Annotated in this window: 33 protein-coding genes and 1 riboswitch; of the genes, 9 read left to right on the top strand and 24 right to left on the bottom strand. The window is 72.8% G+C overall.

Annotated features, from left to right (window positions below; translation table 11 throughout):
• The first annotated feature begins 219 nt into the window (after positions 1–219).
• Positions 220–888: a TetR/AcrR family transcriptional regulator gene (locus ADL08_RS22920; protein ID WP_053645954.1), complete on the top strand. Its 669-nt coding sequence runs from the start codon at positions 220–222 to the stop codon at positions 886–888.
• Between the two features lie 70 nt (positions 889–958).
• Positions 959–2,629, top strand: a complete 1,671-nt coding sequence (locus tag ADL08_RS22915) for a hypothetical protein (RefSeq protein ID WP_053645952.1) — start codon at positions 959–961, stop codon at positions 2,627–2,629.
• An 88-nt stretch (positions 2,630–2,717) separates the two neighbouring features.
• On the opposite strand, the gene ADL08_RS22910 is transcribed toward ADL08_RS22915, so the two are convergent.
• On the bottom strand, positions 2,718–4,808 hold the full coding sequence (locus ADL08_RS22910; protein WP_078968191.1) for a hypothetical protein: 2,091 nt from the start codon (positions 4,806–4,808) through the stop codon (positions 2,718–2,720).
• A gap of 119 nt (positions 4,809–4,927) precedes the next feature.
• Here ADL08_RS22910 and ADL08_RS22905 point away from each other — a divergent pair, with 119 nt between their 5' ends.
• Complete coding sequence (locus ADL08_RS22905; protein WP_053645950.1) at positions 4,928–5,350, top strand: hypothetical protein; 423 nt, start codon at positions 4,928–4,930, stop codon at positions 5,348–5,350.
• Positions 5,351–6,143: 793 nt separating this feature from the next.
• On the opposite strand, the gene ADL08_RS22900 is transcribed toward ADL08_RS22905, so the two are convergent.
• The 5 genes from ADL08_RS22900 to ADL08_RS22880 form a co-directional block, all read right to left on the bottom strand.
• Entirely contained in the window at positions 6,144–9,992 is a 3,849-nt protein-coding gene (locus tag ADL08_RS22900; RefSeq protein ID WP_159043072.1) for an ATP-binding protein, read from the bottom strand.
• Between the two features lie 222 nt (positions 9,993–10,214).
• Complete coding sequence (locus tag ADL08_RS22895) at positions 10,215–10,865, bottom strand: thymidine kinase (protein WP_053645944.1); 651 nt, start codon at positions 10,863–10,865, stop codon at positions 10,215–10,217.
• 50 nt (positions 10,866–10,915) lie between these two features.
• Entirely contained in the window at positions 10,916–12,121 is a 1,206-nt protein-coding gene (locus ADL08_RS22890) for an alkaline phosphatase family protein (protein ID WP_053645942.1), read from the bottom strand.
• The gene (locus tag ADL08_RS22885; protein ID WP_053645940.1) at positions 12,121–12,717 is read right to left on the bottom strand and encodes a DUF5998 family protein; all 597 of its coding nucleotides are present in this window, start codon (positions 12,715–12,717) and stop codon (positions 12,121–12,123) included. The genes ADL08_RS22890 and ADL08_RS22885 overlap by 1 nt, the downstream gene beginning before the upstream one ends.
• A 97-nt stretch (positions 12,718–12,814) precedes the next feature.
• On the bottom strand, positions 12,815–15,952 hold the full coding sequence (locus ADL08_RS22880) for a GNAT family N-acetyltransferase (RefSeq protein ID WP_053645939.1): 3,138 nt from the start codon (positions 15,950–15,952) through the stop codon (positions 12,815–12,817).
• Between the two features lie 175 nt (positions 15,953–16,127).
• Between ADL08_RS22880 and ADL08_RS22875 the strand changes: the two genes are divergently transcribed.
• A complete protein-coding gene (locus tag ADL08_RS22875) occupies positions 16,128–16,409 on the top strand; it encodes an HPr family phosphocarrier protein (RefSeq protein WP_030222698.1) in 282 nt (93 codons plus the stop codon).
• A 185-nt stretch (positions 16,410–16,594) separates the two neighbouring features.
• Here the strand turns inward: ADL08_RS22875 and ADL08_RS22870 are convergent, their stop codons facing one another.
• The 4 genes from ADL08_RS22870 to ADL08_RS22855 form a co-directional block, all read right to left on the bottom strand.
• Positions 16,595–17,278, bottom strand: a complete 684-nt coding sequence (locus ADL08_RS22870) for a GntR family transcriptional regulator (RefSeq protein ID WP_053645937.1) — start codon at positions 17,276–17,278, stop codon at positions 16,595–16,597.
• Positions 17,279–17,488: 210 nt separating this feature from the next.
• Positions 17,489–18,259: a M23 family metallopeptidase gene (locus tag ADL08_RS22865; RefSeq protein WP_053645935.1), complete on the bottom strand. Its 771-nt coding sequence runs from the start codon at positions 18,257–18,259 to the stop codon at positions 17,489–17,491.
• A 12-nt stretch (positions 18,260–18,271) separates the two neighbouring features.
• Positions 18,272–18,435: riboswitch (cyclic di-AMP (ydaO/yuaA leader) on the bottom strand.
• A gap of 288 nt (positions 18,436–18,723) precedes the next feature.
• Entirely contained in the window at positions 18,724–20,091 is a 1,368-nt protein-coding gene (locus tag ADL08_RS22860) for a M16 family metallopeptidase (RefSeq protein ID WP_420709610.1), read from the bottom strand.
• Positions 20,092–20,117: 26 nt separating this feature from the next.
• Complete coding sequence (locus tag ADL08_RS22855) at positions 20,118–21,464, bottom strand: M16 family metallopeptidase (protein WP_078968190.1); 1,347 nt, start codon at positions 21,462–21,464, stop codon at positions 20,118–20,120.
• Positions 21,465–21,645: 181 nt separating this feature from the next.
• Between ADL08_RS22855 and ADL08_RS22850 the strand changes: the two genes are divergently transcribed.
• A complete protein-coding gene (locus ADL08_RS22850) occupies positions 21,646–24,105 on the top strand; it encodes a DNA gyrase/topoisomerase IV subunit A (RefSeq protein ID WP_053645929.1) in 2,460 nt (819 codons plus the stop codon).
• A gap of 65 nt (positions 24,106–24,170) precedes the next feature.
• On the opposite strand, the gene ADL08_RS22845 is transcribed toward ADL08_RS22850, so the two are convergent.
• Entirely contained in the window at positions 24,171–25,226 is a 1,056-nt protein-coding gene (locus ADL08_RS22845) for a CobW family GTP-binding protein (RefSeq protein WP_053645927.1), read from the bottom strand.
• Between the two features lie 257 nt (positions 25,227–25,483).
• Between ADL08_RS22845 and ADL08_RS22840 the strand changes: the two genes are divergently transcribed.
• Complete coding sequence (locus ADL08_RS22840; protein ID WP_053645924.1) at positions 25,484–27,145, top strand: sensor histidine kinase; 1,662 nt, start codon at positions 25,484–25,486, stop codon at positions 27,143–27,145.
• Positions 27,142–27,843 (top strand): DUF7342 family protein, encoded by a 702-nt coding sequence (locus tag ADL08_RS22835; protein ID WP_053645922.1) that lies wholly within the window; start codon positions 27,142–27,144, stop codon positions 27,841–27,843. The genes ADL08_RS22840 and ADL08_RS22835 overlap by 4 nt, the downstream gene beginning before the upstream one ends.
• 27 nt (positions 27,844–27,870) lie before the next feature.
• Here the strand turns inward: ADL08_RS22835 and ADL08_RS22830 are convergent, their stop codons facing one another.
• The 3 genes from ADL08_RS22830 to ADL08_RS22820 form a co-directional block, all read right to left on the bottom strand.
• Positions 27,871–29,463, bottom strand: coding sequence for a cation acetate symporter (locus tag ADL08_RS22830; protein ID WP_053645920.1), 1,593 nt, complete (start codon positions 29,461–29,463; stop codon positions 27,871–27,873).
• Complete coding sequence (locus ADL08_RS22825; RefSeq protein WP_420709609.1) at positions 29,460–29,945, bottom strand: DUF485 domain-containing protein; 486 nt, start codon at positions 29,943–29,945, stop codon at positions 29,460–29,462. The genes ADL08_RS22830 and ADL08_RS22825 overlap by 4 nt, the downstream gene beginning before the upstream one ends.
• A gap of 307 nt (positions 29,946–30,252) precedes the next feature.
• Positions 30,253–32,370, bottom strand: coding sequence for a DNA gyrase/topoisomerase IV subunit B (locus ADL08_RS22820; RefSeq protein ID WP_053645918.1), 2,118 nt, complete (start codon positions 32,368–32,370; stop codon positions 30,253–30,255).
• A 435-nt stretch (positions 32,371–32,805) separates the two neighbouring features.
• Here ADL08_RS22820 and ADL08_RS22815 point away from each other — a divergent pair, with 435 nt between their 5' ends.
• Positions 32,806–33,036 (top strand): DUF7455 domain-containing protein, encoded by a 231-nt coding sequence (locus tag ADL08_RS22815; RefSeq protein WP_030211728.1) that lies wholly within the window; start codon positions 32,806–32,808, stop codon positions 33,034–33,036.
• A gap of 183 nt (positions 33,037–33,219) precedes the next feature.
• Here ADL08_RS22815 and ADL08_RS22810 read toward each other — a convergent pair whose 3' ends face one another.
• The 7 genes from ADL08_RS22810 to ADL08_RS22780 all read right to left on the bottom strand — a co-directional run bounded on the left by ADL08_RS22810 (position 33,220) and on the right by ADL08_RS22780 (position 43,726).
• On the bottom strand, positions 33,220–34,038 hold the full coding sequence (locus tag ADL08_RS22810) for a S1 family serine peptidase (RefSeq protein ID WP_053645916.1): 819 nt from the start codon (positions 34,036–34,038) through the stop codon (positions 33,220–33,222).
• A 182-nt stretch (positions 34,039–34,220) separates the two neighbouring features.
• On the bottom strand, positions 34,221–35,762 hold the full coding sequence (locus tag ADL08_RS22805; protein ID WP_267889584.1) for an RNA polymerase sigma factor: 1,542 nt from the start codon (positions 35,760–35,762) through the stop codon (positions 34,221–34,223).
• A 379-nt stretch (positions 35,763–36,141) separates the two neighbouring features.
• Positions 36,142–37,029, bottom strand: coding sequence for a FadR/GntR family transcriptional regulator (locus ADL08_RS22800; RefSeq protein ID WP_078968189.1), 888 nt, complete (start codon positions 37,027–37,029; stop codon positions 36,142–36,144).
• A 160-nt stretch (positions 37,030–37,189) separates the two neighbouring features.
• Positions 37,190–39,040, bottom strand: a complete 1,851-nt coding sequence (locus tag ADL08_RS22795; RefSeq protein ID WP_053645910.1) for an ABC transporter ATP-binding protein — start codon at positions 39,038–39,040, stop codon at positions 37,190–37,192.
• Positions 39,041–39,161: 121 nt separating this feature from the next.
• Positions 39,162–39,926 (bottom strand): NUDIX hydrolase, encoded by a 765-nt coding sequence (locus ADL08_RS22790; protein WP_053645908.1) that lies wholly within the window; start codon positions 39,924–39,926, stop codon positions 39,162–39,164.
• A 145-nt stretch (positions 39,927–40,071) separates the two neighbouring features.
• On the bottom strand, positions 40,072–42,129 hold the full coding sequence (locus ADL08_RS22785) for a glycogen debranching N-terminal domain-containing protein (protein WP_078968188.1): 2,058 nt from the start codon (positions 42,127–42,129) through the stop codon (positions 40,072–40,074).
• A 115-nt stretch (positions 42,130–42,244) separates the two neighbouring features.
• Complete coding sequence (locus ADL08_RS22780) at positions 42,245–43,726, bottom strand: DUF4192 domain-containing protein (protein WP_053645906.1); 1,482 nt, start codon at positions 43,724–43,726, stop codon at positions 42,245–42,247.
• A 326-nt stretch (positions 43,727–44,052) separates the two neighbouring features.
• Here ADL08_RS22780 and ADL08_RS22775 point away from each other — a divergent pair, with 326 nt between their 5' ends.
• A complete protein-coding gene (locus ADL08_RS22775; RefSeq protein WP_053645904.1) occupies positions 44,053–45,168 on the top strand; it encodes a winged helix DNA-binding domain-containing protein in 1,116 nt (371 codons plus the stop codon).
• A gap of 101 nt (positions 45,169–45,269) precedes the next feature.
• Here ADL08_RS22775 and ADL08_RS22770 read toward each other — a convergent pair whose 3' ends face one another.
• From ADL08_RS22770 to ADL08_RS22760, 3 genes are all read right to left on the bottom strand, one after another.
• On the bottom strand, positions 45,270–48,389 hold the full coding sequence (locus ADL08_RS22770) for a condensation domain-containing protein (protein WP_053645902.1): 3,120 nt from the start codon (positions 48,387–48,389) through the stop codon (positions 45,270–45,272).
• A 42-nt stretch (positions 48,390–48,431) separates the two neighbouring features.
• Positions 48,432–51,848 (bottom strand): non-ribosomal peptide synthetase, encoded by a 3,417-nt coding sequence (locus ADL08_RS22765; RefSeq protein ID WP_053645900.1) that lies wholly within the window; start codon positions 51,846–51,848, stop codon positions 48,432–48,434.
• A 78-nt stretch (positions 51,849–51,926) separates the two neighbouring features.
• The coding region (locus ADL08_RS22760) for an SDR family oxidoreductase (protein WP_234352235.1) at positions 51,927–52,835 on the bottom strand (909 nt) is incomplete at its 5' end.

The following is a 52,835-nucleotide window of genomic DNA, read 5'->3' as shown; positions in this document are numbered from 1 at the left end:
GGGGGGGCCTATCCCCTCGGCGAGGGGGGGGGGCCGGGTTAGGGGGGTTTCTTTTGGGGGGGGGGGGGGGAACGGCTCGGTGGGTCGCCCCGCGGACGTTTGCAACGCTAACACAACTCGTAATCATCGATTACAGTCAGGTGGGCGCCGACCCGTCCCCGGAGGTCTCGCGGGAGGATTCGCGCAGGTCCGGCCTGTTAGCGCTGCTACCGTGGGAGCATGTCGACGGCCCGAGAACGCATCCTGGAAGCCACCGAGGAACTACTGGCCGACAAGGACGCGCAGGCGATCTCGACCCGGGCCATCTGCGACCGGGCGAAGGTCGGCATGCCCGAGATCTACCGCCAGTTCGGCGACAAGCAGGGGCTGCTCACGGCGGTGGCCGACATCGGCTTCGCGCGCTTCCTCGCCGAGAAGAGGCGCAACCCGCTCACCGACGACCCGGTGGCGGACCTGCGCACGGCCTGGGACAGCCACGTCGCGTTCGCGCTGCGCAACCCGCACCTCTACCGCCTGATGTTCGCGCCGGCGGGCGACACCAAGCCGCAAGCACTTGAAGAGGCCCGGGCGATCCTGCTGAAGGCCGTGGAGCGCTGCCGCGACGCCGGCCGCCTGCGCATGCCCCCGGAACTGGCCGGCCGGTCGATCCTCTCCGCCAACGTAGGCGTGTGCGTGATGGCGCTCTCCTTTCCCGACCCCTTCGGGGACCTCGACGCCTCACGCGCGGTACGGGACGCGGTGATCGACCGGATCACCGGCGGCGAGCGGGAGGACACCCGTATCGGCGCCGCGACGGTCCTGGCCCAGGCCCTGCTGGGGACGCTGACGGGGACGGCGCCTGTGAACGCCGCCGTACTCGACGAGTTGACGGCATTTCCGGTAGAATGAAACATTTGCGGGCAGCGGGCAGCGGGCAGCGGGCAGCGGGCAGCGGGCAGCGGGCAGCGGGCAGCGGGACGTGCTCGTCGCCGTCCGGTCCGCCGGGGCCCTCCACCGGCTCCTCGACGTCCTGCCCGTCTTCGACGGTGACGAGCGCGTCGCCGTCCGGTTCACCCTGGTGCCCGGTTCGAAGTTCGCCGTTGAGGCACTCGCCGCCCTGGACCGCTCCGGCGTCCGCACCCTCGCCTGGGAGGAGGCCCTCGACCGCGCGCACGACCTGATCCTGACGGCCAGTCCGAAGGGTGCTCCGCAGGTGCTGTCCGGCCCCCGGGTACTGCTGCCGCACGGCGCGGGCTTCAACAAGACGGTCGACGGCGACGGTTCGCCTCGGCTCCCGTCCGGCCTCGACCCGTACTACCTGCTGGCCGACGGGGAACCATGGGCCAGTCTTCACGCTTTGGCACACGACGAGCAGGTCGCCCGCCTCACCGCGTACTGTCCGCCGGCCGCCGCCCGTGCGGCGGTGGTGGGCGATCCGACCCTGGACCGGCTCCTCGACGCACGGACCCGCAGGGATGACTACCGGGCCGCGCTCGGCACCGGCTCGCGCCGGCTGGTCGTCCTCACGTCCACCTGGGGGCCGGAGTCGCTGCTCCGCCGGCGGCCGGGGCTGCCGGGTGAACTCCTCGGGCTGCTGCCGCACGACGCGTACCAGTTCGCCCTGGTCCTGCATCCCAACGAGTACAGCCGGATCGGCTCGTTCGACCTGTCCCGGCAGCTCGCCCCGGCCCTGAGGGCCGGACTGGTCCTCGCCGGGCCGTACGAGGAGTGGGCCGCCGTCCTGGTCGCGGCCGACGCCGTGATCACCGACCACGGTTCCACCGCCCTGTACGCGGCCGCGCTCGGCCGTGCCGTCGTCGGCGCGTACGACGGCGGGCACGAGCTGATCCCCGGCAGCCCCATGGCGCGGCTGCTCGCGCGGGCGCCCGGTCTCTCCGACGCCGTCGACGCCCCGGACGTCCTGCGGGCCGCCGAGGCCCAGGACGTCACCGACCTCGCGGACGAGGCCTTCGCCCGGCCGGGCCTGGCCCTCCCGCGCCTCCGCACCGAGCTGTACCGGCTGATGGGCCTGGAACCGCGCACCGCACCGGTGGCCCCGCGGCCCCTCCCGCCGCCCGCCGCCGTGCCGTGGCTGCCCGCCGCTTTCGCGGTGCGCGCCGACGTGTCCGGGCGCCGGATCGCGGTCGCCCGGTTCTCCCCGAACATCTCCGGGACGGTCCACCACTTGGCGGCCGAACACCCGACGGCCGACCGGCGTGCGCTGCAGAGCGCGTCGGTGCTGTGGCGCCGGGCCGGAACGGCGTCCGCAGCGCCCGGCCCCACCACCCGGCCGGCATCCGCCGCTCCCGCCGCCTGGACGGCGGCCGGCTGGACGGCCGCCGTCCAGGACGAGTTCCCCGGCTGCCGGACGGCCGCCGCGGTCCTCACCCCCGACCGCGTCCTGCTCAGGCACCACACGGCGGGAACGCTCAGCGTCCGCGTCGAGCCCTGCCGGGCCTCCGGGCGGATCCTGCGGGCCGATCCGGCGGCCGTGGTCTCGGCGGTCCACGCCTGGCTGGCCCCCGATGCCACCGGCTCGGCCCCCGGGGAAGGGGATCCCCCGGTGACCCTCGTGTGCGACACCGGCGGGCTCCGCGTCCGCGTCCGGCTCTCCGCGGCCGACGGGGCGGACCTCGACCACGAGCTCTGACCCGAGCGATCCGACACGCGGGATCCGACGGCCTACCGGGTCCGGTCTGCACGATCCGATCTACGTGTTCCGGCCCACACGTTCCGGTCTACGCGTCCTGACCGGCCTCCGGCAGCGCGCCGGACCGCGTCGCCAGCAGCCGTGCCTCCTCCCGGTACCGCTCCGCCTCCCCGGTCTCGCCCAGCTCGTCCGCGAGCGCGGCCAACTCCTCCAGGACGCGCACCTCGTCGGTGGTGGATCCGCGCTCCCGGGCGCTGTCCAGCGCCGCGCGGACCAGAACGGCCGCCTCCGCCGTCCGCCCGGTGCCCCTCAGTGCACGGCCGAGCTCGAACCCGGTCCGCGCCGTCATCCGCTCCCGCTCCAGTTCGCGAGCCATGCCGTGCGCCTCGCCGAGGAGTTCGGCCGCCCTCCCGTGGTCGCCCTGGCGCAGCACCGTACGGCCCAGCAGATAGGTCTGGAGCATGACTCCGTACGCGTTGTCGATCTCCGCGTGCGTCCTCCGGGACGCCTCGAAGTCCACGAGCGCTCCGGCCAGGTCTCCCCCGGCGGACTTCAGCAGCCCCCGGAACTCCACCGCAGAGGCCTTCAGCCTGCGCTCCTCCCGCCCGTCCCCCAGGGATTCGGCGGCGGTCAGCGCCTGCTCCATGTACACCCCGGCCTCCTCGTGGCGCCCCTGCTCCCAGAGGGGCCTGGCCAGCTGGCACCGCATCCGGACCATCGCCGACGGGTCCTCCGCACGGTCGGCCGCCTCCACGCCGGTGCGGAAGGCGTCCGTCACGTCCGCGTAGTGCGGGTGGTCGAGGAAGTGGGTCCACAGGGGTTCGCACAGCGCCCACGCGTCCTCGTACAGCTCCGCCTCGAAGGCGAGCCGGACACAGGCGTACAGGGCGTGCCGCTGCGACTCCAGCCACCACAGGGTCGCCGCCTTGTCCGTGAACCCGATGTCGGATCCGGCCGGGCCGACCGGTTCGGGCAGGGCGGCGAAGGTCATGCGCCGACCGGCCGCGAGGAGGTCCGCCCGGGCCGCCTGCCGCCGGTACCAGCGGATCAGCGCGCGGAGCGCCCCGGCTCGGTCGGCCCCCTCGGGATCGGCCTCCCGCGCGCGCCGGTCGGCGTGCCCTCGGAGCAGGTCGTGCATCCGATGGCCCTCGGGCCGGTTCTCCAGCAGGCCCGCGGACTCCAGCTCCTCCAGGGCGTCCTCGGCGGTCAGCGGCCCGCCGCCGAGGAGGACCGTGGCGGCGGAGACGGGGACGACGGGGCCCGGATAGCACGAGAGCAGGCGGTAGAGCCGTGCGGCCTCCGGCCCAAGGCCCTCGTACGCGGCGTCCCACACCGCCTCCACCATGGGGATCCCCTTCTCGTACAGCTGCTCGGTCAGCTCTGAGACGAGCCGGGACAGGCTGCGCCGGCGGTACTTGCGGACCCACTGGCCGGCCACCTGGAGCGCCGCCGGCAGTCCGCCGCAGCCCCGGGCCAGGTCCGCCACGGCGTCCGGCTCCGCGCCCAGCCGGGGATCGTCCACGATGTGCCCGAGCAGCCGTACGGCGTCCTCCACCGTCAGCGGTTCGACGGGCACCTCGGCCATCGCCACGCCGTCGAGATCGTGGATCGGCCCCTGGCTGGTGACGACGACCAGGCTGCCCGCGGACGCCGGGAGGAGCGGTCCGACCTCGGCGCCGTAGCGGGCGTTGTCGACGACGACGATGAGCCGCTTGTCCCGGGTGCGCGTCCAGTACTGCTTGGAGCGGCCCGCGAAGGACCGCTCCAACCACGCGGGGACGACCCCGAGCCCGCCCAGGAGTTCCGCGACCGCGTCCGCGACCTCGACCACGCCGTCCCTGCGCAGGTCGTCGAGGTCGACGTACAGGACTCCGTCGGGGTACCGCTCGCTGAGACGCCGGGCCTCGTGGAACCCCAGCGCGGTCTTGCCGACGCCGCCGATCCCCGTCAGGCCGACGACCAGCGGACCGGCTCGGCCGGTGTGCTCCTCGACGGCCCGGGTGATCCGCCCCTGCTCGGCCATGCGGTTCTCGAAGTGCGCCAGGGCGGGCGGAAGCTGGAAGGGCACCGGCTGCGGGGGTTCCACACCGTGCAGGTGCTGGTGGAGTTCGCCGATACGGCCGGCCTGGACGACCACCTCGGCACGCCCGTCCATCGTGTTGTACGTGTCCTCAGCCATCCCCCAACCCTACTGATCGCACCGCGTTCTGACGGGAAGACGGACAGCCCGGGAACGGCTGCACCGGGGCCCCGGACTTTCCTATGGTGTGCGGAGGAACCGACGCAGGGAGCGCACCCATGGACCCGATCACGGCGGCCGCCCTCGCGGCACTGGCCGGAGGACTCGGCGGCGAGGCCGGCCGTCATGTGTGGCAGGGACTCGCCACCCTCGTCCGCCGCCCCTTCCGGCGAGGGGAGGGCCAAGAGGCGGTCGAGGTGCCGGGCGTCAGCTCCGGCGAGCCGGAACTCGCCGCGCTGACCGAGGCCCCCGAGGACCCTGCGCGGGCCCAGGAGCTCGCGACGACGCTGGGCGTACGGGCGGCGCTCGACCCCGAGTTCCGGGGGCTCCTCGAAGAGTGGTGGGAGCGGGCGCGGGCGGTCGAGCCGGAGGGCCGGGTGTACAACACCATCAGCGGGGGGACGCAGCAGCAGGTTTTCCAGGGCCAGGACTTCTCGGGTCTGACGTTCAACATCCAGCGGAGTCCGTCGCCCACCGACTGAGACCCGTCCGGCACGTCCCCGTCCCGTGGATCCACTTCACTGCCCAGAACCTCGTGCGGACCCGGGTGGCCGCGACGATCGGCACGGCGGCCGAGTCGCTCGACAGCGTGAAGCTGCTGCGGGTCCCGACGCCGGTCTCGCCTTCCGGCACCGGCAGGTGTCGGTCCGGGGCGTCTGGACGAACGGGCGCGGCCCCTCGCCGCGTTGCCGCCGCCGCTGGGGCCCGACGTCGACGTGTGGAGCCTGACGGGCGACTCGGGGTGCGTCGAGGAGACGGTGGACCGGCCGCTCGGCACGCCCCGGGAGCTGGTCCGCGTCGAGTTCGAGCACATCCGCTTCCGCCCCGCACACCGCTTCCGGGCCCGCGGCCTGGTGGACGGTGACCGCGAGACCTGGCTACAGGTCGCCACGGCGCTACGGGCCTGCCACAGCCTGGCCGTCGCCCCGCGCTGGGACAGGGAGCGCGCATCTGGCCGAGGCCCGCGTCGCACAGGTAAACGCGATGGTCGAGGGCGGGGTCGAGCACCTGCTGAAGACCCTGTGCGGGCCGATGCTGCGCTGGCGGCAGCCGGCCCTCGAACTGGACCACCCGCACGAGGCGGACGTCCATCTGCAGGGACGCGGTCTCGCATCGTCCCCACGATGTTCTCCACGCGGCAGGCCGAACTGCTGCGTCCCGGCCCGGATCCGACCGAGGCCCCCGTCCTCGCCATCCCCACCACCATCGACGCCGTGGCGGACAGCGCGCTGTGGAACGGCGGTCGCTCGGTGAGTGTCGGATGCGGTGGACCGGTCACGGCTCTCGACGAGGCACACGGGCGAGGGCTTCTCGCAACGTACTGCCGAGGTCGGGCACCGTGATTCCCAGCTGGGTGAGCCAGTCCGCGACCTGTTTCACGGTCGCCCGGAGCTCCCCGGCACGCTCGATCAGTTCCTGCAGGGAGACTTCGCTGTCCTTCCTCCAGTGGTCGTCGCGCTCTGCGTCGTACCCGATGAGCCGGAGCGCACCGCCCATGGAAAGCCCTTCCGGAAGACTCGTACACGACAGCGGGATTCCATAAGAAATAATTTTCTCGGTTATTTCCCGAAGGTCACGGAAGGACGACGCGGCGGCTACGACGAGGTGCGCGAAGGGCAGGGAGTCCTCTGTAGTGACGTCCCACCATGAGCAGGGACCCGACGTGCTCAGGAGGATCGAGTCGAGGCTGCCGAATGCAGGGGGGACTCGCAGAGGTATCGCGAATCCGTAATCACGCATCCTGTCCACCACGTCAGCGAGAGAACGTTCGCCCCTTACCGCATCAAAAATGAAACTGTACGGGAAAGGACCCGGAGGAAGGTGATCCAAAGATTCCTCCCATCCATTGCCGTCGAAGATGACCAAATCTCCGACTACTGCATCGTCAGGGAGTGGACGATGATCCACGAAGCCCAAGTCGCGGTACATCCGGTCGATCAGGGATGGCTCCATCTTCAGATTCTTCGCCGCGAGCAGAATCTGCGACGGCGACAACACACGGGGGCGGGAAATCCAGGGGCCGCCCCCTCCACTGAACTGGCGAAGAAGGGTTTCCGTGTCGAAGACGGGGCGATCAGGAAGGCCTTGCTCATCCGTCCGGAGCCCATAGTCGTGAAAACGCGCACACACCTCGGCGACACGAAGGCCGAGCTCATTGCTGAGCTGTGCGATACGCCCCGGGGGTACGGTTTCCCCCGGAGAGAACCAACCCGCCCTCTCGTCTTCGCCGTCGCGCATCAACAGCCGGTCCTTTGTCGCAGCTTCGGCAAGGATGACCACGTCTTCCGGAACGCCGACCCCGCGGTCACGCCACGCTGCCGCCATGTCGGCCGGGGAAACCTCCGCCTTCTTCGAGTCACGAAGCAGACTGCCCACCGTCGGCGATGGGACTTCTTTCGAGCAAACGTCGAACAACCCGAGTTGCATGATGCGCCGGGCTGCCACCTCCGATGTGACGCCCCATGACCCCAGCACCGCGGACAGGTCCTCGTCCTTCCGGAACGGACGAGGACTCCAGTGCCAGTAATCGTGCGATCCACTCTTGGTCGCCATGATCAACTGGTCGGACGGAACCGCGGACAGAGTCGGCACGGGATCACGCAAGTCCGGACAGAATTCGGCCAGCTGGTCCAGTGTCCGGGTCAGCCCGTGGGAAAGAAGCCTCCACAAGTAGATGTGATCCGGGGGACTCCCGATGAAATTCCATAGGGGTTCCTCTCCATTGCGGCGGTAGGAGCCTTTCAGGAGCAGGTGGACGTCACCGGGAAGGATTCCCGTCCTTCCGGTGTCGACCTTCTTCGACCCGAACCTCATCGACCGCCTCGCCCGCACAGCCGCCGCGGTCAGGATGTCGGCCAACTGCGGGCTGCTGTAGGCGACACGGCACACCCATGGGAAATCCAGAAGCGTGCCCTCAGCGACAGCGAGGGAATCCGCCGCGCGGACCGTCACGTCTTCCAGGAAGGGCGCAAGATCGTCAAGGATCTGGGCACGGTCGGCGGACAGTTGAGCGGGGGCGTGCGGCCCGGACAAGTTGATCACGGCGCCGGTGAGCCCCGAATCGGCCGAGGAGAGCACACCGTTGCGGACGGCCGGGTGCACGACCAGCCCGTCCACGAGCAGGCCTCCGCCGCGTTCGGTCCAGGTCAGGGTGACGCCGGGAGGAACATCCGGGCACTCGATGCGCTTGCCGTGGGCATCGAACCCGAACCTCTCCCTGTCGGGCTGCTTCCTTGTCCGCAGGAGGCCGGGCGGCCATTCGGCGTGTCGGTCGGCGTGGGTGGCGGTGGTGTGGAACTCGGCGATGCCGAGCAGTCTTTCCAGGACGCCGACGCAGGACCAGCGTCCTCCGGGCTTTGGATCATCACGCAGGTAGAGTCGTACACGCGTGCCGGGCCGCTCACCGCGTTCGGCCCGTTTGACGATGCGGAAGAGGTGTCCCGGACCGTGGACGGAGACCTCCAGGAGCGGGCCCGGCGTACCCGAGGGCCCCATCCGGCAGGTCGTCACGGTCAGCTCGTCCGCCAACATGAAGTAGCTCAGCACCCCGATGCCGAAACGGCTGTTGGGGAAGAGCTCCACGGGCGGATCCAGTCGCGCCCACTCGGCGCGTTCCAGCTTGAAGTCCGCCTGCTCGGCGAACCGCGCACCGGCCTGGGAGAAGACCCCCCGCAGTTCGGCGGCTCCCATCCCGATGCCATTGTCCAGGCATTCCAGATAGGCGCGGCCCCCTTCGTCCACGCCCTGGAAGAAGGAGATCCGGCCTTCGTAGTCGTAGGACACGGCCCCCGTACGCGCCAGGTACTCGGTCCTGGCCCTGCGGTACCGGCAGGCGTCGAGGGCGTTCTGGTACAGCTCGCGCACCGCGAGGTCCCGGTCCTTGTAGAGCTGGACCCCCATCAGCAGTTCGCGGACCCTGCGCTCGTCCAGCCGGAAGCTCGCCCAGCCGTCGAAGACCCCGTCCGCGGGGCGGACGTCGTCCGCGGAGAACCGCGTGGGCAGGACGGGCATCGGCTGGGTGATGCGCTCCCGGACGGCACGGTGGACCCCGTGCAGGATTTCGTCCGCCCGGGCGGTGTGGCTCCGCAGCCCTTCGATGACGGCCTCGTGATGGCAGTCGGCTCGCAGCACGGGGAAGTCCGCCTGCCCTCCCCACGTAGCCTGCTCAAGGGTCTCGCGGAGGAGGTCGAGATCGACGGAGTGCGGGATTCCCATGTGCTCGACGACGATGTCCGGCAGGGCGACCATGTCCGCGCACGTCGCGTAGGCGAGTGCGATGACGAGGACCAGCCTCCGTTCCCGGACGCGCTGATGGCCGACCACCCGCACCCGGTCGTCGGACGGCAGCTGCTCCAGGAATTCGGCGTTGGACACGTCGGGGCCGCGCCGGACCCCGTGGAGCAACCTGGTGATGCGGGCGGCATTCAGGACCTCCCCGAGGGGCCGTGCCCGCTCGCCGACGAGGTCCAGCAGCTCCCGTACGCCGGCCGCGTCCGCGTGAAGGCCCCGACGCAGGATCCAGCGGTGGAACAGCCACCAACCGATCGGGGCGGCCGCCTCGGGCCTCAATAGCGCTCGCTTGACGAGCATGTCGTTCTCTTCCGCGTACGCCTCGAAGGACGCTCGGTCCTCGTCCGCGCCCGGCACGCACTCCAACCGTGCCGGATCGACCGTCGCGTACCGGGCAGCCGTGCGCAGCAAGTTGGTGCGGTAGAGGAAGGGGAGAAGAACGAGCAGGGCGGCTTCGGCTGGATGGAGGTCGAGCGGTGTGCCCGTGTCCGGTTCGCCCATGAGCCACTCCACACGTTCCGCGAAGCGCTCCGGCATGCCCGGGTCCCGCCAGGGGTCCGCCCCCAGAAGGGCGTCGGCTTCGTCGCGCAGTACCGCCAGTGCTTCGACCACCGCCAGCACGTGGTTCCGGACCGTTTCCGCGTCCCTCATGTGCGACACGTGGTCCCACACCGCCGATCCGGCCGCGGCGCGCGTCCAGGGGTCCTCGGCCTCCGCTCCGCCGTCAGCGGTCGGTGCGGCCCCGTACATGTCCACGTGGACGGACCCTGCCTGGATGACCGGCCCGTTGTACGTACCGCCCGTCATGACGTTGCGGACTCCGGAGTCCCCCATGTCGCACACACCCCCACAAGAAATCCGGGAGGGGTACCGTGCCCCTGTCCCCCAGCCCTCGTTCACTCTTAACACGGCGGCGGCCGACGCGACGGGACATCTCACCGATCCGTGACGACGTCGGCGCCGGTCAGGGGGCCCGCCGCCGACAGGGAAACCGGCGGACGAGCCGCCTGGCGAGGGGCGGACACGTCCGAGGGGAAAGCCTCCGCCGACAGGCCGTCAGGCGTGGTTGACCGGCAGGACGTCCGGGGACAGGGCGCCCGCGTGCGCCGAGGCCGCGGTCATCCGCTTGCGGTGGTGACGGCGGCAGAGGACCTCGTAACCGATCTCCTCCGCCGGGCGGTTCACGTCGCCGACCACGACCTGCTCGCCCTCGACGACCATCTCCCCGCCCACCGTACGGGCGTTGTGCGTGGCCCGGGCGCCGCACCAGCACAGGGCCTCGACCTGGAGCTGTTCTATGCGGTCCGCCAGCTCGATCAGCCGCTGCGAACCGGGGAAGAGCTTCGTGCGGAAGTCGGTGGTGATGCCGAAGGCGAAGACGTCCAGTCCCAGGTCGTCGACGATGCGGGCGAGCTGGTCGATCTGCTCGGGGGCGAGGAACTGCGCCTCGTCCACGATCACGTAGTCGGCCTTGCCGCCCTGGGAGAGCTGGGCGACGAGGTACGCGTACACGTCCATGTCCCGCGGCGCCTCGACCGCTTCCGTCACCAGGCCGAGCCGGGAGGACAGCTTTCCCTCGCCCGCCCGGTCGTCACGGGTGAAGATCACGCCCTGGAGGCCGCGCGCGTCGCGGTTGTGGGCGATCTGGAGCGCCAGGGTGCTCTTCCCGCAGTCCATGGTTCCGGAGAAGAAGACCAGCTCGGGCATGACGGGTCGGGGACCTTTCGGGGCGTGGGCGACGGAGGGGAGGAGGGAGGTCAGGAGCGCGCTTCGAGCAGCGGGACGAGCTGCTCGGCGGGGGTCATGGACCCGTGCATGCCGGCCATCGCGGACTCGTGGGGCTCGTTGACGGAGGCCGTGATGGCCACGTCGTCGTGGGCCGCCACGACGACGTCCCCGATCCGCCCGTACACGCGCTCGTCGACCTCGTCCCCGAACCAGCCGAGGGCGATGGCCTCGTCGCGGCCCGCGACCCAGAACTGCTCGCCGACGACCTCGCGCCAGCAGGTGAGGACGTCCGCCTCGGCGCCGGGCACGGCGTAGACGTGGCGGGCCCGTCCCTCGCCGCCGAGGAGGGCGACGCCGGCGCGCAGCTCCCAGTCCTCGTCGAAGTCGATGCGGTGCTGCTCGTCGAAGGGGATGTCGACCATGCCGTGGTCGGCCGTGACGTACAGGGCCGAGCGGGGCGGCAGCTGTTCGGCGAGCCGCTGCACGAGCCGGTCGACGAACATCAGCTGGCCGCGCCAGGCGTCGGAGTCGATGCCGAAGCGGTGCCCGGCGCCGTCGAGTTCGCTGTAGTACGTGTAGACCAGCGAGCGGTCGCCGGCGGCGAGCTGCTCGGCGGCGAAGTCCATGCGCTCCTCGCCGGAGAGCCGCCCGTGGAACGTTCCGCCGCTGAGCGCGACCTGGGTGAGCGGGGTCTGCGCGAAGGTCGGGGAGGACACCTGGGCGGTGTGCACCCCGGCCTCGTGGGCGAGCCGGAAGACGGTGGGGTACGGCTGCCAGGCGCGCGGCGGGGTCCACGGCTTCCAGCGCAGCTGGTTCATCAGCTCGCCGGTGCCGGGGTCGCGCACGGTGTAGCCGGGCAGTCCGTGGGTGCCCGGGTAGCGGCCGGTGCCGACGGAGGCGAGCGAGGTCGCGGTGGTGGCGGGGAAGCCCGCGGTGATCGGACGGCCCGTGCCGCCCCGCGAGGAACCGAGGAGCGAGGTCAGGTAGGGCGCCTCGTCCGGGTGGTCCTTGATCTGCTCCCAGCCGAGCCCGTCGATCAGGAAGACGCAGTTCCGGTCGGCCGGGGCGAGCTCGGCGATCCGGGGGGTGAAGCCGGGCACCTCCTGGCCCGCGACGAGCGTGGGAAGGAGGTCGCCGAGGGAGCCGGTGGCGTACTCGGGCACCGGCGCGGTCTCCGGCGCGAGCGGGACCGGGTCGTCGGGCCAGCCGTGGGACACGGCGGCGGGCTGCACCATCAGCGGGTGGCGGCGGCGGTGGCCGCGGTGGCTTCGGAGAGCGCCTGGGCGAAGGCGAGGGTCTGCCGGACGGTGTCCGGGCCGTCCCCGGCCTCGCTCACCCGCAGGCTGAGGTCGTCGGCGGTGGAGTTGCCCGTGTAGCCGTGGTCGGCGTCGCAGTTGGCGTCGCCGCAGGCGGCGGGCTCCAGGTCGATGCGGGAGACGGCGCCCCAGCCGATGGTGAGGACCACCTCGCGGGGCAGGGTGCCCGGCGTGTACGACTCGGGGTTGGCGACCACGCGGCTGACGACGACGGACGAGATCCGGTCGAGCTTCACGGACTCGGTGGAGGTCGTGGCGTACGGGGTCGGGGAGCTGGTGTCGGCGGCCTGCTCGTCGGTGTGGCTGACGATGAAGCGGTTCGGCGTCAGGACGAGGACGGTGACGTGGCGGCGGACCTCGTTCGCGTCGAAGGTGGTCTCCTGGTGCACCACGTACGACGCGACGGCCTCGCCGCCGACTGCGGCCTCCACCGCCTCGGCCACGAGGGCCGGGTAGTAGCCGCTGCGCTCGATCGCCGCGCGCAGCCCCTGGGTCGTCGTACCGGTCTTCGCCATGGACTCCATCCTAAGCCCCGGGTAAGGACGGCTCGGCCGGTTGCGGGGACGGCGGGGCCACGGGAAGGGCGGGAAGCTGTGACATCCGACTCCTCCGTCAGTAGTTCGGCAGGCTGCGCGGGCCGAGGTCCGTGCGGGGCGGGGGCGGGGCCAGCCGGACCGTCGCGCCGAGGACGGAGAGGCCGCGGGGCGCCACGACCACCGGCTCCAGGGAGACGGCGACCACCTCGGGATGGTCGTCGACGAGCCGGGAGACCCGGAGGAGGAGCTCCTCCAGGGCCGGGGTGTCGACGGGGGCGGAGCCGCGCCAGCCGAAGAGCAGCGGGGTGGTCCGGAGGGAGCGGACGAGCTCCGCGACGTCCCGGTCGGTGGCCGGGACCAGCCGGTGGGCCGTGTCGCCGAGGAGCTCGGAGGCCGCGCCCGAGAGGCCGAAGGAGAGGACGGCGCCGACGGCCGGGTCGATGGCGGAGCGGACGACGGTGTCGACGCCCCGGGGCACCATGGCCTGGACGACCGGCTGGAGCTCCTCGGGCTTGCCGAGGACCTCGGTCAGCTCGGCGTAGGCCGTGCGGAGCTGCTCCTCGGTGGCCAGGTCGAGCCGGACCCCGCCGAGGTCGGGGCGGTGGCGCAGGTGCGGTGCGGTCGTCTTGAGGGCGACGGGGTAGCCGAGCCGGCCGGCGGCCGCGACGGCGGCGTCGGGCGTGGGCGCGGGCAGGGTCGGCAGGGCGGTGATCCCGTACCGGGCGAGCAGCTCGCCGGCCTGGTCGGTGCCGAGGGTCACGCCCCGCGGGTCCGCCTCCGCGGCGCCGAGCACCCGCCGGATCAGGGCGGCGGCCCCCGCCTCGTCGATGTCCTCGTACTCGGGCACCCGCCCGGGCTCGGCGGCCTGCCGCCGCCACTGCCCGTACCGCACGGCCTCGGCGAGGGCCCGCACGGCCCGCTCGGCGGCGGGGTAGGCGGGGATGGTGACGGTGACCGGGGGGCGGTCTCCGTCCGGGGCACGCGATCCGTCCGGGGAACCCTCCACGGCGGAGACCGGGACCGGGCCGGGGGCCCGGACGGGGCCGGACGCCGGGGCCGGGTCGGGGCGCTGGGCCGGATCGGTGGCCGGGACCGGGCCGGGGCCCCTGGTCCGGCCGGGCGGCGTCGCCGGTTCCGCGCCGGGCGGCGTCGCCGGTACGGGTCCGGGCGGCGTCGCCGGTACGGGTCCGGGCGGCGTCGCCGGTACGGGTCCGGGCCCGGCGCCCGTACCCACTCCCGTACCCGTACTCGTACTCGTCACCGCCCCGGCCCCCCGTCCCGCCGGTGTCGGCCTCGTGCTCGTCGCCACCGCCAGGGCCTCCGCGAGGCCGCCCATCTCGACGTGGACGACGACGACCGGCTTCGTCGGGGCGGGGGCCGAGGCGACGGCCTCGCGGAGGGCGGCCGCGAGGACCTCGCCGTCGCCGAACTCGGTGGCGCCGTCCTCGCCGACCCACGGGATCGCGGTCACGACGACCGCGTCGGACGTCTCGTCCGCGAGGGCCGCCGCCAGCGCGTCCCGGAAGTCCGCCGGGACCGCCGCGGTGGTCAGGTCGAGGGGCCGCAGCGGACGCAGTCCCTCGGTGAGGCAGGCGTCGTACGTGAGGAGGCCGAGCGACTCGGAGTTGCCGAGGATCGCGACCCGGGGCCCGGCGGGCAGCGGCTGGGCGGCGAGGAGCAGACCGGCGTCCACGAGCTCGGTGACGGTGTCGACGCGGATCACCCCGGCCTGCCGGAGCAGCGCGGAGACCGTGGCGTGCGGGACCCGGGTGACGGGCACCCGGTGGCCGGGCGGGGCGCTGCCGCTGTGCCGGGCGCCCTTGACGACGACGACCGGCTTGACGGCGGCGGTGCGGCGGGCGAGCCGGGTGAACTTCCGGGGGTTGCCGATCGACTCCAGGTAGAGGAGGACGACGTCGGTGCCGGGGTCGTCGTACCAGTGCTGGAGGAAGTCGTTGCCGGAGACGTCGGCGCGGTTGCCGGCCGAGATGAAGGAGGAGAGTCCGGCGCCCCGCCGGTGCAGTCCGGCGAGGAGGGCGATCCCGATCGCGCCGGACTGGGTGAAGAGCCCGATCCGCCCGGCGGCCGGCATCTGCGGCGCGAGGGAGGCGTTGAGCCGGACGTCGTCGGCGGTGTTGATGATGCCGAAGGCGTTGGGCCCGATGATCCGCATGCCGTACGAGCGGGCCTGCCGCACGAGCCGGCGCTGCCGCTCGCGGCCGTCCGGGCCGCTCTCGGCGTATCCGGCGGAGAGGACGACGAGGCCCCGCACCCCGTGCTCGCCGCAGTCCGCGACGGCCTCCAGCACCCGTTCGGCGGGGACGGCGACGACCGCGAGGTCCACGGGCTCGCCGATGGCGCCGACGGAGCGGTACGCGGGGACCCCGTCGAGTTCGACCGTGCCGCCGGCGCCGTCGCCGGTTTCGGGGAGCGCGGCGTTCACCGCGTACACGCGTCCGGTGAAGCCCGCTCCGAGGAGGTTGCGCAGGACGGTCCGGCCGACGCCGCCGGGCGCGCGGCCGGCGCCGACCACGGCGACGGAGGCGGGGGTGAGCAGCCGCTGCACGGAGTGGGCCTCGGCGCGCTGCTCGCGGGCGCGCTGGACGGCGAGGGACCGGTCGGTGGGTTCCAGGTCGAGGTGGAGCCGTACGGAGCCGTCCTCGAAGCTGCGCTTCTGGGTGTAGCCCGCGTCGGTGAAGACCTTGATCATCTTGGTGTTGGCGGGGAGCACCTCGGCGGCGAAGCGCCGGATGCCCCGCTCGCGGGCCACCGCCGCGATGTGTTCGAGCAGGGCGGAGGCGACGCCCCTCCCCTGGTGGGCGTCCTGGACGAGGAAGGCGACCTCGGCCTCGTCGGCCGGGGCGGAGGCGGGCAGTCCGCGGTCGTTGATGCGGTCGTAGCGGACGGTGGCGATGAACTCGCCCCCGACGGTCGCCGCGAGTCCCACCCGGTCCACGAAGTCGTGGTGGGTGAAGCGGTGCACGTCCTTGGCGGAGAGGCGCGGGTAGGGGGCGAAGAAGCGGTAGTACTTCGACTCGTCCGAGACCTGCTCGTAGAAGCTGACGAGCCGGTCGGCGTCGTCGGCGGTGATGGGTCTGATGCGCGCGGTGCCGCCGTCGCGGAGCACCACGTCCGCCTCCCAGTGGTCGGGGTAGGCGTGCTCCGGCGTTGCCTGCGGTTCCGCCGCTTCCGACTGCTCCGACGCGCTCTGCATGGGGTCAGCCTACGGCCGCGGCACGCCGGGGGCACCGGTCGCGCGGTGGAGGCGCGCGTTGCAAGGTGGGGGGAGCCGAAGGGCGGTCCGGTCCGGGCCGAAGGTCGGTGTGAGCACCTCGCATCCCGTGAGAGACTGGTCTAGACAACCCGCTTGAGACTTGAAGGGCAACACCATGGCTGAGCGCCGCGTCAACGTCGGCTGGGCCGAGGGCCTGCACGCCCGCCCCGCGTCCATCTTCGTCCGTGCCGCCACGGCTTCCGGCGTTCCGGTGACGATCGCCAAGTCCGACGGGACCCCGGTGAACGCCGCCTCCATGCTCGCGGTGCTCGGTCTGGGCGCGCAGGGCGGCGAGGAGATCGTGCTCGCGTCGGACGCCGAGGGTGCCGAGGCCGCTCTGGACCGCCTCGCGAAGCTGGTCGCCGAGGGCCTGGACGAGCTCCCCGAGACCGTCTGACCCCTCACGTCTCTCGCGCCGAAAGGCCGTGGCCGCCGGAATTCCGGCGGCCACGGCCTTTCGCTTTTCCACTCCCCCGCCCCCGACGGCTCCGATTCCCGGACATCCGGATTTACGGACGCACCGTTTTCCGGCAGCACGAAAAGTCCCCCTGGAATTCCTATTCTTTGTATACGGTGTGCGTGTTAATTCCGGGCGCTCGTCGTGTTGACGACGTGTTGCGAAACCCTCACGCGTCCGCGCTCCGGCCTCTTGAGCCGGTGCAGCGACATCGAGCGCTCCGCGTGCAGCACGGTGAGGGCCCTCGCCCGCTCCGCGTCGCCGCGCGCCACGGCGTCCACGATCGCGCCGTGCTCGGCCCAGGCCTCCACCGGCCGCTCGGGCTGCTCGACCGCGTACATCCAGGCGATCTTGTGCCGCAGCTGGGTGAGCAGCGCCGTCAGCGGCGGGCTGCCGGAGGCCTGCGCGAGCGTCTCGTGGAACCAGCCGCCGAGCGAGCGCAGGTCCTCGCCCTGGCCCCGCCTGGCCCGCTCCTGCCCCAGCCTGACCAGGCCGCGCAGCACCTTGAGGTGGGCGTCGGTGCGCCGCTGCGCGGCCCGCGCGGCGCCCAGCGGTTCGAGCAGGGCCCGCATGTCGAGCAGGTCGGCCGCCTCCTGCTCGGTGGGCTCGGCGACGTGCGCGCCCGCGTGGCGGCGGGTGAGGACGAAGCCCTCGGACTCCAGGGTGCGCAGCGCCTCGCGGACCGGGACGCGGGAGACCCCGTACCGGCGGGCGAGCTGCTCCTCGGTCAGCCGGCTGCCCCGCTCGAAGACGCCGGAGACGATGTCGTCCCGGATCGCCGTGCATACCGAGTGCGCGGGAATGCGCATGTCCGACCTCCGCCTTGGTCCGCGCGAGACAATTCGAGCGGCGCCTGTTCTGCGCCTGATCCGCGACTCTATTGCAGCCCGCCGGAATTTCCGATGCCCCCATGGAATCCATGGACACCTTTTGGCCGACGAAAAGCCCCGGCTCAGTACGAGCCGGGGCTTTTGCGACGCGGAGGACCCCCGGTGGTCAGGGGTGCGCGGGACGCCGGGTCAGACGGCGACGCCGCGGGCGCGGAGGTAGGAGACCGGGTTGACGTCCGAGCCGTAGTCGGCGCTCGTGCGGGCCTCGAAGTGGAGGTGCGGGCCGGTCGAGTTGCCGGTCGAGCCCGAGACGCCGATCTGCTGGCCCGGCTCGACGGTCTGGCCGACGTACACCCCGATGGAGGAGAGGTGGCCGTACTGGGTGTACGTGCCGTCGTTCATCCGGATCACGATGTTGTTGCCGTACGCGCCGCCCCAGCCGGCCTCGACGACGGTGCCGGAGCCGACGGAGACGACCCGGCTGCCGTAGGCGGCGTGGAAGTCGACGCCGGAGTGGCTGCCGGAGGACCAGAGCGAGCCGCCGGTCTGGTAGCCGGTGGACACGTACGAGCCGGCGACGGGGAGCTGGAAGGAGTTCAGGCGGCGGCGCTCGGCCTCGCGGGCGGCGCGGGCCCTCTCCTCGCGGATCTCCTTGGCGCGGGCCTCGGCCTTGCGCTTCGCCTCGGCCTTGGCCCTCTCCTCGACGACGGCCTCGAAGGCCTCCCGGTCCTGGGCGTCGGCCTGGGCGTTGAGCCGGTCGACGAGGGAGTCCTCGGTGATCACCTTGGTGAGACCGGTGTCCTCGGGGGAGCGGTTGTCCGTGTCGGCGGCGAGCGCCGGGGAGGCCAGGGTTCCGATGACGCCGGTGGTGGCGAGCGTCGCCACGCCGGCGATGCCCGCGCCTCGGCGCGCCATCCGGCTCGACCCACGATGCTTCCCGGTGGCACGGGTGAACGCCATGAAGACGTTGTTCCTTTCCTTCCTTCTCGCCTACCGGGTTAGCTGACGGGTTCGGAGCAGGAAGGTCTCCTACGGGCCCCTCCGCACGAGACGAAGGCGTCCGATTCACCCCAGGGACTGTGTGGGTCCCCGGCTCCCCAGGCTCGCGCCCGACGGGGACTCGGCGATGACTGTCCGGTGCCGCGGGCGCGGCGGGTGCAACTGGCGAACAGCCGGACCGACGCTATGCGGAGCGTCAGTCGATCACCAACCGAACATGACCTTTTGTAAGGCATGCCACAGGGCAGATGATCACCCTTGCCATCAATACGGACAATTCCCCGGGCTATCGGCCGGACGATCGGCCGGACGCCTCGCCGGGGCGTTTCCCCTCCGGGTGCGCGGAGGACCCCGGCGTGACGGCTCGCCGGGGTCCTCCGTCCGCCCCGGCCGGCGGCGGTGCGCCTCCGGCCGGACGGGGTCAATCAGCCGCTGACGACGGTGACTTCACCGATCCCGAGCGCCCGCACCGGCTCCGCGATCTGCGCCGCGTCGCCCACCAGGACCGTGACGAGCCGGTCCACCGGGAAGGCGCTGACCACGGCCGCGGTCGCCTCGACGGTGCCGGTCTCGGCCAGGCGCGCGTACAGCTGGGCCTGGAAGTCGTCCGGGAGGTGCTGCTCCACCTGGTCGGCGAGCGTCCCGGCGACGGAGGCGGCCGTCTCGTACTTGAGCGGCGCCACCCCCACCAGGTTCTGCACGGCCGTCTCCCGCTCGGCGTCCGTGAGCCCCTCGGCGGCCAGGGTGCGCAGCACCTTCCACAGGTCGTCCAGGGCCGGACCCGTGTTGGGGGTGTCGACGGAGCCGCTGATGGCGAGCATCGCGGCGCCGTTCCCCTCGGCGTCCGAGCGGAGCACCTGCCCGAAGGCCCGCACGCCGTACGTGTAGCCCTTCTCCTCGCGCAGGACCCGGTCCAGGCGCGAGGTCAGGGTCCCGCCGAGGGAGTACGTGCCGAGGACCTGGGCCGGCCAGACGCGGGCGTGCCGGTCGGGGCCGATCCGGCCGATGAGCAGCTGGGTCTGGACGGCGCCGGGGCGGTCCACGACGACGACCCGGCCGGTGTCGTCGGCGGTGATCGGCGGCATCGGCAGCGGCTCGCCGGGCTCGCCGGTCCAGGCGCCGAGCGTCTCCGCGAGGACCTTCTCCAGGTCGACCCCGGTCAGGTCGCCGACGACCACGGCGGTGGCCGTGGCGGGCCGCACGTGCGCCTCGTAGAAGGCGCGGACCGCGGCGGCGTCGATCGCCCCGACGGTCTCCTCGGTGCCCTGGCGCGGCCGGGACATCCGGGAGTCGGCCGGGAACAGCTCCTTGGAGAGCTGCTTGGCGGCGCGCCGGGCCGGGTTGGCCGTCTCGTGCGGGATCTCGTCGAGGCGGTTGCGCACCAGGCGCTCGACCTCGGCGTCCAGGAACGCCGGGGCGATCAGGGCCTCGGAGAGCAGCCCGAGCGCCTTGGGCAGCCGGGAGACCGGGACCTCCAGGGAGACCCGTACGCCCGGGTGGTCGGCGTGCGCGTCGAGGGTGGCGCCGCAGCGCTCCAGCTCGGCCGCGAACTCCTCGGCGCCGTGCTGGTCGGTGCCCTCGGAGAGCGCGCGGGCCATGATGGTGGCCACGCCGTCGAGACCGGCGGGCTCGGCGTCCAGCGGGGCCGGCAGGAAGACCTCCACGGCCACGACCTGCTGGCCGGGGCGGTGGCTGGTGAGGACGGTCAGGCCGTTCTCCAGGGTGCCGCGGTCGGGGGCCGGGAAGGCCCAGGGGCGGGCGGTGCCCGGCGCCGGCTGCGGGTGGAAGTCCATGCTCGTCAAAGACGCGGCAGCGTCGGTCACTGGTCCGCCCCCTCTTCCTCGTCGCTGTCGCTCTGTTCGGTGGCCACCGGCTCGTAGACCAGGACCGCGCGGTTGTCCGGGCGCAGTCGGGCCGCGGCGGCCTCCCGGACCTCCTCGGCGGTGATGTCGAGGACGCGGTCGACGGCGGTGAGGGCGAGCTGCGGGTCGCCGAACAGCACGGCGAACCGGCACAGTTCGTCGGCGCGGCCCGCGACGGTGCCGAGCCGGTCCAGCCACTCGCGCTCCAACTGGGCCTGCGCGCGCTCCATCTCCTCGGACGTGGGGCCCTCGGCGGCGAACCGGGCGAGCTCCTCGTCGACGGCGGCCTCGATCTCCGGGACCTCGACGCCGCCGGACGTCTTGACGTCCAGCCAGCCGAGCGAGGGCGCCCCGGCGAGCCGCAGCAGGCCGAAGCCGGCGGCGACGGCCGTGCGGTCCCGGCGGACCAGGCGGTTGTGCAGGCGGGAGGACTCCCCGCCGCCCAGGACCGTCAGGGCCAGGTCGGCGGCGTCGCACTCGCGCGTGCCGTCGTGCGGCAGCCGGTAGGCGGCCATGAGGGCGCGCGCCGGGACCTCCTCCTCGACGACCTCACGCAGCTGCTCGCCGATGACGTCGGGCAGTTCGCCGGAGCGCGGCGCGGGCTTGCCGTCGTGGCCGGGGATGGAGCCGAAGTACTTCTCGACCCAGGCGAGGGTCCGCTCCGGGTCGATGTCGCCGACGACGGAGAGCACCGCGTTGTTCGGGGCGTAGTACGTGCGGAAGAAGTCCCGCGCGTCCTCCAGGGTGGCCGCGTCCAGGTCGGCCATGGAGCCGATGGGCGTGTGGTGGTACGGGTGGCCCTCCGGGTAGGCGAGGGCGGTCAGCCGCTCGAAGGCCGTGCCGTACGGCACGTTGTCGTAGCGCTGGCGGCGCTCGTTCTTGACGACGTCCCGCTGGTTCTCCATGGACTCGTCGTCCAGGGCGGCGAGCAGCGAGCCCATGCGGTCGGCCTCCAGCCAGAGCGCGAGCTCCAGCTGGTGCGTGGGCATGGTCTCGAAGTAGTTGGTGCGCTCGAAGCTCGTCGTGCCGTTGAGCGAGCCGCCCGCGCCCTGCACCAGCTCGAAGTGCCCGTTGCCGTGGACCTGCTTCGAGCCCTGGAACATCAGGTGCTCGAAGAGGTGGGCGAGCCCCGTGCGGCCCCGGACCTCGTGGCGCGAGCCGACGTCGTACCAGAGGCAGACCGCGGCGACCGGGGTCAGGTGGTCCTCCGAGAGCACCACGCGCAGGCCGTTCGCCAACCGGTGCTCGGTCGCTGTCAGGCCGCCGGAGCCGGCCTCGGCCGTGGCCGTGTGACCCATGGGCATGTACGTCCCTTCGATCGCGATGTGAAAAAGTCCTGCCACTGTATGCAAGCGCGCCGACACCTGGCGAAGTTCCCGCCCCTTCCGGATGTCCCTCTTCCGGGTCGCGGTCGGCGTTGTCGGTGGCACGGTCCACAATGGTCCGCGTCAGATCAACCTTGTTGGTGAAGGAGCCGCAGCCGCGATGGCCCGCCGCAGCACGAAGACACCGCCGCCGGACGACGCGTACGAGGAGAGGATCCTCGACATCGACGTCGTCGACGAGATGCAGGGCTCCTTCCTCGAGTACGCGTACTCGGTGATCTACTCGCGCGCGCTTCCGGACGCCCGCGACGGGATGAAGCCCGTCCAGCGCCGCATCGTCTACCAGATGAACGAGATGGGGCTGCGTCCCGACCGCGGCTTCGTGAAGTGCGCCCGGGTCGTCGGCGAGGTGATGGGCAAGCTGCACCCGCACGGCGACGCGTCGATCTACGACGCGATGGTCCGCATGGCACAGCCCTTCTCCATGCGCCTCCCCCTCGTCGACGGCCACGGCAACTTCGGTTCCCTCGGGAACGACGACCCGCCGGCCGCCATGCGGTACACCGAGTCGCGGATGGCCCCGGCCGCGCTGCTCATGACCGAGTCCATCGAAGAGGACACGGTCGACTTCGCGCCGAACTACGACGGCCAGGAGCGAGAGCCGGCGGCGCTGCCCGCCGCCTATCCGAACCTGCTGGTCAACGGCGCGTCCGGCATCGCGGTCGGCATGGCGACCAACATGCCCCCGCACAACCTCGGCGAGGTCGTCGCGGCCGCCCGCCACCTGATCCGGCACCCGAACGCCGACCTCGAGACGCTGATGCGCTTCGTGCCCGGCCCGGACCTGCCGACCGGCGGCCGCATCGTCGGCCTCTCCGGCATCAAGGACGCGTACGCGTCGGGGCGCGGCTCCTTCAAGATCCGCGCCACCGTGTCCGTGGAGACCGTCACGGCGCGCCGCAAGGGCATCGTCGTGACCGAGCTGCCGTTCACGGTCGGCCCCGAGAAGGTCATCTCCAAGATCAAGGACCTGGTCGGTTCCAAGAAGCTCCAGGGCATCGCGGACGTCAAGGACCTCACCGACCGCAGCCACGGCCTGCGCCTGGTCATCGAGATCAAGAACGGCTTCGTGCCGGAAGCGGTCCTGGAGCAGCTCTACAAGCTGACGCCGATGGAGGAGTCCTTCGGCATCAACAACGTGGCGCTGGTCGACGGACAGCCGCTCACCCTCGGCCTCAAGGAGCTCCTGGAGGTCTACCTCGACCACCGCTTCGAGGTGGTCCGCCGCCGCTCCGAGTTCCGCCGCACCAAGAAGCGCGACCGGCTCCACCTGGTCGAGGGCCTGCTCGTGGCGCTGCTCGACATCGACGAGGTCATCCGCCTCATCCGGGAGAGCGAGAACTCCGCGCAGGCCAAGGAGCGCCTGATGGAGCGCTTCTCCCTGAGCGAGATCCAGACGCAGTACATCCTGGACACCCCGCTGCGCCGCCTCACCAAGTTCGACCGGATCGAGCTGGAGGGCGAGCGGGACCGCCTCAACGGCGAGATCGACGAGCTGACCGGGATCCTCGAATCCGACGCGGAGCTGCGCAAGCTGGTCTCGGCGGAGCTGGCCGCGGTCGCCAAGAAGTTCGCCACGGACCGGCGGACGGTCCTGCTGGAGTCGGCCGGCACGCCCGTCGCGGCCACGTCCCTCCAGGTCGCGGACGACCCGTGCCGGGTGCTGCTCTCCTCGACCGGTCTGCTGGCCCGTACGGCGACGGAGGCGCTGCCTCCCACCGAGCCGGACGCGAAGCGGGTCAAACACGACGTGATCGTGTCCGTGGTGGCCGCCACCCAGCGCGGCGAGGTCGGTGCGGTGACCTCGGCCGGCCGGCTGCTGCGGATCTCGGTGATCGACCTGCCCCGGCTGCCGGACACCGCGTCCACGCCGAACCTGGCGGGCGGCGCGCCGCTGTCGGAGTTCCTCTCCCTGGAGGCGGACGAGACGGTGGTCTGCCTGACGACCCTCGAGGAGGCCTCGCAGGGCCTCGCCCTCGGCACGCTCCAGGGCGTGGTGAAGCGGGTGGTCCCGGACTATCCGGCGAACAAGGACGAGCTGGAGGTCATCACCCTCAAGGAGGGCGACCGGATCGTCGGCGCGACCGAGCTGCGGACGGGCGAGGAGGACCTGGTCTTCATCACCTCCGACGCCCAGCTGCTGCGCTACCCGGCCTCCCAGGTGCGGCCCCAGGGCCGGCCCGCGGGCGGCATGGCGGGCGTCAAGCTGACCGCGGGCGCCGAGGTGCTCTCGTTCACGGCGGTCGACCCGGCGTCGGACGCGGTGGTCTTCACGGTCGCGGGCTCCACGGGCGCCCTGGACTCCTCCGCCGGTACGTCGGCGAAGCTGACGCCCTTCGACCAGTACCCGCGCAAGGGCCGCGCGACCGGCGGCGTCCGCTGCCAGCGGTTCCTGAAGGGCGAGGACGTCCTGATCCTGGCCTGGGCGGGCGCCACTCCGGTCCGCGCCGCCCAGAAGAACGGCACTCCGGTCGACCTCCCGGAGGTCGACCCCCGGCGGGACGGCTCGGGCACGCCCCTGGCGAAGCCGGTGGAGGTGCTGGCGGGCCCGGCCAGTTAGGCCCGCGGGGAAAGGGAGCCGGAAGAGGCCTGGAACGCCTAGAACGCCTAGAACGCCTAGAACGCCTAGAACAGGGTCTCCTCCGGCTCCTCCTCCGTCTGCCGCACGTACCGCAGGAGGCCCCACATGCCGACCTCGTCGGGGACGTCCCGCGGGCCGTTCAGCTCGCAGGCGGCGAGTTCCTTGCGCAGCCCGGCCGCGTCGACGCCGGAGCCGATCAGGACGAGCTGGGTGAGGCGCTCCCGGCCGGCCGGCCAGGGCTCCGGGTAGAAGCGCAGGAAGCGTCCGACGGCGTGCACGGTGTAGCGGTTGGCCGGGTCGGCGGCGCCGAGGTCGACGAAGCCCTTGATCCGGTAGAGGCCCTCGGGGCGGGAGTCCAGGAACGCCATCAGGCGGCGGGGGTGGAGCGGCGTCGAGGCCGTCAGCGAGACGGTCTCGTAGGACGCGTGCGCGTGGTCGGCGTCTTCGTCGGAGCCGTACAGGACGTCCTCGATCGACATCTGGCCCTCGATCTCGCCGTCCGGGACGACCCGGTCGAAGAGCAGTTCCGGGTCGACGCGGCCGTGGGAGGCCTCGATCACGGCGGCGCGTCCGGCGAGGCCCGCCACCGTCTCCCGTACGCTCCGCAGCTCGTCGGCGGAGACCCGGTCGGCCTTGTTGACGACCACGAGGTCGGCTACGGCCAGGTGCCGGTCGGTTCCGGGGTGCCGCTGCCGGGTGGCCCCGAACTCGGCCGCGTCGACGACCTCGACGAGCCCTCCGTACACGATCCGCTCGTTCTCGCTGGCGAGCACCATGCGGACCAGTTCCTGCGGCTCCGCGAGTCCGCTCGCCTCGATCACGATCACGTCGAGCCGGGACTCGGGCCGGGTCAGGACCTCCAGGTACTCGTCGAGCTCACTGGCGTCGACGGCGCAGCACAGACAGCCGTTGCCGAGGGAGACCGTGGAGCCGACCTGGCCGGCGACGGTCATCGCGTCGATGCCGATGTCGCCGAAGTCGTTGACCATGACCCCGATGCGGGTGCCCCGGGCGCTGCGCAGCAGATGGTTGAGGAGCGTGGTCTTCCCGGCCCCGAGGAACCCTGCCAGGACGACGACGGGGATCTGCTGCGTGGTCAAGGGTCGTGCCTCCGGTCGTGCTCGGTCGTGGTCCCCGCGGGTGCGGGCGCGCCGCCCCGCGGAAAGGCCCAGGATAGGCGGGCCACGGGCCGCCGGCGGGCTTCCGGGGCGGCGCGGGGGCCGTGGGGCGAGCGCCGCGGGGCGGGGCTCGGTCCCTTGGGCCCTACCCCCGCTCCGGCACCGCACGCCCCCGCCTCCCGCTCCCCCGTCCACCGCCCATTTCCGGTGCCGGGGCGTGTCCCCGTACCTTTTCGGGCATGGACCCCGCACAGACCGCACCCTCGCGCCCCCTCGCGCGCCGTCGGCGGTTCGGGTGGCCCCGGCGGGGGTTCTCGCAGGTCCTGCTGATGCAGCTGGCCGTCGCCACCGGGGTGACCGTCCTCGCCACCGGCCTCTTCCTGGCCCCGCTGAGCGCCCAGCTCGACGACCAGGCCATGCGGCGGGCCCTGGCCATCGCCGGGACCACCGCGTCGCCCCGGCTCGCCGCCGGCCTCACCGGCGGTCCGCCGTCCGCGCGGGGCCCGGTGCAGACGGAGGCCGAGCGGGTCCGGACCTCCACGGGCGCCGAGTACGTCGTCGTCATGGACACGCGCGGGGTGCGCTGGTCGCACCCCGACCCCGTGCAGATCGGCAGGGTCGTCTCCACCGACCCGAGCGCGCCCCTGGCCGGGCGGGAGGTCATGGAGATCGACAGCGGCACGCTCGGCCGGTCGGCGCGCGGCAAGGTGCCGCTGCGCGACGCGGACGGGCGGACCGTCGGCGCGGTCTCCGTCGGCATCGAGTACGACAGCGTCCGCGACCGGCTCCTCGGCGCGATCCCCGGCCTCCTCGCCCACGCGGGCGGCGCGCTCGCGGCCGGGGCCCTGGCCGCGTACCTGATCTCCCGGCGGCTCCAGCGGCAGACCCACGACCTGGCCTTCTCCGACATCTCCGCGCTCCTCGCCGAACGCGAGGCCATGCTGCACGGCATCCGGGAGGGCGTGGTCGCCCTGGACCGCAACGGCTCCGTGCGGCTCGTGAACGACGAGGCGCAGCGGCTCCTCGGCCTCGGCCCCGAGGCGGCGGGGCGGCCGCTCGACGAGGTCCTCGGCCGGGGCCGCACCGCCGACGTCCTGGCGGGCCGGGTCACCGGCGAGGACCTGGTCACGGTCCGGGGGCACCGGGTGCTGATCGCGAACCGGATGCCCACGGCCGACGGCGGCGCGGTGGCGACCCTCCGCGACCGCACCGAGCTGGAGCACCTCGGCCGTGAGCTGGACGCCACCCGCGGCCTCATCGACGCCCTGCGCGCCCAGGACCACGAGCACGCCAACCGGATGCACACCCTCCTCGGCCTCCTGGAGCTGGAGATGCACGAGGAGGCGGTGGAGTTCGTCACCGAGGTGGTCGGGGTGCACCGGGCCACCGCAGAGCAGGTCACCGAGAAGGTCCACGACCCGCTCCTCGCCGCGCTGCTCGTCGGCAAGGCCGCCGTCGCCGCCGAGCGCGGCGTCTCGCTGCGGCTCGCACCGGACTCGCTCCTTCCGGACCGGCTGGTCGACCCGCGCGAACTGGTCACCGTCGTCGGCAACCTGGTCGACAACGCCCTGGACGCGGCCGCGGGCACCGCGGACGCCCGGGTCGGCGTCTCCTTCCGCTCCGAGGGCCGTACGGTCGTGCTGCGGGTCTCGGACAGCGGCCCGGGGGTGCCGGAGGACCGGCGCGAGCTGATCTTCACGGAGGGCTGGACGACGAAGGCCCTGCCGTCCCACGGGAAGCGGGGGCTCGGACTCGCCCTGGTGCGCCGGCTCGCCGGGCGCCGGGGCGGCACCGCGACCGTGGCCGGGGGACCGGACGGCGGGGCCGAGTTCACCGTCGTCCTGCCCGACGCCCTGAGCGACGCTCCGGGCCCTCCGGTGCCTGCCGAGGAGGCGCGGTGACCGACGTGCCCATCGACGTGCTCGTGGTGGACGACGACGTGCGGGTGGCGCGGATCAACGCCGCCTACGTCGCCAAGGTGCCCGGCTTCCGGGTCGTCGCCACCGCCCATTCGACCGCCGGGGCGCTCGCCGCCCTGGACGAGCGGCCCGTGGACCTGATCCTCCTGGACCACTACCTGCCGGACGAGAACGGCCTGGCGGCGGTGCGCAAGCTCCGCGCGCGCGGCCACCAGTGCGACGTGATCATGGTGACGGCGGCCCGGGACGTGGCCACCGTGCAGGCGGCGATGCGGCACGGCGCCCTCCAGTACCTGGTCAAACCGTTCAACTTCGCCGGCCTGCGCGGCAAGCTGGAGGCGTACGCGACGCTCCGCCGCACCCTGGAGGGCGGGGGCGAGGCCGAACAGGCCGAGGTGGACCGGATCTTCGGGGTCCTGGCGGCGGGCTCCGTCGCCCCCGACCTGCCGAAGGGGCACTCCCCCACCACGGCCGAGCTGGTCCGGCAGGTGCTGCTCGCCGCCGACGGGCCGCTGTCCGCGCAGGAGATCGCCGAGCGGTCCGGCGTCAGCCGCCAGACCGCGCAGCGCTACCTCAAACTCCTGGAACGGACCGGCCGGGTGCGCCTCTCGCTCCGGTACGGCGAGACGGGCCGCCCCGAGCACCGGTACGTCTGGGCGAGCTCGCCGCCCACCGCCTGAGGCGGGCCGGACCGCCGGCGGGCGGGATCAGACCGCTCCCGCCCCGGTCAGCGCCCGGACCTCGGTCTCCGCGTGCCGTGCCGCGTCGGGCGGCTCGGTCGAGGTGACCGTGCCGGCCCACCCGGCGAGGAAGCCGAGCGGGATGGAGACCAGGCCCGGGTTCTGCAGCGGGAAGAGGTGGAAGTCGACGCCGGGGAAGAGCGACTCCGGGCTGCCGGAGACGACCGGCGAGACCAGGACGAGCAGAACGGCCGGGACGAGCCCGCCGTACACCGCCCAGACCGCGCCCCTGGTCGTGAACTTCCGCCAGAACAGCGAGTAGAGCAGCACCGGCAGGTTGGCGGAGGCCGCGACGGCGAAGGCCAGGCCCACGAGGAAGGCCACGTTGAGGTCGCTGGCGAGCAGCCCGAGGCCGATGGCGGCGGCCCCGATCACCACCGCGGCGACCCGGGCCACGGCCACCTCGCTGTACTGCTTCGCGTGCTTGCGGCGCAGCGAGGCGTACAGGTCGTGGGCGACGGAGGCGGAGGAGGCGAGGGTGATCCCCGCGACGACGGCGAGGATGGTCGCGAAGGCGACGGCGGCGACGATCGCGAAGAGCACCGTGCCCCCGGTGGAACCGGCGCCGCCCCCGAGGTCGAGCGCGAGCAGCGGTACGGCGGTGTTCCCGGCCGCGTTGGACGCCCGGACCTCGTCGGGGCCGATGAGGGCGGCCGCGCCGAAGCCGAGCACGATCGTCATCAGGTAGAAGCTGCCGATGAGCCCGATGGACCAGACGACGGAGCGGCGGGCGGCCCGGGCGGTCGGCACCGTGTAGAAGCGCGACAGGATGTGCGGCAGGCCCGCGGTGCCCAGGACCAGGGCGAGGCCGAGGCTGATGAAGTCGAGGCGGGCCGTCCAGTCGCCGCCGTAGCGGAGTCCGGGGGCGAGGAAGTCCATGCCGTGGCCGCTGCGTTCGGCCGCGGTGGAGAGCAGGCTGTTCACGTCTCCGTGGAAACGGAACAGGACGAGGACGGTGAGCGCGACCGTGCCCGCCATGAGGAGGACCGCCTTGACGATCTGGATCCAGGTGGTGGCCCGCATGCCGCCGAGCGACACGTAGATCACCATGAGCGCGCCCACCCCGATCACCGTCCAGGAGCGGGCCGCCTCTCCGGTGCCGCCGAGGAGCAGGGCGACCAGGCTTCCGGCGCCCACCATCTGCGCCACCAGGTACAGCACGGAGACGGCCACCGAGGACGTTCCGGCGGCGATCCGCACGGGGCGCTCGGCCATCCGCGCGGCGACGACGTCGGCCAGTGTGAACCGCCCGCAGTTGCGGACCAGTTCGGCGACCAGCAGGAGGACGACGAGCCAGGCGACGAGGAACCCGACGGAGTACAGCATGCCGTCGTAGCCGTAGAGGGCGATCAGTCCGGAGATGCCGAGGAAGGACGCCGCCGACATGTAGTCGCCGGCGATGGCGAAGCCGTTCTCCATGGGCGAGAAGAGGCGCCCACCGGCGTAGAACTCCTCCGCCGAACCGCGTCGGCTGCGGCTCACCCAGGTGGTGATGCCCAGCGTCACGGCGACGAAGAGGCTGAAGAGCACGAGTGCCAGGGTCTGGTGGTCTCCGGTCACCGCCGCACCGCCCCTCGGGTCATCTCCTGCGTGTCCCAGCGCAGTTCCAGCGCGGCCCGGTCCCTGCGCAGCCGCGCGTGGCGCGCGTACGCCCAGGTCAGCACGAAGGTGGTGAGGAACTGGCCGAGGCCCGCGACCATCGCCACGTTCACCGCTCCGGCGACCGGCCGGGCCATGAGCCCCGGCGCGGCGGTCGCCGCCACGACGTAGGCGAGGTACCAGGCCAGGAAGGCGAAGGTCGCGGGGAAGACGAACCGGCGGTAGCGGCCGCGCACTTGCTGGAAGGCGGGGCTCCGCTGGACCTCCAGATAGATCTCCGCCGCGCTGGGCACCCGCTGTCGCGGCACCCCGCCCAGGTGGCCGTCGCCGGTCGCCCCGGTCTCCGCCCACTCGTCCCGGCCGACGACCGACACGTCGTCCCAGGGGTCGTCGACCGGCACTGCCGAAGCGCCGCGCCCCTCCTGCTTGTCCACCTGCTCCACCGGTCCAACTCTCCTTGTCAGCGAACCGTTCCGGCCGCGTGCACAAGGATGGACAGAGCGGGAAGTTCCTGGACTCTTCTCCTCCCTCACTTCACCTCATCAGGTGACTCTTTTCCCAGGTGGCCTGACAAAACCGTGCTGATATGCGTACCGCACGGCCTGTGCCCGGTCGCGTACTCCGGTCCCGCGCGCTCGGACCCGCGGCGCCGGGAAGAGGGGGTCGTCGCCCTCCCTCCGCCATGTCTGCGCCACGGAGAGTGGTCGGCCTCCGGGTGGAGCGCACGGCTCCACCCGGGGGTGGGGATCCTCAGGCGTCGATGCGCGAGCGGTCGAGGGTCGCCGCCGAGCTGGTGATGAACTCCTTGCGGGGCGCGACGTCGTTGCCCATGAGGAGGTCGAAGACCTGCTCCGACGCCTCCAGGTCGCCGATGTTGATCCGGCGCAGGGTGCGGTGGCGCGGATCCATCGTGGTCTCCGCGAGCTGGTCGGCGTCCATCTCGCCCAGGCCCTTGTAGCGCTGGATCGAGTCCTTGTAGCGGACCCCCTTGCGCTGGAACTCCAGCAGGGTCTGCCGCAGCTCGTTGTCCGAGTACGTGTAGACGTACTTGTCCTGGCCCCGCTTCGGCTGGACGAGCTCGATGCGGTGCAGCGGGGGAACGGCCGCGAAGACCCGCCCCGCCTCGACCATGGGCCGCATGTACCGCTGGAAGAGCGTGAGCAGCAGCGTACGGATGTGGGATCCGTCGACGTCGGCGTCGGTCATCATGATGACCTTGCCGTAGCGGGCCGCGTCGATGTCGAAGGTGCGGCCCGAGCCCGCCCCTATGACCTGGATGATCGCGCCGCACTCGGCGTTCTTGAGCATGTCCGCGACGGACGACTTCTGGACGTTGAGGATCTTGCCGCGGATCGGCAGCAGGGCCTGGAACTCGCTGTTGCGGGCGAGCTTGGCCGTGCCGAGGGCCGAGTCCCCCTCGACGATGAAGAGCTCGCTGCGCTCCACGTCGTCGCTGCGGCAGTCGGCCAGCTTGGCCGGCAGGGAGGAGGACTCCAGCGCGGTCTTCCTGCGCTGCGCCTCCTTGTGCTGACGGGCCGCGATCCGGGTCCGGGCCGCGGCGACGGCCTTCTCCAGGACGGCGCGGGCCTGCGCCTTGTCGTCCCGCTTGGTGGAGGTGAGGAAGGCCTTGAGCTCCTTGGCCACCACGTTCGCCACGATGCGGCGGGCGGCGGAGGTGCCGAGGACCTCCTTGGTCTGGCCCTCGAACTGCGGCTCCGCGAGGCGCACGGTCACGACGGCCGTGAGCCCCTCCAGGGCGTCGTCCTTGACGATGTCGTCCTCGGCGACGCGCAGCATCTTGGCCGAGCGCAGCACCTCGTTCACCGTCTTCGTGACGGCCTGCTCGAAGCCGGAGACGTGGGTGCCGCCCTTGGGGGTGGCGATGATGTTGACGAAGGACTTGACCGTGGCGTCGTAGCCGGTGCCCCAGCGCAGGGCGACGTCGACCGCGAGCTCGCGGGTGACCTCGGTCGGGGTCATGTGGCCGCGCTCGTCGAGGACCGGGACGGTCTCCTTGAAGGTGCCCTGTCCGGTGAGGCGCTGGATGTCGCAGACGGCCTTGTCCTGCGCGAGGTACTCGCAGAACTCGCTGATGCCCCCGTCGAAGCGGAAGGTCTCCTCGCTCTTGCCGACCCCGGCCAGGTCCCGCTCGTCGCGGACGACGATGGTGAGGCCGGGCACGAGGAAGGCGGTCTGCCGGGCGCGCTGGTGGAGCGTCTCCAGGGAGAGCTTGGCGTCCTTGAGGAAGATCTGCCGGTCCGCCCAGTAGCGGACGCGGGTGCCGGTGCGGGCCTTGGGGATCCGCTTGCTCTTGCGGAGGCCGTTGGCCGGGTCGAAGGGGCTGTCGGGGCCCTGCTCCGTGAAGACGCCGGGGACGCCGCGGCGGAAGCTGATCGCGTGGGTCGAGCTGTTCCGGTCGACCTCGACGTCGAGGCGGGCCGACAGGGCGTTGACCACGGAGGCGCCGACGCCGTGCAGACCGCCGGACGCCGCGTACGAGCCGCCGCCGAACTTTCCGCCGGCGTGCAGCTTGGTCATGACGACCTCGACGCCCGAGAGGCCGGTCTTGGGCTCGACGTCGACCGGGATGCCCCGGCCGTTGTCCCGGACCTCGACGGAGCCGTCCTCGTGGAGGACGACCTCGATGTGGTCGCAGTAGCCGCCGAGCGCCTCGTCGACGGAGTTGTCGATGATCTCCCAGATGCAGTGCATCAGGCCGCGGCTGTCGGTGGACCCGATGTACATGCCGGGGCGCTTGCGGACCGCTTCGAGCCCTTCCAGTACGAGCAGGTGCCGCGCGGTGTAGTTGGAACCGTCACGGTCTGCGGTCAGCAGCGCACTGGACGGCACGGACGTCTCGGCGGTCACGCGGTTCGCTCCTCGCTGAATTTGAAATCTGGCCCGATGGGTAAGGCCCGGCGTCGGTCACCGGCTTCAGAGGGTACCGATGCCTGGTAGAGCCGTTGTCACGCCACCCTCCCCGATTCCTCATGCTAGTCCAGAGTCGCATGCGTGTTCGATCCCTCGATAGGGTGACGTGAACATCACGTTCCCTTCCAGGCATGAACCATTTAGGCTCCGGGCACGTCCTCATGAACAACCGGCAACCACGCCGGGAGGGCCTGACCGAGACAAGCAACGCGAAATCCGTAGAGCGACGCAATACGGCTCATTCGCCGCCAACCGGCAGCAGACAGCCACCTTGGGAAGAAGTTTCAAGGAAAAGGCAGGAGCGGGAACGTTTTCGGCCTGGTTGGATGTTGACCCTGGTACGACAGCTCGTCGAGCTAGAGAAGAGGCGACGTGACTACTGTTCTGACCCCCGCGAGCCCCCTGACGGCCGCTGACCGCTGCGACCGCTGCGGCGCCCAGGCTTACCTGCGTGTCGTCCTGACCAGCGGAGGTGACTTGCTCTTCTGCGCCCACCACGGACGTAAGTTCGAGCCGGAACTCAAGAAGATCGCCGTTGAGATACAGGATGAGACGGACCGGCTGACGGACGTGCCGGCCCGCACCGTGGGCGACGAGCACTGACGCCCCGCATCCACGACGAGCCCAGGGCCGGTCGCTGACCGGACGACGGGCGGTCACCCCCGTACCGCGGGGAGTGACCGCCCGTTCTCGTATCCGGAGGACTTCCAGAGTGGCACCCGGAACTCGCTTCGGAGAAGCCTTCCGGAGCCCGTCCCGGCGCTCCTCCCCGAGCCCGGGCGCGTCTCAGAAGCGTTCCGGCAGCACCGTCGAGACGCGCGTGTAGACGCCCGGGTTCTCCGCCTCGCCGCAGCCGCTGCCCCAGGACACCAGGCCGATGAGGCGCCCCTCGGCCACCAGCGGGCCTCCGCTGTCCCCCTGGCACGCGTCCTTGCCGCCCCCGGGGTCGCCCGCGCACACCATCGTGTCGCCCCGGTACCGGACGCCGGAACCGCCCGGGTACGCCCGCTCGCACGCCGTGTCCGGCAGCACCTGGACGCGCGCCGTCCGCAGCGTGGAGGCGTAGGTCCCCCTGCCGCTCGTGTCGCCCCAGCCGTAGACGTCCGCCGCCGTACCGGGCGCGTACGCGGTGTCCCCCGCGCGGGCGACACCGATCACGTACGACTCCGGCAGCGGGCTCACCAGGGTCAGGACCGCCAGATCGCCCGAGTTGGTCGTCGGGTCGTAGTCGGGGTTGATCCACGTGTCGGAGACGCGGACCTCCTGGCCGCCCTGGCCGCGCAGCGAGGCGCGGCCGGCGACGACCGCGAAGTCGCGCACTTCCCACGGCTCGCCGCCGAGCACCTCCCGGCCCAGGCAGTGGGCCGCGGTGAGCACCTTGGTGGGCGCGACGACCACGCCTCCGCAGAACTGTCCCGCGCGCGTACCCCCGAACCGGTCACGGCTGGACAGCGCCACGACCCACGGCGCGTCCGTGATCCCGACCTGGCGGCCGCCCACCACGACGCCGTCGGCGGCCGCGGGGGCGGCGAGGGCGAGGTGTCCCGCCGCCGCGGTGATCAGTCCCAGAGCACCCGTCAACGCTCGGGTGAGGGAACCACGCATGAAGCCTCCTGACTCTCCGGTGATGTCGATTCACCCAGCGTCCAGCACCCGGAGCCCCGGCGCACACCCGAAGGGCCCGGCTCCCCCTTTCGGGGAACCGGGCCCTTCGGTGTACCTCTGCGCGTCTCGTACGGATATCCGGATCCGCCCGGGGCGGGTCCGTCCCGGCCGGGACGGTCGCGTCAGTCGAGGTAGTCGCGCAGCACCTGCGAACGCGACGGGTGACGCAGCTTCGACATCGTCTTCGACTCGATCTGACGGATCCGCTCGCGCGTCACGCCGTAGACCTTGCCGATCTCGTCCAGCGTCTTCGGCTGGCCGTCGGTGAGGCCGAAGCGCATCGAGACGACGCCCGCCTCGCGCTCGGAGAGCGTGTCGAGGACGGAGTGCAGCTGCTCCTGGAGGAGCGTGAAGCTCACCGCGTCGGCCGGGACGACCGCCTCGGAGTCCTCGATGAGGTCGCCGAACTCGCTGTCGCCGTCCTCGCCCAGCGGGGTGTGGAGGGAGATCGGCTCACGGCCGTACTTCTGGACCTCGATGACCTTCTCGGGGGTCATGTCGAGTTCCTTGGCCAGCTCCTCCGGGGTGGGCTCACGGCCCAGGTCCTGGAGCATCTGGCGCTGCACGCGCGCGAGCTTGTTGATGACCTCGACCATGTGCACCGGGATGCGGATGGTGCGGGCCTGGTCGGCCATGGCGCGGGTGATCGCCTGACGGATCCACCAGGTGGCGTACGTGGAGAACTTGTAGCCCTTGGTGTAGTCGAACTTCTCGACGGCGCGGATCAGACCCAGGTTGCCCTCCTGGATCAGGTCCAGGAAGAGCATGCCGCGGCCGGTGTAGCGCTTGGCCAGGGAGACCACCAGACGGAGGTTGGCCTCCAGGAGGTGGTTCTTGGCCCGGCGGCCGTCCTCGGCGATGATCTCCAGCTCGCGCTTGAGCTTCGGCGCGAGCTTGTCCGAGTTGGCGAGCTTGTCCTCGGCGAACAGGCCGGCCTCGATGCGCTTGGCGAGCTCGACCTCCTGCTCGGCGTTGAGCAGCGGGACCTTGCCGATCTGCTTGAGGTAGTCCTTGACCGGGTCGGCGGTGGCACCGGCGACCGCGACCTGCTGCGCCGGAGCGTCGTCCTCGTCCTCGTCGGACAGGACGAAGCCCTTGGTCTCGCCCTCGGTCTCCTCGTCCTCGCCCTTGCCGGGAGCGGCGTCCTCGAGGAGCTCCTCGCCCTCGACGAGCTCGTCGGCGTCCTTCTTGGACGCGGTCTTCTTGGCCGCCGTCTTCTTGGCGACGGTCTTCTTGGCCGCCGTCTTCTTGGTGGCGGTCTTCTTCGCGGCCGCCTTCTTGGCGGCCGAGCCGGCCTCGTCGGCCGGGTCGGCGCCCTCGGCGGAGCCCGCGGCCGGAACGGTGGACTTCGTCACGGTCGCCCTGGCGGTGACGGTCTTGGTGGCGGTGCGCTTGGCCGGGCTCTTCGCTGCGACGCTCTTGCGGGCGCGCTTCGGCGACTCCGCTGCACTGACCATCAGCGTCACACCCTCTTCCTCGAGGATCTGATTGAGGCTGCGCAGAACATTCTTCCACTGGGTTGGCGGAATCTGGTCAGCCTCGAAGGCCCGACGCACGTCATCGCCGGCGATCTGCCCATCAGCCTTTCCCCGCTCGATGAGCGCCATGACAGACTCGGACTCGGCGATCTCCGGCGGGAGCGTACGGGATGTGCTGGCCGACACGAACAACCTCTCGGAACGATGGAAACGGCTTCCGGCCCCGCCCTGGATCGGGCTGGAGCCGACGACCGTCGACGGGGGATGTGCCGACGGCGCGGGCTGGACCGGGGAACTGCACAGCGCCTCCGTCGGCTGCTGTATTCCTTCCTCGGCTGTCACCTCTTAGGTCATCGCACGGCCCGGAGGAGTGTTACGCCCAATCTTCGTGGCCCGAGTCACACCTCATCGGTGAGGAAACGGCTAGACCCGTCGATCAGCGTACATTTCGACCTTCGGAAGTCGGGCGCCGCCCCGGGGCCGCCCTGCCGGGCTCCCAGGACGGCGCCCGGATCCGGTGACACGCGGCGCGTACGCCCTCTCGCTCCCGGCCACGGCCCGCGGGTCAGTGTTCGCGGGGAGCCGGAACGACACGCTCCACCTCGGGGTGGACCGTGAGCAGCTGCCGCATGGCCGCCTCGGCGCCCTGCGCGTCGCCGGCGGCGAGCGCGTCCACGATCCGGGCGTGGTGGGCGAGGCAGGCCTCGCTCGGCCGGTCGCAGCCGGTGGCGGGGCCGCCGGAGACCTGGAGCGCGGCGGAGACGATGCCGGAGAGGTGCTCCAGCATGCGGTTCCCGGCGAGCTGGATGAGGAGCGAGTGGAACTCGGTGTCGGCCCGGGAGAAGGTGATGCCGTCCCCCTGGGCGAACGCGTGGCCCATGATCTCGACCATGTCGGCGAGGCGCTGCTGCACGTCCTCGCGGCCGTGTCCGGCGGCGAGACGGGCGGCCAGGGGCTCGATCGTCCAGCGCAGCTCGTTCAGCTCGCGGCGCTGGTCGTCCCGCTGCGGGCCGAAGGCGCGCCACTCGATGATGTCGGGGTCGAGGAGGTTCCAGTCGCTGACGGGCCTGACCCGGGTGCCGACGTTGGGGCGGGCGCTGACGAGCCCCTTCGCCTCGAGGACGCGGAGCGACTCCCGCACGACGGTGCGCGAGACCTCGAACCGCTGGCCGATCTCCTCGGGAACGAGCGGGCGGTCGGCTCCGAGGTCGCCGGAGACGATCATCTGTCCGAGCTGCTGGACGAGCTGCCCGTGCAGGCCGCGCCCGCGGTTGCCCGCGCTCCTGCGGCCGACGCGGCCCAGGTCGGTGTCCACCCCCTCCCAGGAGGGCGGGCCCACGCGGCCGGCGGCGGGGGCCTCCGCGTAGGGGTAGCGGTCGAGATCGCCCGGGGCGCCGAGGCCGGAGTCGACGGAGCGGGCGGCGGTCATCATGGTGTGCGCAAGGGTACTCACGCATCCTTTGTCGGCGCTGTCTCCGCGGCCCTTGAGGTCTTTGGTGAAAAGCACACGAAAGGGTGATCGGCACCCCTTACACAATTGACGATTAATCGGACATAAGGCGCATATCTCATGTCAGTTGACGGCGACCCGGAACCTTTCGGTCCGTGCGCGATCACCAACGGGCTCTGCGACGAAGGCCGGTGAACACATAAGCGCAGAACAACCCCGTCAACGTCAGGGAGAGCGCCACCCCCGCGGGCTGCCCGAGCACCCGCAGCGCCCCGGTCAGCCAGCGGTCCACGGCCGGGGACCAGTGCGGGCCCACGAACTCGCGCAGCCGCGACGGGAGTCCGGCCGCCGACCGCACCGAGGGGCCCGTCAGCACCTTCTGCAGCAGCGGAACGAAGGCGACCGGTACGGCGAGGACCGCCGCCACTCCGGCCGCGGCGGCCCGGAACACCCCGGCGCCGAGCACTCCGGCCCAGGCGCAACCGACGAGCAGGCCCAACCAATTCGCACAGAGCGTCGGCCATTTCCTCGGTACGGGGATCAACTCGGTTCCGTAGAAGAGCCGCAGGGCCCCCAGGTCGACCGCGACGACGAGCGCCCCGAGCAGGAGGGCGACGGCCGCCGCCACGGCGAGCTTCGCGAACAGCAGGCCCGGCCTGCGGGGCACGGCTCCGCGGCCCGTGGTGAGCGCGGGGTGGCGGTACTCCTCCGCGAAGGAGAAGGCGCCGAGCAGCCCGGCCCCCAGAGCGGCCGGCGGCAGCGGGGAGATCGCGGACCAACCGGCGAGGACGGCGGGCAGCGCGGTGCGGCCGCTCCGCCCAAGGAGCAGGGAGAACGTCACGGAGACGAGGAGGACACCCGCCACGACGAGCGGTGTGGACGGCACGCCCAGGAGCCGGTGGACCTCGTAACGGAGCGGGCGCAGGGGCGAGCGCATCGGCCGCCGGGCGGTGACCGGCGGCTCCGCCGGGACGTCGCGGGCGACGGCCGCGGAAGGCGTTTCGACGCCCTGTGCCACAGAGGTGGGGGTGTGCACGGGTGCGGTGGCATGCGGTCCGGCCGCGGGTTCCCCGTGGGCGCCGTCCCCCTGGGCACCCTGCCCGATCCCCGCGGCGGCGTCGGTGCCGGGCGCACCGGCCGTACCGGTGTCCCCCGTCTCGTCGGCGAGGTGGTGGACCGGTACGCCGTGGCGGAAGGCCGTGTCGCCGACGGACGCGCAGTCGCTGCCGTAGACGGACAGCCGGTTGCCGTCCTCCGCGACCACCTCGACCGGGCGACGGGCGGCCCTCGCCTCCTGGGCCACGACCGAGGCCAGGCGCGCGGCGTGCGGGGTGCGGACGGTGACCCGGGGGCGCAGCCGGGTCCGGGCGAACTCGGCGGTCTCCTGGGCGGCGACGAGCCGGCCGCCGTCGAGGGTGACGACCCGGTCGGCGTTGCGGACGGCGTCCTTGGGGTCCGCCGTGGTGTAGAGCACCGTGCCTCCCCCGGAGGCATGGGCGCGCAGGAACTCGTACAGCCACGCGCTCTCGGACGCGGCGAGACCGGCGCCCGGCTCGTCGAGCAGCAGCGTGTGGGGGTCTCCCAACAGGGCGGAGGCGAGGCCGAGTCGACGGTCCGCGCCGATCGGCAGGGTGCCGATCGGCCGGCGCTCCAGACCGGCGAGGCCCACGCTCCGCAGCAGTTCCTCGGCCCGGGAGGAGGGAACCCCGGTGGCGGCGCAGAGCATCCGGAGCTGGCCCCGGAGCGTGCGGGAGGGGTGGCCGGGGACGTCGCCGAGGAGCACGCCGACCTCACGGGAAGGGCGGGCGATGCGGTGCAGCGGCCGGCCGCGGAAGTAGGTGATCCCGCGCCCCGGCTCGAGTTCGAGCATGAGCCGGAGGGCGGTGGTCTTGCCGGAGCCCGAGGGGCCGAGGAGAGCGGTCACGGCGCCCGGCCGGGCCTCGAAGGTCAGATCGTCCACGGCGGGCGGGCGCTCGCTGCGGGGAGTGCTGGTCAGTCCGATTGCCTGGAGCATCGCTTCTCTCGCGGTAGGTGACACCGCTCCGCGGCAGGGCGGCGCTATCGCAGCAAGATAACGCGACATTTCGGACTTTCCGCGCAGGGTTGGTGCCCTGGGGCGCCGGATGCCCCCTCCCTCAGACCTCGGGACGCAGCATGGGCGGGTTGAGGAGGGTGGCCCCACCTGCCCTGAAGAGCTGGGCGGGACGCCCACCCTGACGGGTGGTGGTGCCTCCGGCCGGGACCAGGAAACCGGGCGTGCCGGTCACCTTGCGGTGGAAGTTACGCGGATCCAGGGTGACCCCCCAGACGGCCTCGTAGACGCGCCGCAGTTCTCCGACCGTGAACTCCGGCGGGCAGAAGGCCGTGGCCAGGGAGGAGTACTCGATCTTGGAGCGGGCGCGCTCCACCCCGTCCGCGAGGATCCGGGAGTGGTCGAAGGCGAGCGTCCCCGCTCCCCCGGCGCCGGCGGCCGCGTCCTCCCCGAGCAGTTCCTCGACGGGGGCCCAGCGGGCGCTGTTGGCGTCACCGCCCGCCCTGGGCGCGGGCAGGTCCGGGGCGAGGGCCAGGTGCGCGACGCTCACCACGCGCATCCGGGGGTCGCGGTCGGGCGCCCCGTACGTCGCCAGCTGCTCCAGGTGTGCGCCGTTGCTCGGTACGGGGGAAGGGGCGGCCGGGTCGTACGCGCGGAGGCCGGTCTCCTCGACCAGTTCGCGCGCCGCCGCGGCGCCGAGGTCCTCCTCCGCCCGCACGAAGCCGCCGGGCAGGGCCCAACGTCCCTGGAACGGCGTCTCTCCCCGCCGTACGACCAAGGTGCAGAGCGCGTGGCGCCGCACGGTGAGCACGACCAGATCGACGGTGACGGCGAAGGGCGGAAAGGCCGACGGGTCGTAGGGAGGCATGCCGCGATCATAGTCGTCTTCCTGACGATAAACATGCCCCGTGGAATCTTCGGCGACGACTTCCCCGGGGTGTTCTCCGGGGTGTTCTCCGGGGTGTTCTCCGGGGTGCCGCGAAGCTTCCCTCGTGTCCGTGCCCGCCATCCCGTCACACTCCCAGCTGAAGGCCCTCTGCGGCCTCCTCGACCATACCGAGACCGAGCCTGCTCACCCGCACGGCGAAGGGCTCGCCCGCGACCACGAGACCCGCCAGGCGGATCGCCCCGAAGGGCGCGGAGGACAGCGGGCGCACCGAGACGGACCGGCCCGGGACGTCGGGTCGGACACCGGCGAGGGCGAGAAGGGCGTGCACCGCCCCGGCGGCCGCGACGGCCGCCGGCCGGCACGCGGCCGGGTGGGGCACCGGGCGTCCGCCCGTCGTCCGCCGCTCGCCCGCGTACATCTCGGGAAGCCGGTGGTCGAAGGCCTCCGCCGCGTCGAGCAGTCCCTTGAGCAGGGAGGCGGCCTCCTTCTCGTGTCCCGCGGCGGCGAGGCCGGCCACGGCGACCGCCGTGTCGTGGGTCCGGACCGCGCCCGTGCGGTGGCCGAAGGGGTTGTGGCCCGGCTCCTCGGCGCCCAGGCCCCGCAGTCCCCAGCCGGAGTCGAGGGCCGGGGTGCCGAGGAGCCGGGCCACCCGCTCGGTCTCCGCCCGGTCCAGCAGGCCCTGCGCGTACCGGCCGCCGCCCAGCAGCCCGGTGTCGAGCAGGTGCGCCGCCCAGCCACCCGTCCGGGACCAGGTCCGGCCGTCCGCCGCGCGGGCGAGGACCGGTCGGCCGCCCGCCCGGTCGTCGATCCAGAACGCGCGCCGGAACCGTTCGCGCAGTGTCCTCGCCGTGTCGCGCAGCGCGTCGCCGCCCGGTCTCCCGCAGTCGTCGAGGAGGTCCGCGCCGAGCAGCGCCGCCCGGTGCGCGTGCGCCTGCGTCTCGGCCCGCCGGGGCCCGGTGGGCCCCGGGTCCGGCACGAGGCCGTCCGGGCCGGCGGCGCGGCGCAGCCAGCCGAGGCAGCGCTCCGCGACGGGGAGCAGTTCCTCCAGGTCCGCCGACGGCAGCCCCCAGCGGCGGGCCTCGGCGAGCACGGCCGGGAAGGCGAGCGTGGCCTCGACGCCCGTGCAGCGGGGCGGGAGCTGGGGCCCCGCGTCTCTGAGGGGCCCGGGAATGCGGCCGGACTCGGCTTCTTCTCCGGGGAGTTGGGTGCGGCCGAGGGCGCGCAGGGTGGTGGCGGCGAGCCGGGTGCCGAGGGGAAGGACCATGCGGGCCGCCCAGAGCGCCTCGGCGGTGACCGGTCCGCAGCGCCAGGGGACGCCTGCGGCGAGGTACACGTCCGCGGGGTGCTCCGGGGTGCGCTGGAGCAGGGCCCGCAGGTCCTCGACGGACGCGCGCAGCAGTTCACCGGGGCGCGGGTCGTCGGCCTCGGCCAGGGCCTCGGCGAGCAGATGGCCGCCCGGTCGCCCGGGGCCCGCACCCGGGGAGCCCGTGGAGCGGGCCGTCGTCTCTCCTCGCACCCGGAGCCGGATCGTGAACGCGGCTCCGGGAGCCAACTCGGCCTCCCAGCGCAGGACGCCCGCCGCCGCCAGGGCGTCCGCGGGCGCGGGATCCGCGGTGACGGCGGCGGCCCGTCCGTCGCCTCCGGTCCAGCGCAGTCCTGTTCCGTGGACGCTCGCCGTGAGTTCGGGTCCGGGTCTGCCGGTCGCCACCGCGCCCAGGTCCGCGAGATCCGTGCCCAGAGCGATTTCCACGGGGAGCCGGAGCGGGCGGGCGGCGGCGCTCCGCAGGGTGATCCGCTCGGTGCCGTCGGCGCTCCGCGTGCGTTCGACGGTGAGGCCGGGGTCGGGTCCCGCTTCTCCGGGGACGCGCAGGACGCCGAGGAACACCGCCCGGTCGGCGGACGCCATGCGGCCCTGGAGGGCGACGGGTTCCCGGCCCGCCACCCGCAGGACAGAGCGGGAGAGGAGCCGCCGCCCCGCCGCGTACACGCCCTCGGGCCCCTCGCCGGTGAGCTGGCCGTGCTCGGCGCAGACGGCGAGGGCGGGCAGGGCGACGCAGACGAGCGCGCCGTGCACCGAGGGGAGTTCCATCGGGCGTGCCGCGCGCGGGAGCGCGGCGCCGGGGGCGGGGCCGACCGGAGGGCCGGTGGGGCGGCCGGGGGCCGGGACGGGGCTGGGGGCCATGGCGGGTGCGGGGTGCTCTCTGTGCGGACCGGACGGCCGGCGGAGTGTCGGCGGCACGGTTCGTACGTCTCCGCCAGAGAGCTGAACGCGTCCGCGGGCGGCCGGGTCACGGTCGTCATCGGCCGCTCCTGGTGCCGCGCTGTCCGCCGTGCTGCGGGGAACCGCCCCCGGGCCTGTCGGTGGCGGGTCCGCCGGGCCGGACTCCGGCAGCCGCCCGCCGGTCCCTCGCCCCGGTCTGCCGCCCCGCCCTGCCGAGGGTCGGGAGGGTTCCCCGCCGGTGGGAGGCGCGCGTCCTGACCCGCCGGGAGGACGCCGGGGAGGGCTGCTCCGAGGTGGTGCGGGAGTCCCGCTCGCTCCTCAGGCAGGAGCGGAGCGATTCGGGGTCGAGGCCCTCGTTGCACGCCTGGTGGAGCAGTTGGGCGAAGACGTATTCGGGGTCGGCGTCGAGTGCGAGGCCGAGGGCGACCCGGGCCGTCGGCTCGTCGCCGGTGGACCAGGCGGTCCAGCCCACGAGGGCGAGGGGAGCGGCGGCGTACTCCTGGTAGGGAGTGACGCAGCGCCGGGCCAGGACGCGCCAGAGGCGCAGGGCGGCGGTGCCCTCCCAGCCCTCCATCCATTCGGCGGCGCGGTCCCGGGTGACCCGGTCCTGGAGGCCGAGGACGAGCGCGGCGGCCTCGTCGGACGTGATCAGGGCGTCGTCGGCCGCGTCGGTCGTCGCGCCCTCGGCCGTGTCGGTGACGGGCCTTCCTGGGATCGTCACACCCGTCATGCCTGTCACGCCCGTCGGGACCGCCGGGACCGCCGGGACCTTCGGGTCCTTCGGGTCCTTGCGGAGCTTCGGGATCTTCGGGGTGTCCGGGTTGGCGAATCGGCGGAGGATTCCGCGGGCGAGATCCAGTGTCCTCTCGCGCACCTCCGTCCGTTCCCTGCCCTCGGGGTCTTCGAGGAGCCGGGGGACGATCGAGGCGGCGGCCGCGTCGAGCGCGGTCCGCTGCTCTTCCTCGCCGGGGCCGCCGGCCGGCTTCAGCCGGGCTTCCATGTCCCGCAGGGAGCCCCGCACCCGCACTCCGGCGTACGCGGCGGTCGCCGCCATCACCGTCGTGCCGCTGAGCGCGAGCGGGGTGCCGTCGGGCGGGCAGCAGCGCGCGTCGGGGCAGCAGTAGGAGAAGTAGAGGCCGTCGGAGATGCAGAGGGCTTCGTAGACGGGGATGTCGAGGGCGCCGCAGGCGGTGCGCAGTCGCTGCGCGAAGGGACGCAGCCGCTCCATGACCCGGCGGCCCGTCTCGCCGGGGGCCGGGTCCTGGCAGAGGAAGACGACGATGCCGTCCGGTCGGGCACCGGCCCTGGCGCCTCCCTCGACGAGGCACTCGGCGAGGTGGTCGGCGGTGGAGGCCCATTCGCGGGGCGAGCTCGGGATGCCGAGCCTGACGCGGCCGCCGAAACGGCCGCGCTCGCCGTGGAGGGCGACCAGGACGACCGAGTCGGTGGGGTGGAAGCCCAGCATGAACGGGAGGGCGTCGGCCAGTTCGGCCGGGCCTCGCAGGGTGATCTGCTGGGTACGGGAGGGTCCGCTGGTTTCATGGCGATTCGCGTTCATGGCCAGAACGGTGTCGTGTTCTTCCGAAATCCGAAAGCCCTGTGGATAACTCACGGATCAGGGCATCCGCCGGACTTTCGAGTTATCCACAGATTCGGGGGCTGATGCCCACGATGTCCGTGGCACCGGGTTGCATGGAGGCATGACTCACACGACTCGCTCGATCCACTCGAAGATCCGGTCGCGCTACGAGGCGGTGCGGGCCGCGTTCGCCCGGTTCCGCCGGGGTGGCCGGACTCCAGCCGTTCTCCAGTGGAACGGACTCGTTCCGACGCGCCGTTCGGGCAGGATGGCAGCCGATCTGCGACCTACACCGAGGAGCGCTCATGCAGGTGACTCAGGATCAGGTACTCGCCTGGCGGCTGCGGCAGCAGAGCCTCGCCCCCCGGGGGACGGCTTCTGTCGCGGAGTTGGTGCGGGAGCTCGCGGGGGTGCAGGCACAGGTGGCCTCCTCCGCGGAGCTCGCCCTCGCCACCCGGCAGCGGAAACCGAAGGCCGACGCCGTGGAGAAGGCGCTGGAGGCCCGCGAGGTGGTCAAGACCTGGGTCATGCGGGGCACGCTGCACCTCGTGGCGGCCGAGCACATGGCGGCCTACCTGTCGCTGATGGCGGCGGCGCGGACCTGGGAGAAGCCCGCCTGGCAGCGGACGTTCGGGGTCACCCCGACGCAGATGACGTCGCTCGGCGAGGCCGTCGACGACCTTCTCGCCGGCAAGGTCCTCACCCGTCAGGAGCTCACCGAGGCCCTGGTCGCCCACGGCAGGTTCGCCGCCCTGAAGGAGCAGCTGACGTCCGGTTGGGGGACGGTGCTCAAGCCGCTGGCGTGGACGGGGAAGCTGTGCCACGGCCCGAACCAGGGCAACCGCATCACCTTCGCCTCGCCGCGCGACCGGGTGCCCGGCTGGTCCGGGACGATCGAACCGGAGGAAGCGGCGCGCACCGTGATCCCCGCGTACCTGGGGGCGCACGGGCCGGCGACCCCGGAGACCTTCGACGCGTGGCTGACGCGCAACGCGCATCGCAAGACGGCGGTGCGCGGCTGGTTCGCCTCGCTCGGCGAGGAGCTGACGAAGGTGGAGGTGGAGGGAACGGCGTGTTACGTGCGCGCCGAGGACGTGGACGCGCTGGCGGCGGTCAAACCGTCGAAGGAAGTGCGGCTGCTGGCCGGGTTCGACCAGTACGTGCTGGGGCCGGGGACGTCCGACACGCGCATCCTGCGGGCGGAGCGGCGCAAGGCGGTGAGCCGTACGTCCGGCTGGATCACGCCCGTGGTGGTGCACCGGGGGCGGGTCGCCGGGGTGTGGGAGGCCAACGACGGGACCGTGGACGTGCAGCTGTTCTCCGAGAGCCCCGAGGTGCCGAAGAAGGCGCTGGAGGCCGAGGTCGGGCACCTGGAGGTGTGCACCGGCCGGTCGTACGCGATGTCGGTCAAGACGATCTGAGGTCCGTTCGAGGTGAACGGCGGCGGAGAGGGCGCGGGATCGCCGCTTCCTCACCGCCGCCGGGTTCGGATCCCCGTGTTCGGATCCCCGTGGGCCGGCGATCAGCGGGGCAGGGCCCGGCCCGGCACGAAGGACGACAGCGGGGTGCCGCCGCCGTCCTCGGCCGTCGCCCGTCGCAACACCGCCAGGACGTCCTCGATGCGGGCGAGTCCCGTATCCCGGTGCCACAGTCCGGTGTTGAGTTCGAGGGCCACGCTCAGCCGGTCGGGCCGGGCCTGGCCGTGGAAGGACATCTCGTAGCGGGCGGTGCCGTGCGAGACGAGTTCGTACTCCGCCGTGACGCCCGGCAGGTCCAGCGGCATCCACATGGCCAGCTGGAGTTCGCAGGTGACCTGGAACAGGGGCTGGCGGCTGCCCGAGCGCTCCGGGCGCAGGGCGTCCAGCATGTCGGCGACGGGGAGCCGCTGGTGGTCGTACGCGTCGAGGAGCCGGTCGCTGACGCGGCGCTGGAAGTCGGCGAACGTCGGGTCTCCCGAGCAGTCGACGCGCAGGGGCAGCACGTTGAGGAAGCAGCCCATGAGCCGATCGGCGCCGGGCTGGGTACGGTTCTCGCAGGGGACGCCGACCACGATGTCGTTCTCGCCGGTGAGCCGGTGCAGCACGGTGAGGACGGCGGTGAGGAACACCGTGAAGACCGTGGTCTGACGGTTCCTGGCCGCTTCCGACATGGCGGAGAACAGCTCTCCGGGCGCCCAGCCCTGGAGGAACTCCCCCGCCTGTCCGACGTCGGCCGTCCGCGGCCGGTCGGTGTCGAGGAGCAGTTCGCGGGCTCCGGTCAGTTGCCGGACCCAGTGGCGGCGCAGGCGTTCGCCCTCCGGGCCGGCGAGCATGGCGCGCTCGTCGGCGACGAGGTCGGCGATCCCGGTGGTGAGCGGCGGCAGCCGGTGGGCGCGTCCTTCGACGCGGGCCCGGTAGAACTCGGACAGTTCCTGCATGAACAGCGTCATCGACACCTCGTCGGTGACGAGGTGGTGGAACAGCAGGTGCAGGACGTGCTCCTCCTCGTCCAGCCGGACCAGGCGGACCTTCAGGAGCGGGCCGTGCTCCAGGTCGAGGGGGGTGTGGGCGGTCTCCTCGCGCAACCGGACGGCCTCCTGCTCCCGCTCCTGCCGGGATTCCGTTCCGGACAGGTCGATCAAGGGGACGGGCACGTCCAGACGGGGCACGATGCGCTGGCGGGGTTCGGCGTCGACCTCGACGAAGGTGCTGCGCAGGGCCTCCTGCCGGGCCACGACGTCCGCGACCGCTCCTCGGAGCGCGGTGGTGTCGAGCGGGCCGTGGAGGGTGAGGAGCATCGGGACGGTGTGGGTGAGCGTTCCGGGGTTCTTCTGCTCGGACAACCAGATCTGGAGCTGGGAGGCGGCGAGCGGGACGAGCCGTTCGGTGTCGGCGGCGGCCGGCCCCGTGCCGGGCGTCGGGGCAGCGCCCGGCGCGGGCTCCGTGCCGGTCGTCCGGGTGTCGTCGGGCGTGGGCTCCGCGTCGGCCAGGCTGTCGGTCAGCGTGACGACGCTGCGGACGAGCGCGTCGATCTCCGGGTGCATGCGCCGGATCTCGGCGGTCAGCAGTGCGGGCGTGGGGTTCTCGAAGAAGGTGCGCAGGGGCAGGCGGATCGCGAAGGTCTCGCCGATCCGGCCGACGAGCTTCGCGGACAGCATGGAGTGTCCGCCCATGACGAAGAAGTCGTCGTCCGGGCCGACGTCCGGCACGTCGAGGGCCTGCGCCCAGACCTCGCGGACCAGGGAGAGCAGGACCGAGTCGGCCTCCGGCGGCCGGTCGGCGCCTTCCTCGTCGCGACGGGTGTCGTCCTCGTCGGGGAGGTCGACGGCGGTGACGGGGAGGGCGGAGAGCCGGAGGCCGGGGTCCTCGGTCCAGGCGCGCAGCACGGCCGCGTACTCGGTGAGGAGGAGGCCGATCTCGTCTGTGGTGAACAGCTCGGTGTCGTACTCGACCCAGGCGCGCAGCCGGTCGGGGGCGAGGTCGATCTCGGTGATGGTGTCGAGTCGGCCGCGGGTGCGGTCCACCTCGAAGGGTTCGGCGGTCGCGGGGCCGAACCGGGGCGTGGACACCGGGGAGATCCGGGGCAGGAAGAGGTGCTGGAGGAGGGCGTTGCGGCTGTCGGAGCGGCTGCCGCCGGGGAGGACGGTCTCGACGATCCGGCCGAGGCTGATCCGGCCGTGGTCGACGGCGGCGGAGACGGCGCGGCCGGCGCGGCCGACGAGCTCCTCGAAACCGGGGTCGCCGGAGGCGTCCAGGCGGACGGGGACGGTGTTGGCGAACTGACCGACGACCTGTTCGAGTTCGGGGACGCTCCGGCCCGGGACCATGGTGCCGAGGAGGAAGTCGTCGCGACCGGTGCGGCGGGCGACGAGTCCGGCGAAGGCGGCGAGCGCCACGACGTAGCCGGAGGTGCGGTGCCTCCGGGCGAGGGCGAGCAGCCGGTCGGCGAGGTCGTCGCCGAGGGGGAACTCGGCGCGGGTGCCCGAGGTGCCCTTGCGCGCGGGGCGCGGGCGGCCCGCGCGCAGGTCGAGGACGTCCGGCGCGTCCCGCAGGACGTCCTGCCAGTGGGCGAGTTCCGCGGTCTCCACCGCGTCGCGGGTGTCGCGCTCCCAGACGGCGAAGTCGCCGAACTGCAGGGCGGGTTCGGGAAGGTCGGAGATCAGGCCCCGGGTGAACGTCTCGTAGTCGTGGACGATCTCTTCGAGGACGAGGGCGGCGGAGGTGGCGTCGCACACCACGTGGTGGCAGGCGAGGACGAAGACCGAGGTCCCCTCACCGGCGTCGATCAGCATGGCCCGCAGCAGCGGTCCCTCGGCGAGGTCGACGGGCCGTTCCACGAAGTCGGTGGCCGCGGCCCGTGTGGCCTCCTCCCGGTGCTCGGGCGGGATGCCGAGCACGCTGGCGAAGGTCAGCGGGGCCTTGTCGGGCGGGGGCAGGACCCGCATCACCGGGATGCCGTCCGGCGCCGGGACGACCGTGCGCAGCGCCTCGTGACGCGCGACGACGGCGAGCAGTGCCCGGCCCAGGGCCTCGCGGTCGACGGGGCCGGTCAGCCGGAGCCCCCCGGCCTCGGTGTAGAGGGTCCTGCCCGCCTCCATGCTCTCGGCGAACCACAGCTGGGCCTGGACGGGGGTGAGCGGCAGCTGCTCGTGTACGGGGTGCATCGCGGGGGTCTCCTTGGTCCGTGGTCTCTGGTGGTCCGGGGCTCACTCGTCGTCGAGCGCGGCGAGCATCGCGTCGATCTCGGCCTCGCTCATCCCGGCGAGGGCGGTCTCGTTGTCCGCGGTCAGGGCGGCGCCCACCGCGTAGGAGCCGATGCCCGTGTCGATCTCGACGGCCATCTCGCGCAGGCCCGGGTGCTGGAAGAGACCGGAGATGGGCACTTCACGGCCGAGGTGTTCGCGGATGCGGGAGACCAGCTGGACGACCATCAGGGAGTGGCCGCCGATGTGGAAGAAGTCGTCGTCCAGGCCGACGCGGGGGACGCCGAGGAGTTCCTGCCAGATGGCGGCGAGCGCCTTCTCGGTTTCGGTCTCCGGCGGCACGTGGACCCGGGTGCGGGCGTCGGGGCCGGCGCCGGGTTCGGGCAGGGCCCGCCGGTCGACCTTGCCGTTGCGGGTGAGGGGGATCGCGTCCAGGGACTCGTAGACGGTGGGAACCATCCACTCGGGCAGTCGGCGGCCGAGGGCCCGGCGCAGCTCGCGGCCGGAGACCTCGGTCTCCCCGGCCGGGACGACGTAGGCGACCAGGCGGAGGCTGCCGGTGTTGTCGGCGCGGGTGACGACGACGGCGTCGACGACGTCGGGGAGCGCGAGGAGCGCCGAGCGGATCTCGCCGAGTTCGATCCGGTGGCCGCGGACCTTGACCTGGCCGTCGGCGCGTCCGAGGTAGCACAGTTCGCCGCCGGGCATCCGCCGGGCGAGGTCGCCGCTGCGGTACATGCGGGCGCCGGGCGCGGTGGCGAAGGGGTCGGGAAGCATCCGGTCGGCGCTGAGGTCGGGCCGGCCGAGGTAGCCGAGGGCGACGCCGGCCCCGCCGACGAAGAGCTCGCCGGGGACACCGGGCGGGACGGGGTTCAGGGCCTCGTCGAGGACGTACAGGGCGAGGTCGCGCAGGGGGTCGCCGATGACCGAGTCGGCCCCGGCCGCGTCGGCCGCGGTGACGCGCCGGTGGGTGACGTGGACGGTGGTCTCGGTGATGCCGTACATGTTGACGAGGCTCGGCGCCTCGTCGCCGTACACGGCGAACCAGTCGGTGAGGGCGGTCGGGTCGAGGGCCTCGCCGCCGAACACCACGTACCTCAGGGAGAGGTCGGGCCTGCGCTCCAGGACGATCCGGCTGACCTGGGCGAAGGAGGACGGGGTCTGGTTGAGGACGGTGACGCGTTCCTCGGCGAGGAGCGCGGCGAACTCGTCTGCGGCGCGGGTCACCCAGTGCGGTACGACGACGAGCCGGCCGCCGTGCAGCAGGGCGCCCCACAGCTCCCAGACGGAGAAGTCGAACGCGTGGGAGTGGAACATCGTCCAGACGTCGTCGGGGCCGAAGTCGAAGTGCTCCTCGGCGGAGGTGAAGAGGCGCAGCGCGTTGGCGTGGCTGACGACGACGCCCTTGGGGACGCCGGTGGAACCGGAGGTGTAGATGATGTACGCCGGGGCGCCGGAGTCCACTCCGGAGGCGGGCACGGGGGTGTCGGGGAAGGCCGCCGGGGCGTCGTCGTCGGGGGTCTCGTCGAGCAGCAGGACGGGCGGGGCGGAGTCGGGGTGGCGGGCGGCCAGGTCGGACGTGGTGACGACGACGGCGCAGCTCGCGTCGGCGAACTGGACGGCGGTGCGCTCGGGCGGGTTGTCGGCGTCGACGGGGACGTACGCGGCGCCGGTCTTGAGCACGCCGAGGAGGACGGCCGGCAGGTCGGCGCAGCGGTCGAGGTGGACGCCGACGTTGCGGCCGGGGCCCGCGCCGAGGGCGCGCAGCGCGTGGGCGAAGCGGTTGGAGCGGCGCTCCAGGGTCGCGTAGTCCTGCCGCTCGTCCTCGAAGGTGACGGCGGTGCGGTCGGCGTGGCGGGCCGCCGTGGCGGTGAACCGCTCGTGCAGGGTGGTGCCGGTGCCGGCCGGCGGGACGGGGGGCGTTCCGAGGAGCCGGGCGCGTTCCCCGTCACCGAGGAGGTCGAGGTCGGCGACGGGGGCGTCCGGGCGCCGGACGGCGTCTTCGAGGAGGCGGTGCATCCGGTCGAAGAACGAGCCGAGGGTGCTGTCGTCGAACAGCTCGTCGTTGTAGGGGAGGTAGCCGGTGACGGTGCCGTCCTCGACCCACAGCTCGGCCATCATGTCGTAGTGCGTCGCGCCGCCGCCGAGGTCGGCGTACTCCACGGTGGTGCCCGGGATCGCCGGGGGCACGGGCGGGGCGTCGCGCAGGCTGAAGGAGGTCTGGAAGACGGGCGTGGAGCCGGGGGTGCGGCGGGTGTCGAGGGCCTGGACCAGCATCTCGAACGGCAGGTCCTGGTGGGCGAAGGCCTCGTTCGAGGCCCGGGTGACCCGGCGCAGCAGCTCGCGGAACGAGGGCCGGTCGTCGAACCGGATCCGGATGGGCAGCCAGTTGAGGAAGTAGCCGATCATCGACTGCAGTTCGGGGCGGCTGCGGCCGGCGACGGGAACGCCGACCACGATGTCGTCCTGGCGCACGTGCCGGGAGAGGGCGGCGAAGTAGGCGGCGAGGAAGGCCTGGTGGAGGGTGGCTCCCTCGGTGCCCGCGAGGTCGCGCACGGAGCGGGTGAGGGCGGGGGCGAAGCGGACGTGGTGGAAGCGGCCGCGGGTGCGCCGCTCGGCGGTGCGGGGGCGGTCCAGGGGCAGTTCGAGGATTTCGGGGGCGTCGGCCAGGGTGTCCTTCCAGAAGTCCAGCTCGCGCCGCAGGTTCTCGCCGGTGAGCGTCTCCCGCTGCCAGTGGGCGAAGTCCGGGTAGTGGAGGGACGGGGCTTCGGGGGCGGGGGTGCCGTCGCGCTCCGCCGCGTACAGGGCGCCGATCTCGTTCAGCAGGATGCCGAGGGACCAGTAGTCGGAGACGATGTGGTGCTGCACGATCAGCAGCAGCCACTCCTGCTCGGCGACGCGGTGCAGGCGGACGCGCAGGAGCGGGCCGTGCTCCAGGTCGAAGGGTTCGAGGACGGCGGCGGCGGCGCGCCGTTCCGCCTCCCGGCGGGCCTCGGGGTGTCCGGTCAGGTCGTCGACGGTCACGGGGACGTCGACCCGGTCGAGCACGGTCTGCACGGGACCCCGCGGGGTCTCGGTGAAGACGGTCCGCAGCGACTCGTGCCGCTGGGTGGTGCGTTCCAGGGCGCGCCGCAGGGCCTCGGGGTCGAACGGGCCGTGCAGCCGGAGGGCCGTCGGCACGTGGAAGACCTCGCGGAAGGGGACGAGCCGGTCCATGAACCAGAGGCGTTCCTGCTCGTACGAGAGCGCCGACCCGGTGTCCCCGGCGGGCCGCCGTCCGATGCCCCGCTCCCGCGGCGGGCCGCCCCCGGCTCCCTCGGCCTCGGCGAGCAGCCGGAGGGCGAGGTCGCGTCGGCGCGGGTCGAGGGCGGCGAGCCGTCGCGCGACGTCGTCGTCCAGGTGCAGGGCCAGGTCTGTCATGACGGACTCCATCGGGTGAACCGGGTCTTCGAGGTGGGTGCGGGGGCTGCGGGCGGAGGTGCGGCCCGGGTCCGGCGGTCAGCGGGCGGTGAAGCCGCCGTCGACGACGAGGCAGGTTCCGGTGACTCCGCCGGCGGTGTCGGCGGCGAGCCAGAGGACGGCTTCGGACACCTCCCGGGCGGTGACCAGACGGCGCAGCGCGTGGTACGAGGCGGAGCTGCGCTCGTAGTCCTCCAGCGAGCTGCCGATGGACGCGGCGACGGCCGCGGTGCTCTCCGTGCGCAGGGCCGGGTCGGCCTCGACGGTGGTCGGGCAGACGGCGTTGACGCGGATGCCGAGGCGTCCGTACTCCAGGGCCAGTGCCTTGGTCAGGCCGACGACCGCGTGCTTGGAGGCGACGTAGCTGGAGAACATCTCGAAGGCGACGAGCCCCCCGGTGGAGGCGGTGTTCACGATGGCGCCGGCGCGCCGCTCGGCCATGTGCGGGAGTACCGCGCGGGCGCAGCGCCAGGTGCCGTTGAGGTTGACGTCGACGACGAGCTGCCAGTCCTCCTCGGAGAGTTCGTGGGACATGACGCCGCCGGGGGCGAGCAGGCCGGCGTTGTTGACCAGGACGTCGATGGAGCCGAACTCGTCGATCCCGGCGGCGACGGCCGCGTCCCCCGGGGCCTGGGGGCGGACGTGGGCACCCGCCGTGACGACCCGGCTGCCCAGGCGGCGGCAGTCGCGTGCCGTCTCCTCCAGGAGCTTGCGGCCCGGCATCGCGTACGGGCCGCCGCTCTCCCGGCCGAGGTCGGTGAGGACCAGGTCGGCCCCCTCCTCGGCGAACAACAGGGCGTGCGAGCGGCCCAGGGCGCGGGCCGCGCCGGTGATCATGACGGTCTTGTTGTCGGCTCGCCCCATGGCGACGGTCTCCTTCGGATCGGTCCGCGGGTCTGTTCGGCGGGACGGGTGCGGCGGGTGGGTCTCGGTGGGACGGGTGGGGCG

The organism is Streptomyces sp. NRRL F-6492, assembly GCF_001280125.1.
In the GTDB taxonomy this organism is placed as follows: Bacteria; Actinomycetota; Actinomycetes; order Streptomycetales; family Streptomycetaceae; genus Streptomyces.
The sequence above is the reverse complement of the archived record's forward strand: the minus strand, read 5'-3'. Positions and strand labels throughout refer to the sequence as shown.

What these genes read in the sequence shown, in the direction of transcription:
- ADL08_RS22920 (WP_053645954.1), top strand. Translation starts at nt 220, where the DNA reads ATGTCGACGGCCCGAGAACGCATCCTGGAAGCCACCGAGGAACTACTG.
- ADL08_RS22910 (WP_078968191.1), bottom strand. Translation starts at nt 4,808, where the DNA reads ATGGCTGAGGACACGTACAACACGATGGACGGGCGTGCCGAGGTGGTC.
- ADL08_RS22905 (WP_053645950.1), top strand. Translation starts at nt 4,928, where the DNA reads ATGGACCCGATCACGGCGGCCGCCCTCGCGGCACTGGCCGGAGGACTC.
- ADL08_RS22900 (WP_159043072.1), bottom strand. Translation starts at nt 9,992, where the DNA reads ATGGGGGACTCCGGAGTCCGCAACGTCATGACGGGCGGTACGTACAAC.
- ADL08_RS22895 (WP_053645944.1), bottom strand. Translation starts at nt 10,865, where the DNA reads ATGCCCGAGCTGGTCTTCTTCTCCGGAACCATGGACTGCGGGAAGAGC.
- ADL08_RS22890 (WP_053645942.1), bottom strand. Translation starts at nt 12,121, where the DNA reads ATGGTGCAGCCCGCCGCCGTGTCCCACGGCTGGCCCGACGACCCGGTC.
- ADL08_RS22885 (WP_053645940.1), bottom strand. Translation starts at nt 12,717, where the DNA reads ATGGCGAAGACCGGTACGACGACCCAGGGGCTGCGCGCGGCGATCGAG.
- ADL08_RS22880 (WP_053645939.1), bottom strand. Translation starts at nt 15,952, where the DNA reads ATGCAGAGCGCGTCGGAGCAGTCGGAAGCGGCGGAACCGCAGGCAACG.
- ADL08_RS22875 (WP_030222698.1), top strand. Translation starts at nt 16,128, where the DNA reads ATGGCTGAGCGCCGCGTCAACGTCGGCTGGGCCGAGGGCCTGCACGCC.
- ADL08_RS22870 (WP_053645937.1), bottom strand. Translation starts at nt 17,278, where the DNA reads ATGCGCATTCCCGCGCACTCGGTATGCACGGCGATCCGGGACGACATC.
- ADL08_RS22865 (WP_053645935.1), bottom strand. Translation starts at nt 18,259, where the DNA reads ATGGCGTTCACCCGTGCCACCGGGAAGCATCGTGGGTCGAGCCGGATG.
- ADL08_RS22860 (WP_420709610.1), bottom strand. Translation starts at nt 20,091, where the DNA reads ATGGACTTCCACCCGCAGCCGGCGCCGGGCACCGCCCGCCCCTGGGCC.
- ADL08_RS22855 (WP_078968190.1), bottom strand. Translation starts at nt 21,464, where the DNA reads ATGCCCATGGGTCACACGGCCACGGCCGAGGCCGGCTCCGGCGGCCTG.
- ADL08_RS22850 (WP_053645929.1), top strand. Translation starts at nt 21,646, where the DNA reads ATGGCCCGCCGCAGCACGAAGACACCGCCGCCGGACGACGCGTACGAG.
- ADL08_RS22840 (WP_053645924.1), top strand. Translation starts at nt 25,484, where the DNA reads ATGGACCCCGCACAGACCGCACCCTCGCGCCCCCTCGCGCGCCGTCGG.
- ADL08_RS22810 (WP_053645916.1), bottom strand. Translation starts at nt 34,038, where the DNA reads ATGCGTGGTTCCCTCACCCGAGCGTTGACGGGTGCTCTGGGACTGATC.
- ADL08_RS22795 (WP_053645910.1), bottom strand. Translation starts at nt 39,040, where the DNA reads ATGCTCCAGGCAATCGGACTGACCAGCACTCCCCGCAGCGAGCGCCCG.
- ADL08_RS22790 (WP_053645908.1), bottom strand. Translation starts at nt 39,926, where the DNA reads ATGCCTCCCTACGACCCGTCGGCCTTTCCGCCCTTCGCCGTCACCGTC.
- ADL08_RS22785 (WP_078968188.1), bottom strand. Translation starts at nt 42,129, where the DNA reads ATGGCCCCCAGCCCCGTCCCGGCCCCCGGCCGCCCCACCGGCCCTCCG.
- ADL08_RS22780 (WP_053645906.1), bottom strand. Translation starts at nt 43,726, where the DNA reads ATGAACGCGAATCGCCATGAAACCAGCGGACCCTCCCGTACCCAGCAG.
- ADL08_RS22775 (WP_053645904.1), top strand. Translation starts at nt 44,053, where the DNA reads ATGCAGGTGACTCAGGATCAGGTACTCGCCTGGCGGCTGCGGCAGCAG.
- ADL08_RS22770 (WP_053645902.1), bottom strand. Translation starts at nt 48,389, where the DNA reads ATGCACCCCGTACACGAGCAGCTGCCGCTCACCCCCGTCCAGGCCCAG.
- ADL08_RS22765 (WP_053645900.1), bottom strand. Translation starts at nt 51,848, where the DNA reads ATGACAGACCTGGCCCTGCACCTGGACGACGACGTCGCGCGACGGCTC.